The organism is Methylomonas sp. 2BW1-5-20, assembly GCF_052474515.1.
In genome coordinates this window covers 4594132-4651802 of record NZ_CP184127.1, presented here as the reverse complement: position 1 = coordinate 4651802, position 57671 = coordinate 4594132, and the positions used below count along the sequence as shown (strand labels likewise).

The following is a 57671-nucleotide window of genomic DNA, read 5'->3' as shown; positions in this document are numbered from 1 at the left end:
CGCGGCCCCCACGGACTGCTGCCGTTGAAGACATTGTTGGCACGGCCGTCCCAAAAGTTGCGGTGGTTGAACACCGCATTGATCACGGAGGGGGTATTTCTGGGCTCCACTTTGCGGGTGCCGACGTGGCCGACGTTGAAGACCTCGTCGGGCGTGCGGGCGCACTGGTCGCTGGTGCCGCTGACTTGGCTTACCCCGGCGAATTCGCCGCCGAAGGTGCCGGCCGAACTGACGACATCGTCGGTGGTAAACGTGATTTGGCTGCTGTTGCTGCGCGGATTGCTGAACCGGTGCAATGGAAAGTCGGCGGCAGTCAACGTATGGTTGGGGCCGCCGGTGCCGGACGGCAAGCTATCGAAGGTTTGGCCGCTTGGTTGCGCGGCGTTTTGCCCCGGATTGATTTGATTTTTGATGCGGCCGTCGGCGCCGGCGCTGAAATGGCAGGAGGCGCAGGCTTGACCGTCGGAGCCGACGTTCTGATCCCAGAACAAGGCCTTGCCCAAGGCGATCGCCGCCGTTTTATCGACGACGATGGGATTAGCGCCGTCCAATAAACCGGGAACCGGCGGTAACGGTACGTTGCGTAGGGATACCGGCAGCGGACCGTCAGCAGGGGCGGAGAATGCGGCAGCGGCCAAGGCAGCGGCCGAAATCATTTGGTAAATCGCGCGCATATGTCGTTTGCTCATTTCAGATTAATGTTTGGGTTTCGCGGCTTTCGGCCGGGTTGCGGTTTTTGCTTGGCGAATACTTTGTTGGCGATGGCGGGGAAACGCTGACTAAATCGGATTTGCCGTTACCGCATGCGCGGCGATGACGATTTATTCGGCGCTTCCTGCCGCTCTTTGTGTGTTAACTCGCCTTGCGCCCGCCGAACCAAGCAAAGCCCATCAGTACAGAGCTAAACAGCCAAACCGCCGCCGGTAACGGAACCGGCGAAGTCGCGAATGTCACGCTGTATAGACCGTGACCGCCGCCGGCGTTACCGCCGAGAATCAGCGTGTAATTGCCGGCCGCCAGATTACTGAAGGTCAGGCTGACCGAAGTACCGGTGCTGCCGGCGCCGTTCAAATATGTCAGACCGACCGTACCCAACGGGTTGTTTTGGTTGTTGTAATACGGGACCGGTTGATTAGCGGTCGTACCGGTATCCCATCCTTGGAACAGCGAAAACCCGGGCCTGATTACCGTGGTGAGATCCAACGGTGTCAACGAATCGGCCGCTACGGTGATGGTCAAATCGGCGGCACTCGTCAGCGATATCAGGCCGATATCCGAGCCGTGACCCATGCCCTGATGCGGGTATGAAGCGGCCGGCGAACGCTGCCAACCCATAGGCCCGACCGCTAATTCATAAAGTGGATCGGCTCCGGCTCCGATGGCATTGCCGCTGGAAACGACATCGCTGGCACCGGCACTTAAATCCGCGTACCACACCGCGTTCAGCTTGCCCGTATATGCCGGCGCGGCACTCCCGATCCAGGTGCCGGGCACGTACCCGGAGGCACCGGGAAATGCACCGCTGTCCCATCCGTTAGTGTTGTAGGCAACGCTGGCCTGGGCCGCGCCGCTGCCGAATGTGAAAGCCGCCAAAACCGCGACTGTATGTACTGCAGATAAAAGTTTCATAGCGTACTCGTGTCTAAAAAGCGTTTAAAAAATGGCTAAGCCATGGCAAATTGAGCACCGACGAAACAGCCTGTTTCATCTCCCCCATCCTTGTTCAAGCACCAGCCCGGTACCTCCTTTTCAATTGCCGTCCCGGCAATCGATGGCAGACGATTCCTTCGCTACCTGTTTTCCCGGCTTTGTTACCTTGGCCTATCCGTCCGCCGGGTCCCGCGACATGTCGAGCCAATCCATGCGGTATACCCATAACCAAAAGACGCTAAAAATCGGGCTAAAGGCGCGCGTCCTTGCGCTAGGTTAACGACCGGTTTTCTCCCTCCGGTCATCGAAAGGAGGGCATGAAAATATGCTTAGCTCATGCCGGCGGCGTGCTTTCTCCTGCCCATTAACGCCAGACTCGCCATCATGCCGCTCAAGAACAGCCAAGCTGCGCCGGGTAGCGGCACCGGCGAGGCGTCGGCCGACTCCAGATGCGACTGAATACCGGCTTGGGCATAAAGCTGTTGTGTGGCGCCCGCTGCCAGCGTGAAGTGCCAGGTCACGGTATTGGTTGCGGATTGTTGGTCGTCGAGATAGCCGGTAAACGCGGCGGCCGAGACATAATCGAAACCGGAAAGCGAACCGGCCCCATCCCAGTAATCGAAAAAGATGCTGCTGTTGGCGTACTCGCCGTGGACGGAGGCTTGTAAGGCGTAATTCAAGTTGACAGCCAGGCTGTAGCCATAAGGACCGCTATTGCTGAATTCGAGGCCGAACAGCCCGGTGTGCAAGCTGTCAACACTGCCGAGTACGGCACTACCAGTCGTTGTGAAGGTGCCGTTGAAGCTGCCGGTGACCGCGACCGCCGCCGGATTGGGACTGGGAGCTAGATACTGGCCATCGCCGCTGACGGCGGCATAAAAGCTAGAATCATCGCTGGGTTGCAGATAGGTTCCCAAGATATTCAAGCCGGTGTTGTCGCCCCCGGTTGGATTGGCGCTATCCAATACAGTGATGGAATAACTTAGGCTGACACGACTGTCGTAGCTGGCGGATGCCAGTGCTTGATCGACGAAGCTGAGGCTTAGCGCCAGCGCGATACCGGCGTTTTGTGGTTTAAAGATCGATGTTTTCATACTGGTTTCCAAAGGTTGAATTCAATGAATAAGCTGCCGGCCGCTTACTGTGCCGGCGTCAAGAACGGAGTTATCGGCGCTTGGGCCCCGGCGGCGCCGACTGCCGGCAGTATCAACACTTCGTCCCTGGCTAAGTCCGTCGCCAGAGGGTTGCCGGCTTCGACTTGCAAGGCATTACCGACATGGCCATGAGCAATCGTCAGTTGCGGATGGTCGAACGGCGCTTTTTGGTAACGCACCCGTTCGTCGGTCAGCGCATTCAAGAAATTGATCAGATCGGCGGTGTTTTGCGGGGCGACCAAATTGGTGGCGATGGGACCGATGGCCGCATGCAATTCGGGACTGGAGAAATTGCCGTGTCTGGCGTAAAACTCGATGACTTGCGTCAAGCTGGCCATGCCGCCGTTGTGCATGTAAGGCCCGGTCAATTCAACGTTGCGCAAGGTCGGCACCTTAAATGCCGCGTTGGTTGCGATGGCCATCTTGCTGCCGTTGCGGTTGGCCTGGGCGGCCGCGATAGTCGGGCTATAAGCCGTATTCGGATTGTTATTGCGGCAATTTTGATTGCGCGCCACCCCTTCCCTGCTGCCGTCCGCCTGAATGCCGTCGTTGGGCAGAAAAATATTGCTGATCGGCACAGTTAGATTGACCGCCAGCGGTATTAAAAAATCGCAGCTGCGCACGTTGTCCACCGGCAAATCGAAGACCCCGGCGCTATTGCCGGCAAGATATTCGGTGTATTGGGCCACGAACGATAGTGGCTGACCGAAAGGATCGGCGCCGCCCAAACCAGGATCGGCATCCGGTTTGGTGACGCCCACGTTGCTATAACCCAAATCCATCAAGCGCGGCAGGTTCTGGCTGGTATTGTCGCGGGTTACCGGATTGACATATCGGGAGATGCCGGCGCTGGCCGCGATATTATTCGGGCCAAAGGCATTCGGGCCGTAGGCGATTGGCGTGGCCGGCGGTCCGAAAGTAGCGCCCGCCGTCGGCGTTACCAGCGCGGCGTTGGTGGCTACCGCCGCCAAGGACAGCGTCGGTCCGGCATGGCACAACGAGCAGTTATTGTTCACGAACAGACTAACGCCGCGCTTCAGCGACGCGACCAATGCCGGATCGGATACATTGGACCAGGTTGGAATCATCGCTGCATCCAATGGACTCAAATCCAGCGGTGAATGGTCGGAAACCAAGGTCGATTCGTACAACTGAATGGCCAAACCGAAGAACAGCGAAAAGTTGGCTTCCATCTGGTTATAGGCGCTACCGCCGCCGGCCGGAGCGCCGAATTTACCGACACCGCTATAAGACCAGTACTGGTTATTGAAGGCTTGGGTAATCAGGTTTTTGTAGGTGGTTTTCAGGCCCGGTTTCAGCTCGCTGCCGCTACTGGCGCTTAAGGCTCCCAACACGCTGTCTTGCGGATGCACTTGCTGTGTTTGTAGCGGTTGGCGGTTAAGTAGTTTGCGGCCGATGTCCGGCCAGGTACGGGCATGGCAGCCCATTTCGATGTCATTGAAAATCGGCGGCGCCACGGCTTGCGAAGCCAGCGACGAGTTGATCAGGTTAAGGCGTTGTTTGACCACGGTCTTGGCGTTGAGCTTGACCCAAACACCGGCTTCGGGATCGCGCGGTCCCCAGGGACTGCTGCCGTTGAAACTGTTATTGGCGCGGCCGTCCCAAAAATTGCGGTGGTTGAACACTGCGTTGATGACAGTCGGCGTGTTGCGCGGCTCGACTTTGCGGGTGCCGACGTGACCGACGTTGAATACCTCGCTGGCACTACGCTGACATTGGTCGTTGGCACCGCTGAATGGCGAGCTGCCGGTGAATTCGCCGCCGAAGGTGCCGGCGGAGCTGACCACATCGTCGGTGTTATACATCAACGTGCTGCTGTCGGTGACGTTGCTGAAACGTTGCAGCGGAAAATCCTCAGCCACCAAGGTGTGGTTGGGGCCGCCGTTGCCGGACGGCAATGCATCGAAGGTCTGGCCGGTTGGTAGCACCGAATTTTGTCCGGGATTGATCTGGTTCTTGAGACGGCCATCGGCGCCGGCGCTGAAATGGCAGGAGGCGCAGGCCTGACCGTCCGAACCGACACTTTGGTCCCAGAACAAGGCCTTGCCCAAGGTAATCGCCGCATTTTTATCGACGACGATAGGGCTGGCGCCATCCAGCAAACCAGGTACCGGCGGTACCGGTACCCCACGCAGGGACACTGGCAGCGGACCGGCTGCTTGCAGGGTCATTGCAGCAGACAGCAGAGCGCTGCCGCAAAGCATTCGATACATTGCATGCATAGGAAATTCTCGTGACTGATTTTTTACAAGTTTTCGGGTCCGCTCAGCCAAGCCGGACGCAAACCACGGAGGAGCGGCCTGCAGCCGGCGACAGCCAAACCAACGGTTTAAGCGACCAACACGCGTTTACGCGAACTGAATGCAAGGCCCACCAAGCCGGTCAACATCATCCAGACCGCAGCCGGCAGTGGTACCGCGTTGACGACCGTCAGGCTGGACAAATTGGACATATAGCGTCCACCTTTCAGATCGGACGGCACCACGGTGCGAAACACACCACTATTGCCCAAACCAGTGCCGAGTCCATCAGCCCAAGCGACCAAATCGCCTTGATTGCCATAGGCCGCCATGATTTCTTCCATGGAATAGACCGCTGTGTAGTTGTCGCTACCGGTTGCGATGACGTAGGAGGTTTTCAAGATGTTGGAATCGGTGGAGATGCCGGCAGCCACCAGCAAATCCCACATCGATACCCCGGTAAAGCCGGTCGTCGCGTTAACCACCAGTGAGCTACCGTCCGGTTTGGTGAATACGGTGGTTGGCGTCAACGAACCAGGCAGATTAGCCGTCGAATAGCTGCCAGGATTGCTAACCGCGCCGCCGACCGTGAATGAGCTGGAAATACCGCCAGCTCCGGCTCCTTGCCAGGCCACATGACCGACGTTCAAGCTACTCAAACCGTAGACGCTGGAACCGTCGGCGGCGATGACGCTTGGGGCCACCAGTGTGCCATTGCTGTCGCTGTAGGCGATGATGTCGTTGGCGACGCCAAAGCCGCTGCCGAGCAGGTTGCCCATGGCGTAAACCGTGCTGCCGCTGCTGCCGTTGGCCAGCACATAATCGCGCAGGATGTCGTTTTTCGCGTTGGAATCCTTGGCTACATATGAACTGATATAGCTGTATAACGAGACACCGGTATATGTATCGCTGCCGACGGTGACAGTTTTGACGGCACTGCCGTGACTGGCGGCGTAAGTTTGCAGATCGGCAATACCGAAATTGGTGGGGCTGCCGGCATTCAAAAAGCCGCTCAGCCTGACACTGGCATCGGCCGTTGCCGATAAGGACAATAAAAACGCCGACGCGATGACCACCGCGCGAATGTTGGATTTGCTGTTTTGCATAATGTTCTACCTTAAGATTGATATTGAGAGCCCTTGCGGGCGGTTAAATTGCGGCCGGGGGCCGCGGTTACTTGCCTGGTCCCACGCTAAACTTTCCGCGCACGGCAATTGCCAAAGGAGGCCAAGGCATAAATAGGGTTAACTTCCAACCTGGTATCGACAATTCACTTCGAATCTCGGCAATAACCAAGGCAGCAAGCAGCGATACGCTATTAGTGAGATGTAAAAATCCGTGCACGAAAAACTCCTGGCCCTAGGGCGGTCAAAATCAGCGATAAATTGTTTAAACACTTTGCCCCGCGCGGCACTCCGTGTTCAGAGGCAATCCGGCTAACTCTGGCGAGTTCCGTGATTTTCCGGCCCGGCCTTACGACCGGTGTGGCATGAACTGTTTTTGCGCGCCATCCGCCCAAACCCAAATGGGAAAAACGGCCTTGATTGAGACGGCGCAAAAAAGGTGGTGTCGATATAGCCAGCCTGGCGGCATCGACACCGGCGTTCCGTGCGGGACATCGGACCGGTGCATCCCTTGCAAGCGCCATCCCGGCTACTTGTCGCAGCGCTTGCCTGCACTACGAATTTCCTGGATTTGTTACCTTGGCGCCTCCGTTTGCCAAGCCACATTCCTTGTGGATTTGCCGTTCGCTGCCGCAAGTTGGGGGATTAGCGGACATCGATTGGTAAAATCATTCGTTAAGTTAATCCGCGAATTTCGGGGTCTAGTCCCTCCCCGGTTTTTGCAGCACCAGCCCGTACATGGACGCGAAGGCGTTCGGCTGCTGTTCCTCGAATCGGGCCCAGTTGGCGAGGTCGGTGCCGCCGGGATCTTGCGGAAAACCGGCTTGATACAGCGCCTGCAAAGGCATGGTCAGGCCGCGCATGGTGACGAAGCGCAGTCCCAGTTCGGCCAACTGTTGTTCGATTTGCGGCAGGCTGTAGCGATGTTCGTTGACGTGAAACACCAGATCGCGAAACATGCTGAGGTTGTAAAAATCCCGCCATTGCAGCAACGGTTTCAGTTCTTCGTGTTCGCCATTCAAGATTGCTTGGCGGAATTGCCGCATCCGCGCCGGCGTCGGCTGCCAGTTGTTTTCGGCGATCAGCCGCCGGGCGCGAACCACGGTTTGCCGCGCCGCTTCGCTGTACAAGCTCACCAACATGATGCCGTCGGGCTTTAGCAAGCCGGTTAAAATCCGCCAGCCCGCCAACGGGTTCTCCAAATGGTGTAAGACACCGCTGGCGGTGATCAGATCGAAGCGTTCTTTAAAGCCGTCCAGTTGGGTAATATCGGCCTGCTTAAAGTCGATGGCGTCGGCCAACCCCAGTTGCTTTGCCATGCGCCGGGCATAGGCCAGACTGGCCCGGCTGAGGTCTATAGCCAAATAGCGGCCCGTCTGGATTTGCCGGACCAGGGAAATGGGTTCCAACCCGGTGCCGCAGCCGGCGCTTAGTACATTCACCGGGCCATCGAATTCCCTCGGCAGATGCAGGCCGGGAGCGAAACCGGTCAGCCAGCGTCCGGCGCTCAAGCGCTGATGGGCAATAGGGTCGCGTTGCCAGCGCGGAAACGGGTTTTCTTCGTATTGCCGGCGTACTTGTTCGGAAAGCTCGCTGCCGATGCCGGTAAGACTTTCAATATCCGCGGCCAGGATGCGTTCCGCCAAACAGGCTTGCCATTCCTTTACCAAGGGCTGTAAATACGGTTTCCAAACGACGGAGGCTTGAGTGAACAAGGCACGGCAATCGGACAAGTCCAAGCCGGAGCGGTACAGCGAGTGATAGGCTAACGCTGGCTGCCATGCCGGCTCGGAAGGCAAACTCAGGCCGATATCCAACTGCCGCCGCAACAGCCCGACAATGGCGGTTTCCTGTTCGTCTTCGGCTATCGCATATTCGGTCAGCCAACTGTAGCGGGCCAGTGCGCCGATGAACTCCCACTCCACCTTGCCCGGCCGGGCAATTTCAGCTGCCTTAGCCGGTACGGCGTAAGTCAACAATAGTGCCTTGCGCAAGCGGCGCAGCACCGTTTCGAATGCCGGCAACGGAATCAAACTGCCGCGCAACAGCAGTAAAAACAACGGCATTTGCATCATCGCCCGCAACCGGCCCTGACGTAAGGCACTGACGGCTTGCTTATCGTCGCCGGATAATAAAAGCTCGAACGCCTGACGAAAAACCGAGTCCTTCAATAGCGACCGGGCGATTTCCAACGCATATTCGGAGACATCGCTCTGCGCCATCACACTACGCAATGCGCGCCGAAATTCGGCGGAATCGGGCAAATGCGCATCGCCGGCTTTGAGTAACAGCAAAAAGTTGCCGCGCGCTTCCACATCGTTGGGCAAGGTCAGCAGCAGTTGAGTCTGGTAGGCCAGAGCCTCGCCGACATCGCCATTCCGGTACAAGGCGAAGGCAAAATTCGCCAATGCCTGCCGGTAATGGGGCCATAGCCTGACTTTACGTGAGCCGTTGCCGACAACCGACCGCAACAGCGCGGCCGCCCGGCCGTAATGGTGTTGCCGCATCGCCTGCATGCTTTCGCCTAGCAGTCGGCTCCAAACCGGAAATTGCGGATTCTGGCTCATCGCTACATCCACTGCCTTAGTCGCCGGGATTGGCGCAAGAGCTCGTCCGCGCCGGGTTGTAGTCGAAGAACATCCCGACCTTAAAGCTTTCCGCCATATGCTCGGCGCGGGCAATGGCGCGCTCAGCGGCTTCCGCCGGCAATACTTCCCTGGCCGTTTGCCTGAAGTGTGCAAGCCAAATGTCGAAATGTTCGATCTGCAATGGCAGGCGGGTGTGGATGGGGTAAGGACTACCTTGATAGCGGTCGGTGTTTAGCAGCGTCCGCGACCAAAAGTTTTCGACCACACGGTGGTGATCGTCCCAATCGTGGATGGCACCGTCGAAGATGGCTTTTAGCCTGTCGTCGGCCGCCGCGTTTTCATAGAATCGGCGCACCAGTTCGGCGATTTGTTGTTCCGTAACCTCAGTGTTTTCGGTATTCATCGCGACCTCTTGGTAACAACTGATTTGCGTGATCGGCTGTAACCGATATCAAGGAGTGCCGCGCCGCAACCGGGAACATCGGGATTGCAGCGCGGGGGAGACGAAAGTGGGCCGCCGATGGCAAAGACAGTCTTATGTTGAGCATCGGGAAATCGGTTGATAGCAATTTCTCGACGTTCAAAACATCTTGTCGTTTCCGGAATGGAGCGCATGACGATAGCCCTGATCTTGGTTTGGCCGAAACTTAGACGGAGAGACGGCCCGGCGCGCCGGCGCGTTTCGAGAAGCCCAAAACGGACAGGAAGGCGCTCAGAAATAACCAGACCGCTCCCGGCAACGGCACGGCGGCGGGACCGGCTTCGGCACTAATGAAGATTTGCGGATGAGCACCGGGTTTGGTGAGTTGGTTGATCAGATAAACGACTTGGTTATCCGCCGCATAGCCGTGGAAGGAGAGGTAGTCACCTGCGAGGATGTCATTTACCAAACCGGTCGCCAGACTCAGGTCCCAAAAGCGCGGGGCACAGGCTTGGGAGACGCAATCGGTAGTACCATTGGCATTGCCGGTCGGATAATAGAAAGTTCCCGTTGACTGTTGACCGGCAAACAGATTGCTGTAGACGCCGCCGTTGCCGTAAACCGAATTCCAGGTCAGGTTGGAATTGCTCAACCCGGTCACTCCGGCAGTCGCCGGATTGAACCAGCTATCGTTGCTGAAATAGGAAACGCCGAAGTAACCGGCATGCGGCACGTTGAACTGGTTGTTGTTGGCCGGCACGCCTTGGATGTCGAAGTTGGTATACCACTTGAGTTGCACATCGGTGACGTGCCAGTTGCCCGCGCCGTATTGCGAATCAAACCCGGATTTGATCGAAGCCGTGTTGTAGGCCACCAGGTTTTCCATGGTACGCACCTCGCTGATGCCTTGCTGCGGATCCGCTACCGGAGCGGAGATCATCATCGCGCCGTAGCTGGACATGTTCGAATTGGCCTGCAGCGAGTAGCTGGTCAGAAAGGTGTCCGAGACCGCTTCCACGCTCAGAGTAGTCGCAGCGGCCAAACCGGTTTGGGTGCTTAGCACCGCACCGATGGCCAAAACCAATGCGGGCTGCTTGAATTGATGTTTGTTCATTAATAATCCTTTAAGGTTGGAAAAGTGGCTGGGAATACAAAAAACGCGATCTTTTGATTTAAATTCGCTCTCTCCTGCTTTTAGTCCTACACCGCCCGATTGACAGGCGAGGCATGGGTTTTGGGCCGACTCGTCCGTCCTGGATTTGTCGGCACCAAAGCATCCCTGCCGATCACCTTTCTGGTGTATCCGCAATGACCGAATCCCGGCGATTGCTTGCAGCACTTACCTGTGCCGCATTGGCCGACCATGGCTTTTTACCCTAGCAAAGCCATTTGCCAGGCGTCTTCCATCGACTGAAAACGTGGGTTGGAGCAGATGGTCTTAACTCGAAGACCCTCCCCTGCTCCTGAGAGGCAATCCGGCCGGCTCTGGCGAGCCCCGTGATTTTCCGGCCCGGCCTTGCGGCCGGTGTGGCGGTTTGGTTTTCTCTTATTCGTCCCTGGAGATTGATGCCGTTACGACCGATAAAGGCGGCACCGTCGGCGATTTGCCTCATCTCCATCAATTAACCGGCTAGATGGAAGCGAATCACATCCTTGCAACGCCCTTGTCCGCGGATTTTGTTGCGAATAACTCAAGTTAAATAGCACTTTGCTTAGTTTCCGAATACGAGAGCCGGATTGATTGAATCCATTGGCAACGACAATTCGTTATAAACATTAAGATATAACGATAGCGCCGGTCAACCCGTTATTCTTGCTGTTATGGGATCAACAGGGCGAGGAATGTGTGCCGGGGGCTAATACGAAAACTTTATGTCGAGGACATATTTTTTGCATATCAATTAGCTACATTCCTTCTATTCTGCAAATAATCCCGCTTTCCATTCGATTAGTACGGTTTTAGGAAACAGTCATTTATTTATTACCAAACGATATATCTATTTATATATATTGATATGCGCATTTTTTAGTCAAAAAGTCGGAGCAATATTTGTTTACTTCGAGTTCAAGTGAAACTAATAACTGAAACGAAATGCCCGACGACTATGAAACTAATGCGGCTAGAAAATGACAGCTACCCAGCCCTTAAAACTCATAAACCAGCCTAAAATCGACGCGCTGCTGGCCGGGGTCGACGGTGCCTTGCCGGTAAAACGGATAGCTCCAGTCCAGCTCGCCCAGCAGATACTTGAACCATTGCGTACGCAGGCCGATGCCGGCGGACGCCAGGTGCGCGGTGGCCGGGGTGGGGGCGATAGGGTGGTCGATCCAGATGTTGGCCCAATCAAAAAAGCTCAGCAGGCGTAGGTTCTGGCTGTCGTCCCAATCCCCCGGCAGCAGGTGCGGCGTTTGCAGTTCCAGCGACAGGTTGACGCCGTGATCGCCCAGCAGTTGGGTTTGATGGTAGCCGCGCACGCTGAGCGGGCCGCCCGCCGAGTACTGTTCATTGCTGATCAGGGCCGACATGCTGGCCTGGCCGCCGGCCCGGGCCAGCAGCCGAAAATCCCACGGCAGGCGTTGCTGATGCTTGAGATCGCCGGTCAGGTACAGGAAGTTCGGTGCGGCATCGCGCCGCTTGTTGGCGAACTGCTGGGCGTCGTTACCCAGGCCGCGGAACGAGAAGTGGCTGGCCAGGCTCAGCGCGGTGGTGCTGTCGGCCGTGCGCAGGCTGCCGTCGTAGCCGGTCATGAATGACGCGTAGCTGATCGGGGTATTTTCGGTGAGGCTGGCGATCTGTTGCTCGAAGCTTTTGTAGTCGAAGCCAAAGCTCAGGCTGTGTGTCACGTTGTCGGACGCCCCCGGCAGCGGCTTGACCAACCGGGCGCCGTAGATCGAGCCGGCGCCGACCACGGACAGGCCGCCGACGTTGACGCCGAGCTGGGTGTTGGAGCTGATGCCGATGCCGTACAGGGCCAGGCGGGTGTCGGCCCAGCCGGTGGGCAGCACGTAGGTGCCGGACCAGACCTGGACTTCCTCGCTGATTTCCGGCGACACCTGATACTGGAAGGAGGCGCTATGGAACTTCTGCCACAGGTTGTCGTAGCGCAGCGATCCCAAAAGCCGGGTGTAACTGGTATGTTCGGAGTTGCGGCTGTTCATTTCGAGATTGCCGTGCAATGGCAGTTCGTCCTTGACCTTTAATTCCACTTCCATTTTGCCCGGCGTGCTGCCGGCCCGGAACACCGGCGTCACATTGCGGTCGGCCGATTGCTGGGCCAGGGTATTCATCTGCGCCTGCACCTTGGGCATGTGCGGCACCTGGCCCTCGGCCAGGGCCGGTACGCCGTCGCGGATCTTACCCAGCGCGTAATAGCGCGAGCCGCTGATGTGCAGGGTCTCGATGGTGCCTTCCACCACGCTCAAGCGCACGGCCCCGCCTTCGACATCCTGTTCCGGTATCGCCACCACCACGGTCGGATAGCCGGCGTTGCGGTAGGCTTCTTCCAGGGAAGCCCGGGCTTTTTCCACGTCCTCGACGGTTTTGTCCGGCCCCAGGTGCGGATAGACGGCCCGCTCCAGGGTTTCGTCATCCAGAACAGTGTTGCCGTCGATCTGGTAATCCAGCACGTCGAAACGCGGTTGCTGGTCGCCGGCCCATTGGGCGGCGGTCTCGTTGGCCGGGGCGGCCGCCGGTTGGACGGCGTTTTGCGGCGGCGCGGCCGGATTTTGCCCGGCGTCCGCCGCATGTACCGCCACCGTGCCGTGCAGGATCAGGCCGATCGCGGTCAATAATGTCTGACGCGTCATCGGCCCGCCTCCGGACTGGCGTCGCCCTGTGCGCCGGGCTGGCCGGCATCCTCCTTCGCCGGCACCGCACCGGCCACCGGCAAGGCAGTGTTTGCGCCATCGGCCGGCGCAGTGGGCGTCGATAACTCGCTCTGACGGCCTTGTCCATCTTGAACATTTTGTGCGCCTTGAACATTTTGTCCGCCTTGACCATTCGGCACGCTGGGCTCGAACGGGGTGATCTTCAACTGCTGCAATTTATAGCGGTACGCTTCCGCCACCGCTTCGGTTTGCACTTGGCCGATGCCGGTCAAGGGCTCCAGTTCCGCCAGTTGTTGCAGCAGACCTTTATTTTGGTACTGCTTGAGTATCTCCTGATTGGCGGTCCGCAACTGCTGGTTGACATCCGTGCATTGCGCGATCCATTGTTCGCGCTCTTGCACGGCCTGCACCAGCAAGCTGTTGTCGTCGCGGATGTCGCGGGCCTTGGCAACCACGTCATTATGCTTTTGCAGCAAGGCCTGTTCCCGCTGCCGCTGTTGGCCCAGTTGCGCTTCCAGATTGCTGCGCACCGTTTCCAGGCCGGCTTTATAGCGGGCCACTTCGGCCTGCAAGGGTTGCAGTTGGGCCACGGCGGCATCCAGGCTTTTGACTTTGGCCTCCAGCGTGGCTTTTTCGCCGGCCCAGGCGGTTTTCTCGGCTTCCAGCGCGGCTTTCTCCTGGCTGAGCTGGCGGATCAGGCCTTGGGCTTTTTTGATGGCCTCGCCGCCGGGGGCGGCCGCTTTGGGTTCGGCCAGGGTCGGACCGGCGCTCGCCAGCAGGCCGCTGACGAGCAGGCCGGCCAGCCAGTGCCTGAGCCGGGTACGCGACCGGACCGATATGGACCGGTGTATTTGCTGTCGATGCTTCATCCTCGCCGCCTCCTTAGAACCGTGCATTCAGATCGACGTTGAGGGTGTCGATGCTGTATTTCGGGCCGTCGATGGCGTCGGTGCTTAACCAGCGCAGGTTGAGCCAGGTGTTCTTGGCCAGGCCGTATTGCACGCCGGCCACCCAGCCCTTGGCATTGGTGCCGCCCAAGTGAAAGATGGAGTCGGTGAAGGCATCCAGCACGGCGTCGCGCTGCACGTAGCGGTAGGCCAGATTGACGCTCCAGTCGGACCAGCGCCGCACGTCCGGTTGGCCGACATCGACGCGGATTTGGTACGCCATAGTGCGCGGTTTGTTATTGGTGTAGTTGACGATGCCGTTCTGAAACTCGGCGGCGATCTTTTGCTTGTCGTAACCCAGGTTCTTGGCGTAATCAACAGTCAACAACACATGGGCCGGGTCAAAGCCGGCGTAGTCGAACATCGCCGTGGCATTGAACACTTTGAACTCGGACGCCAAGCCGAATAAGCAGCCGACGGTATCGTCGCAGACGCCGTTGAGGGTGTTGACGTCGGTGATGGCGACCATCGAGTTACCCTTTTGCACGAATTGCGGGGCGGTCCAGTCGTAGACATGGCTGCCGAGTGGGTTGCGGCGGGCGTTGACGTTTTGGAATTCGTAGTACGATGCCGCGACATTGAACCGCGAGTCGTTGAATACCAGCCAGTCGGCGCCGACTTGGCCGGCGTATAGCCATTTGTCGTTGACCGAGACGTCGATGTCTTGCAGCGGGAACACGCCCAAGGTCAGGAACAGGCTGTCGGGGGTTTGCTGCCCCTGATTGATGCCGAAGCGCGCGGTGGGGTTCGGCGCTTTGTAGCCGGCCAGTTTGTTGCTGCCGCGGTTGAACGGCAGGCGGAAACTGCCGGCCACGCCTTCGAAGCTGAGATCCGGATCGTAGACGATGTCGGTGGAGACGAAGGGATTGATGATGCGGCCGGCGTACAAACTAAACCAGTTAGTGTTTTTGTCGTCGATATAGTCGTATTGCAGGTAGGAACGGTCGATCGCAAACTGGTAGGACTGGCCGGTATTGCCCAGGGTCTGGTCGTTGGACACCGGGTTGTTGAGGTTGCTGGTGGCAAAACGAATCCCGGCTTTCAGGCCGTCGGCAATATTGGCTTCGAAACCCAGACGGAAGCGTTCGCGCAGGCGCAAGCGGTCTTTTTGATTGTTGACAATGGCTTCGTTGGGATTGAGCGCCACCTGCCGGTTCAAGCCGCCTTGCGGGGTATTGCCGGCGCGGTTGATGGACAACCAGTTATAGGGGCCGAAGAAGTTGCCGGCGGTATCGATACCGACATTCTCGATGCCGCCAGCATTTTCTTTGCCGTAAAACTCGTCGGCAAAGCGGATGCGCATGTCAAAGCTGGGGTGGATCGCCGCCACCCATGCCGGCAAGGCGCCGGGGATGCCCCAGCCTTCGGTTTTAGCATCCTGTTTGACGTCTTGCAGGACGTCGGCTTTCAGTTCGGCCCGGACTTGGTCGCGGATTTCTTTTTTCACGAACTCCGGCACGTAGACGACGTGTTTGATTTTGCCGGTTTTGGCTTTGGCATTGGCCGGTTCGCCCGCCCACTCGGCGGCGACGGCGCCCTCGCCGGCCGGGAGGTTGGCCGTCGTCTGATCGCCGGACGCGGCTTTGCCGGTGCCGGCAACCGCGGCGTTGGCCGCCGCTTGGGCGGCCTGGGCCGCGGCTTCCTGTTCGGCGGCGCTGACCAGGCCTTTGCCTTCGTCTTGGTTGATCACGCCGCGTTGCACCAGCAGGTCGACCAGATTGACCAGGGTGGATTTTTTGACCGAAATCGTCTCGTCGGCGGCATGCGCGCCGGTGGTGGCGGCCAGGCTGCCGGTCAGCAGCAGGGCTAGGGTTTTGGTGGCGGTAGTCATGGTTTGTCGCTTAATCAATAGTCTTAAAAATCGGTGGTGTGGTCCCTACACCCGGGAGGTCAGCCGGATCCGGATCGGCTGCGGCATGTTCTCCGGCGGCGGCCGGCCGACGCTGGCGCGCAGGCGCGGCAGGGCGGCGCGGATGGCTTGGTCGACCTCGGCCTTGCCGCTGCCGCCGGACAGTTCGCTGCGGCTGATGCGGCCGTCGGCGCCGACCCAGACTTCCAGGATCACGCTGTAGCCGGCCTGACTGGCGGCGCTGTCAGCCAACAGGCCTTGCAAGCCGTTCTCGACCTGGCGTTGGATCTGTCCGCCGTACCAGAGGATGGCATTACCGCCGCCCCCGCCCAGGATCGAGCGCCCGCCCTTGCGCGCGGCCAGCCCGAAGCCATCGCTGCCGGCCGCGCCGTCGGCGTCCAGGCCCAGTTCTTCCGCCGGCGGCGCTTCATCCTGCTCCGGCGCGGGTTCCGGCTCTGGCTCGGGTTCCGGCTGTTCGATCTTCTCTTCCTTGATCTCTTCCGGCGGCGGCTTTTGCTCGGGCGGCGGGGGCGGTGGAGGTGGCGGCTGGATCATGGTGATCTGCTGCACCACCTTTTTGGTTTGCGGCGGCTTCTCGAACTTGTCGGCCAACCACCACACGCCCAACGCAGTCAAAAGGGCTAAACCTATGCCCAATAACACGGGCAAGCGGCGGAGCCAGGCATATTTGTTTGTCATCTCGTTACATTCATTCGTGGTCACGGGTCCCAAGCGCCCGCGCTCTCAAGTCAGTCCTAGCCCAACAGCGGCTGTTGTTTCGCGTCGGCATGCCGCGTGGGCACTCATCGTGCCCACCCTACGCCTGCTGCCATCCATCTTCCTTAATTCCCCAGTCGTTCTAAGTGTGGGGATGGGGTTCTTCCCGTTATTCCGCCCCGAGCATCGCAGCTTTTGGCGAGATCAGCCCGCAGGGGAGCGGCAGGGATGCCGCTCGTTTTCGGAGGGGCAGGAAGCCCCTTCCGAAAACCCTCGCCAAAAGCAACAAATTTGCCAGGAGCAAATTTGAACAGCCGATAGGCTGGCCCGCAGGGCGAAAACCATGGATGGTTTTCGTAAAGCGCAGGATTAAGGCGGGATGTCGGGTCGCCTTTTCTTTGGATACTTTCTTTTGGCGACGCAAAAGAAAGTATCTCGGCAGTCGGGCCGAGACCCGACTTTAAAATCAGCCGTCGCGTCAGCGACACCACGCCCCTACTTCACCAACTTCTGCGTCACCAACCCCAGCTGACTAATCTGCAACCGGGTCACCACATCCAACACTTCGATGACTTTCTGGTACTGCACGCTGGCATCGGCTTTCACCACCACCGGCAAGTCCGGGGTGGCGGCCTTGTACTGACCGAGGCGGGTTTCCAGTTCCTGGATCGATACCGGGTAGGTATCGAGGTAGATGCTGCCGTCCGGGGTGATGGAGATGGCCTTGGTTTTGGGTTTGGACAAGGACGGCGTACTGCTGGCCTTGGGCAGGTTGACGGTGATGCCCTGCACGGTGGCGGTGGTCATGATGATGAAAATCAGCAAGAGCACGTAGGCCACGTCCAGCATGGGGGTGATGTTGATGTCGTCGTAGACTTTGCCTTCTTCTTCGACTTTCATGGTTTAGGCTCCGCGTGATTGTTGAGCGGCGCGCATCGACAGCACGGCCAGGAATTCATCGGCGAACACTCGCATACTGGCGGTGATGTCTTTGATTTGGGTTAAGAGATAGTTGTAGGCAAACAAGGCCGGGATGGCCACGGCCAGACCAGCGACGGTGGCCAGCAACGCGGCGGCGATGCCCGGGGCAATGGAGTTGATGTTGACGTCGCCCGAGGCGGCAATGGCGGCGAAGGTAATCATTACCCCGACCACAGTGCCGAGCAGACCTAAAAAAGGACCGCCGGCGATGGCGATGGTGAGCAGCACCATGTTGCTGTTCAGGCGTTGGCTTTCGTTGACGATCTGGCTGTCGAGCTTGACCCGCAGGTAGTCCCAGGCTTCACGGGTGACCACTTGGTCGGCGTTGCCTTGCAGTTTTTGCAGTTCGTGAATGGCGGTGTGATATAGGTGGTACAGGGTCGAGCTTTGGAAGTGATCGTGCTTGCCGACCAGGGCGGTCAGGAGGTCGGAGTCGGCCAGTTCTTGGTCTTCGGCGCTGTCGTCTTGGTCCAGGGCGCTGAGTTTGTTGGGGTCGAGCTGGCGGTACTGGCTCAGGAAGGCGCGGTTGTCCTTGGTAATCCGGTTGATGACCAGGGTTTTGCTGACCATGACGATCACGGCCACCACCAGCATGATCAGGGTCAGGCCGATCACGACCCAGCCGTCGACGGTGACGTTTTGCACGATGACCATGAAGTGGCCGGCGTCGCCGCTGCTGTTGGATTCGTCCTGGCCGTAGCTGAGTACCGAGAAGTCGGGACTTTGGCTGCGGAAGCCGAGTTTGAACCAGTCGGCACTGCGGGCGGTGGCGGCGATTTGTACTTCGTCGAGCAGACCGACCAGGTTGCGGCCGATGGCAATCGTCGGGTTGACGGCGGCTAGAGTGATGGCGGCATTGCCGGCCAATACGCCATCGACGTACAGTTCGAGTTTGTCGCTGTTGGCGGTGACGGCGATATGTTGCCATTTGCCCAGGGTCAGGTTGACCGGGGCGGTGCTCATGGCGCCGGTCGGGCCGGTCCAGCGCGCCGATAAGGCCGTGCCTTGCAGGCTCAGGTCGAGGCCGTTGCCGGCTTCGCGGGCCTCCAGCAGGCTGGCGCCGGTCTGCGGCTGGTCGAGTTTTAGCCAGGTAGAGAAGGTCCAGCCCTTGTCCGGCGCAATAGCCAGCTGCGGCGCGGGATTGATCGTCAACGGGCCGGCGCCGGTGAATTGAGCGGCGGCACCGATCCAGCCTGGCTGAATCGCGGCTTTAGAGTCGGCGGCATGCGAGCCATAGGCGGTGGCGTCTTGCGGCAGGGCTTCGCCGTCTTTGAAGTGGTAGACCAGGCCTTGGGCCACGTCGTACAGGTTTTTGGGGTCGGAGCCGTCCGGGGCGTTGGCGTTGCCGTAGTACAGCCAGAAGTCGTCGCTGCTCACGCCGCCGCGCACTTGCGGCAGTTTGACCCAGATCAGACCGATCTCGCTCAACACGTCGAGTTGCTCGATGTCGTAGACCAGTGGGGTTTTGTCGTCTTTGAGAAAGCGCAGGTCACGGCCGTTCTCGGCCAGTTCGGCAAAGTAGCCGAAGTTGCCGGCATGCAGCCGTACCAACACCGGCACCTCGCTCAAGGTCTCCTGAATGTCGGCCCCCGTCGCCGCCGCATCCACCGCTACCTGACGGCGTGAAGCCCAGTCGGCGTTCCACCAGGCGTGGCAGAGCGCGGGCAACATCAGCAGGCATAAGCCCAATTTTAAAGCGTTACGCATCATGATTTTTCCGGTTTTTAACGAAATATTGCTGGACAGTTATTGATGATGAGGACAGTGCATCTCCATCGCATCGTGACCATGGTCGTGCAATTGCGTATCGAACCAGTCGTGAACGGCTTTGATTAATTGCGGGTCGCGACTGGAAAAAGTCAGGCTGGCACCAGCCGCTTCGGCTGAGTAATCGATGTGCAAATGGCCGGGCTCTGCGTTGCGCATGTCCGCCAAACCGGGCATATCGGCACCATGGATAGACGCCGGCCCAGAAAAATCGCCTTGTTTGAAACGCTCAGCCAATTGCTCAAGGTGTTGCCTGATCAACCAGACTTGTTCCAGATTTAAATCGTCTCTGGCGATTACACGCTGAATGCCGCCGGTTTCGGTTTTGCTGAATTGATGCTGGGTTTGCGCTAACGAAAACGGCATCACTTTAGCGCCACGCTCGGCCACTTGCTTTTGTCTGATGTCATCGGCCGCGGAGACGGGTCGGCTTAACAAGCCCATGACCAGAATCACCAATGCCGCACAACATAAAAGTTTTATATCCTCGTTCGAAAGCCTCATGCTTAGCCCTCTTTATAACCATAAACACCAATGGCAACCGCATGGTCGCGGAGGTTGTCGTTCTTCGGACTACCAGGATAGTTTTTTAAATGGTTGCCGAGAAACCCAACTAGGGAAACACTGACATTTAGGCGCCCACGAATTGGGGTTACGGTTTTTTCGGCGCGGAAAGCAACCGCCGCCATTGCGGATTCAGCGATTACCGATAAACAACAAACCGAAACGAAAACCGACCATTGGCGAGTATTTGCTTTGCGGCGATACATGTGTTGCCTCGTGTAGGAGTGAATAGATGCGCCGATAGGCGCAACCAAACCTGCACATCGGCGGATGAGGGTGCACATCCCTGTGCCGTCCAAGCCTATCCAGTCCTTTTGAAAATCAACTTGAATATCCTGATTTGTTAACGCTATCGTGTTCGGGTTGGGGAAAATCTTATCCATCCATCGCACTGATAGGCGGAGATACCGCGGCCGACATCCCATCGGCCGCGGCGTGGAAAACCGTTACCGCAGTTCGACAGTGGCGTAATCCGGATTGACGACAGGTATCGCGCAAGCATTGGGAGTACCAAATAGAGATCGCGTGAACGGCGTGACCGGATTAGCAGCATTCCAAGTATCGGGCGGTGTGTGCCCGTTGGCACTCAATGCAATGTAACCGGCTTGGCCCCAGGAATGATTGCTCAGGGTGCCGTTGCGAGACGCAATCGTGCTGGGCAAGCTACTGTAAGCAACCAGGGCATTTAGTGCGCTATCCTGATTAGTGCTGACGTTGTTTTTCCAGGACAGCGCGTATTCGCCTACCAGCGGGTAATGGCCGAGGAAGACCTGCTCGCCGGTCGGCAACGCGCCGTTAATCTTGATAAACCGGTAATTGGCGTTACCGCCCGTTACCGGGTTCGCATTACGCTCGGTGGTTTGTATGCTGATAGCCCATTGGTTACCGTGCGGCACGCTAGTGACCGGCGGATTGGGGAACGGCGCCGGATTGGTGGTGCCGAACCAGCCGTTGGTACCGTCGTTGTAATCTCCCAAGCATTTATCCACCGCGCCCAAACTGGTGGCGTATTGCACGTCGGAGAATCCGCCCGGTTCAACTAATTTCGGCGAGGAATCGCCCAGGCAAGGGCTTTGCATTACACTGGACAGCAAGGCCACCTGCTGACCGGCGCCGTTTTCACGGCGGCAAATATGCACCGTGGTATCCCGAGGGTCGGACAAACCGGACACCGCCGCGACTACGCCGTCGTGAACGATTTGCGGCAGAGTTTTTTCGACACCGCCGACTTTCACTTTGAATGTGCTCCAGTCAGTAATCTGACCGCTAAACAAGCTGACCAACACCTCCTTGGACAACGAGGGTATACATGCCGCCGTTTCATTACCTACCGTACAACTGCCGGGCAAGGAGCCGTTCTGAATTTGCGCGTATTGCAAGGCATTGCGCAATTTCAACGTGACCGGGGTGCCGATGATATGGCCGCCCAGGGCATATTTGTTGTCCAGCGTCGAGGCATCTATATCCAGCTTGCCTGGCGTGACGTTATCCGCGCCGTGAAACACATCCGGCGTCACGTCGGAGGTTGCCGCCGTTGCGGCTATGCCTGCCGTGACGGTGGTGCAAGAATAATTCCATTGATAGCTGGCGCCGCCAGACGAATAGGAACCGTTGAAAGCACTGCATACCGCCGTAGTAGGATCCTTCAAATAGGTCAACAAGGTGCCGTTGGCCACCGCATCCAGACCGACATAAGAAGCCCCCAAGCGGCGCCGGGAAATCCACAATCGAGTAGTATGGTGAGCGCCGGTACCTCCGGTCAGGCCGGGTATTTTGGTATCGTCGGTATTGCAATAGATCGCCGAATAATTGTCATTGACGGCGGCCGACGCGGCGCCGGCGGTATAAAAATATACATGCGTGGTGGTACCCGCACCGGTGGTTGTTGGGTTATCCAGACACAAGGCGTTGGCCGGGGTGGCGCTGTTGATCATAAAGCCGAACGCCGGGTCGTTGGATTGCGAACCGGGAATGTACAAACTCAATTGCGGGGCGCCGTCCGCCGGAGTCAACGCCCAAACATCGCCGATGGCGGCTATCATCAAGCCGGCGGCGATAAGTTTGCGGGATAAGGAAATAAACATGATTAGCTCCAGTAAAATTGTGACGTTAAAAGATCAAATTGCCGATGAAATACCGGAACGCTTTTGCACCCGCAACACGGCCAACATGCCGCTCAAAAACAGCCAGACCGCGCCGGGAACCGGAACAGGAGCGACGTTGGAAGTCCAGGTCAGCTTGGCGTTGGCAATATCCAGACTCAGATAACCGTCCAGCTTGTCGAACACCGCGTGGGTACTGCTACCCACCGTGCCGCCGGGAGAATGAATAAAGAAAAAATCCAAGGTTTGATCGGGAGTGGCACCGTTTCTCACCGTCGCACTGCCCACCCAGCCTGAAATATTCATGCTGGTACCCCAAGCACTACCGAAGTAAGAGGACGCGTTAGTAGTCGTCACCTCGCTGAGATCGGCGGCAAAGTCGGTGGCCGTAGCGCCGCCGTTCTGCGCGACTTCGGCAATGTTCAGCGCATTGGCTCTGTCTCTGACTTTGGTAGTCACGGTTGTAAGCGCGTTCATCGTGATGGCACCAGGCGCCGATGTACCCGACCGGCGGCTCAACAGAACGCCATAGTCCGCACTATTGAGACCAACATATGAATTATTGCCCGCCACATTGAAAGTCAAAGGATCGCTGGTCGCGGCCGCCCAATCTACAAAGCGCTGGTCCAGATTCCAAATCGTGGATGTATATGCCCCGGCCAGAAAGCTGCCTACGGTGATGCCCAAGTCGATACTGTAAGACGTCGCAGCAGCCTGATCCCACACGTTTAAAAACAGCTCCCCGGCCACGCCGCTACCGCCCGCCTGAATCGTCGGCGCCCCGTTACTAATCGCCGCCTGCGCATTGTTGATACCGAACGCTAGACACATCGCCAGCGCCGACTGATAAACCTGCTGTTTTACCGTTTTCATAAATTACCTCGTCAATATGATGAGACCTTGGTCCCGTTACCTACTCATGGCCGCAAAGTCGTAACGGCATCAATCTATCCGCACCGCGCACAGCCCGCTTCGATCAGGAGCGAAGTCATTCGTTATGTCCTGATGGGCATAACGTAAGGCAATTATGTGAACTAGGTCAAATGTAATTCGCAAATTTATTATTTCTTTTAAGGAAACTAAAGACGATTACCCGGCGTATTTGCTAGATACTTGTAAAATTAATTGCTGATATTCCAACAAACAACCACGCAGGCTACGATTATCTGTTGCACAGACGATATAAACACGTAAATATAGATAAACCTCCAAGCGTTACGGTAAGACAGCATGAAGAAGCCGCACTACCCGTTTTTCGGCAACGAATCACTGCTTCAACTAAGCATTCGCCACATTTTGACCGGTGGCGTATTGGCACTCTACGGTGCGACCGATAGCCTGGCCGACGGAGGATTGCCCGTATCGGTCAATGCCGGCGGCGCCAATTCATCCGCGATTGCCGATCTCACTAATGCCGCCCTACACCCTGGCATCAATGTTGGTCACGCCTCGGCCGATTACAGTGCCGACGGACAAAAACTGACCATTAAGCAAACTACCGATAAAACCATTTTGGACTGGCAGAGTTTCGATATTGGCGCCGGCAAAAGCGTGCAATTCATACAACCCGCCAGCTCATCGATAGCGCTGAATAACATCCATCAGTTGGATGCCAGTAAAATTTACGGCAACCTGAACGCTAACGGCCAAGTGTATTTGGTCAACGCAAATGGTTTCGTGTTCGGCAACGGCGCCTCCGTAAACACCAACAGCTTGGTCGCTACCAACCTGAAGATTGCTGACGAGGTGTTTGCGCAAGGCATTAGCAAGGTAGTGGACGCCAATGCCAGTCCCAACAATCCGGAACCAGTGGCGGCACTGGCCGGCGATGGCACCGTGTACCGTAATACAGGCAACGGCAATCGCGAGAAAATCCGGATATTGGTGGAGTCCGGCGCTCAGATCAGCGCCGGTTCCGGTGGTCGAGTGATCATGGCTGCACCGCAAGTGGAAAATCGCGGCACAATCTCCGCGCCGAACGGACAAGTCATTTTGGCGGCGGCCACCGACAAGGTTTACCTGCAAGAAACCGACGACAACAATCTGCGTGGCCTGTTGGTAGAAGTGAAAACCGGTGGCGACGTGAAAAACGTCGGCAAGATCCTTACCGAACGCGGTAATACCACGCTAATGGGCTTTGCGGTCACGCAACAAGGCTTGGTTTCCGCCAGCACCTCCGTGGCATTAAACGGCAGCATCCACCTACTGGCCCGAGAAGGCGCACGCCTGGAAGCCGCCGACAATCGTTACCGGCTTAAACCGCTCAGTAGTACCAGGGCATCCGCCGCGAAAGATGGATTGGGCACTCAAGCCAGCGTGACGCTGGCATCGGACAGTCTCACGACTGTAACTCTGGACGCCAGCGCGGGTAGTGCCGTCAATGGTCAGATCCAGCCAAAATCCAAAATAGACTTGGAAGCCGGACAAATTCGGATGCAAGCGGGTGCAAAAATCGTCGCTCACAGTGGCGATGTCCGCCTAATAGCCAGCACCACCCCATCCAATCCGCTCGATGCAACTTCAGCCACCAATGCCAGCCGTATCGTGCTCGATGCCGGCAGTACGATAGATGTATCCGGCATCAAGAATGTCGAATTGCCGATGTCCGCAAACATTTTGGACGTGGAACTGCGGAATGACGAGCTGCGCGACGCGCCACTGCAAAAAACCGGCATCCTGCACGGCAAAACCGTGCAGGTGGATAGCCGCACCGGTACCAGTTTGGCCGATATTTCCGGCGCGCTTGGGAAAGTTCAACATAGCATTAATGAACGCAGCGTTGACGCCGGTAGTGTCGAATTGCAATCGGAAGGCAAGGTCATTGTCGATCAAAACGCCACAATCGATATTTCAGGCGGTTCGATACATTATCTTGCCGGCAAAATAACCACCAGCAAACTGCTTTCCAATAACCGTGTCTTCGACATCGCTACCGCCAACCCCAACCTGACCTACCAACAAATTCTCAGCAACAGCCATTACCAAAGCGACTATTACCAGGGTGGCGATGCCGGCAATTTGAGCATCAAAAGCCGCGAGCTGGCGTTATCCGGCAATATAATCGCGAATACCGTCAATAGTGCCTATCAGCGTAGCGCCGATAACTGGGCAAGCGGCGGCACACTGAATATAGACACCGCTTGGTCGAATCAACGCCAGCAAGACATTGTATTTATCAACACTACGGGCTATGGCATCGATTTAAATACTGCGGCCCCGCTTTACCTAAGCAGCGCATTGTTCGCTCACGGCGTGAACCATTTGACAGTCCGTAGCGGCGGCAAACTGACGATACCGCAAGATGTCACGCTAAACTTGGCCGCGGCCGGCAGCTTGAGCTTGCAAGCCGGCAAAATAGATGTTCTGGGAAACATCCGGACACCGGCCGGCAACATCGAACTAAAAACCCTAAACCCCACCCATGACTTGAACGGCCGCTTGTATCTGGCTGCTGGTAGCGTCATCGACAGCAGCGGCAGCTGGATCAACGACCTTAGCGATAGCAAAAGCGGGCAAATACTTAAGCCCTTGACGATAGGCGGCGGGAATATTCGGCTCCAAGCCCAGGGCGATCTGGTGCTGGATGGCGGATCGAAAATTATTGCCAATGCCGGCGCAGCACTAAATAACAACACCAAAACCGAAAACGGCCAAGGCGGAAATATCGATTTGATCAGCGCCGGCCTGGAGCCCAGCGCGTTAAGCCTAAGCGCGACATTATCCTCGTATGCATTGCAACAGGGCGGCATTCTGAGCATTACCGCCAATGGCATCCAGCTTGGCGGCACCGGTAATACCCCAAATGCGTTGAACCTGTCGCCGGCACTATTGCAATCCGGCGGTTTCAGCGGCTACCGGCTAACCGCCAACGCCGGCGATTTAAATATCGCCGAGAGCACCCAAATCCGTCTACAACAAAGCAACTGGCTATTGAAAGCCACGGCTATCAACGCCGCCAGCGGCAGCGACCTGAGTACCCTGGTACAACTGGGGATATTGCCCGACGATCTTCGCAAAGCAGTCGACCTCGATTTAAATCTAAGCCATAACGCCTCCATAGCCGGCGGTTACGCCGCCGACCGGGCCATTCGCATCGGCAGCAATGCCGCAATCGTCGGCGATCCGGGTGCCGAATTCTCGCTAAAATCCGACGCCAACATAGACATCGACGGCTCTCTGATCGCACCGGCCGGGAAGATTGCCCTGCAATTGACAAGCCCGCCCAGTGCGCTGGATAAGGGCTACAACCCCAACCAGGCAATCGTCTTGGGCCATCACGCCCATCTAAATGCCGCCGGTGCCACGGTGTGGACGACCAATGCACAAGGGTTAGCCTTGGGTAATGTGTTGAGCGGCGGCTCGATAGACTTAACCGCCGAACGCGGCTACATCCTGACGGCCGCCGGCAGCCGCATGGACGTATCGGGGAGCCAAGCGGCGATAGACATCGTCAATGCCAAGGGTAAAAGCCGGCAAACACTCGCCTCGGCCGGAGGAACCATAAATCTGGCCGCCGCCGAAGGCATACTGTTACAAGGCCAATTGCTGGGCCGAGCCGGCCAGGGCAGCACAGCAGCCGGCAACGGATCGGCCGCGGCCGGCGGAACCTTAAGTCTGGAATTGAACGCCCAGCATCGCGGCGAGCCGGAAGATCAAGTCTTCACAACGACCGACCGGGTAATCCATTTTTCCGAGGAACTGCCAGGCCTAACTGATGCCATGGAACTGGCTGCCAACGGCATTCCCGATACGCTTAACGGCCAAGCCTACATCTCCGCCCGACAAATCCGCCAAGGCGGCTTCGGCTCGCTGAGCATGGCCGCGTCCGTAATAGAACCCGATCAGTATGCAGGGACGCCCGTACAGCCCGAACGCGGCGAGATCCGTTTCGACGGCAGCCTGAGCCTGAGTTTGGCGCAAAATCTTAGATTGGATGCGCCGTTGATCAGCCACTCCGACAACGGTCAGGTGGTTTTACACAGCAACACGTTTAGTCTGGGCTCAAGCTGGAATCGTAACGCACATGGCAATCTGGGTTCCGCAATCGGCAACGGCGGACTGAGTATCAACGCTAACCTGATAGATCTGTTCGGCTCCAGCGAAATTGCCGGATTTGCGCAAACCAGCCTGAACAGTAAGGGCGATATTCGCTTAACCGGCATCAATCCCAACAGCGAAGCCGACTTAGTCGGCGGCGTGAGTCTCAGCGGCAATCTAAGTATAAGCGCCCGCCAAATCTATCCGACCACGCTTAGCAAATACAGCGTCAAACTAGACGCCAAGCTAAACCCGCATGGCTTGATCGATATTTTGCCGGGCGCTGGAGATTGGTATACGCCGTTATCGGCAGCCGGACAGTTAAACATCAGCGCGCCCAATATTGTCAGCCGAGGCGTATTGCTGGCGCCATTCGGCAACATCGCTCTCGACGCCGGCGATTCGTTGACATTAGCCGCCGGCAGCGTGACGTCGGTTAGCGACGACGACGGCATCGTGATACCGTTCGGCCGTACTCAGGGCGGTCTGGACTGGATTTATCCCTTGGGCATTTACAACAATATCCAAAACGGCACACCGCAAAAGGCCATAACCCTGTCCGCTCCGGACATCGATCTGGCCAGCGGCGCGGTTGTCAACTTAAACGGCGGCGGCGATTTGTCGGCATTCGAGTTCATCGCCGGACCGGGCGGCAGTATCGATACGCTGGATCCGGGAGCGGCCGGCTACCACCAAAATTACGCCGTACTGCCCAGCTCTCAAGCCGATTTTGCCGCCTTCGATCCCCTGGAATTCGCCAAATCCGGCTTGAATCTCGGGGACAGTATTTATCTCAGTGCCAACTCGGGATTGCCTGCCGGCAACTATGTATTGTTGCCCGCGCATTATGCCTTGCTGCCCGGTGCCTATCTGATTACCCCGCAAGTCGGCACCAGCGATATGGCGGCAGGCACCACGACCGTGCGTAACGACGGCGCCACAATTGTCGCGGGTTACCGTTACTCGGCCGGCACCGATATTGCCGACAGCCGCTGGTCGGGTTTTGCCGTCGAATCCGGCGCTATCGCCCGCACCCGTTCGGAATACCAAGAAACGACGGCCGGCAAATTCTTCACGGGCAGTTCGCTGCCGCAAGACGCCGGCAATCTCAGCCTGCTGGCCGAACAGAATTTGCGGATGGCCGCGCAAATCAGCGCCACCTCGGCCTATGGTGGGCTGGGCGGCATGTTGGACATCAGCGCCGATAGACTGGCCGTGGTTAGCAGCCGTAGCGTCGGCGTCGCCCCCGGCACGGTACTGCTTTTAGCAGCCGAACTGAACAGATTGGGCGTAGATAGCCTGTTGCTCGGCGGCCGCCGTAATCGCGGCCACGTTCAAACCCAGCTAACAGTCGGCGCGCAAACAGTGACCATAGCGGCTGGCAGTCATTTGCGGGTCCCGGAAATACTGCTGGCCGCAAGCGATACTATCTCGGTAGCCAACGACACAACCTTAAGCAATACCGGAACACTGAGCCGCACCGACACCAGGCTGAAAGTCGTTAACACCGATGGCAGCAGCGACGGTGCGCTCCTCAGGCTGTCGGCAGGTAGCCAGGCCGACGTGGTGCGTGCCACGGACGCGTTAACCGGACTAACCGGTACGCTGGACATAGCCAACGGGGCAACGCTGTCCAGTGCCGGCTCTATACTGCTGGATGCCAGCAAGGATACCCGCTTCGCCGGCAATATCGCGATGAGCCAGGGCGAATTAACGCTGAATTCCAGCCGGATTTCACTGGGCAATACCGGCGGCACCGATGGCTTGCAATTATCGGCAACCACCTTAAACGGTCTGCACGTAGACAAGTTAACGCTGAACAGCTTCAGCGCCGTAGATATCGCCGGCGTATTGAATCTGCAATTAAAGGATTTGGTATTGAACGCAGCGGGGCTATACGGCTATGGCAGCAGTAATCAGATTGCCGCCATCAATGCGGATAATATTACCCTCAAAAACAGTGGTGACGCACCGGCGGCATTTGCCGCCAACGGTAACGGCCAACTCAACTTAACCGCGAACACCATCGCTCTCGGCCCCGGCGAATACGCTTGGTCAGGTTTCCGGCAAGTCTCGTTGCGCGCACTAAACGCAGTCGTCAACAGCGGTACCGCCGATATACGCACCGACAGCGATGTCACCATCGCCACACCGATTTGGACCGCGACCGCCGGCGCCAATACCTCGTTGAATCTAGGCAGCCACGATCTGACTACCCTGGCCGCCGGAAACGCGGGGAACAGTAATGCGCTCGGAGCCAGGTTAAGCATTGCGGCTGAACGGATAAATCACCAAGGCCACATTGAACTGGCTTCCGGTATCGTCAAACTGGAAGCCGCTCAAAATCTGACGGTGTCCGGCAGCATAGACACCAGCGGGTGGGATCTCGACCTCAGCCGGCAACCATGTCTATACCGGCGGCGGCAGTATTTTCTTGAAATCCGCGGACGGCGATCTATCGCTGAACGCCGGTTCGCTGCTCGACGTATCCGGCAGTCAGCTGGGAGGCAATGCCGGCACCTTATCATTGACAGCAGGAATGGGACATTTAAACCTGGCTGGCGAGATACGCGGCAGGGGTTATCAAGGTGCGCGCGGCGGCAATATCAACCTCGACGCCCTAACCGTCTCCCAGGCTGACTTTTCCGGCTTGAACAGCTATCTGGCCAACGCCGGCTTCAACGGCGACTGGAACATTCGCCAACGTAGCGGCGATCTGACGGTCGCAGCGGGCGATCACGTCAAAGCCGGCAATCTCAACCTAAGCGTCGATACCGGTAAGTTGGACGTGTTCGGCATCTTGGATGTGGGCGGCAGGCAGGCAGGCAGCATCCGGCTATCGGCTGGCGACAGCGTCAATATCCTATCGGGCGCCAAGCTCAATGCGGCATCGACCGCCGCCGGCAAGCAAGGCGGCTCGGTGGTTTTAACCTCTTTGGATACCGATAACGACGGCGATCAAGGCGTAATTATCGCCGCCGGTGCCAGCATCGATGTCTCCGGCGGCGCGAATGGCGCGGGCGGCAGCGTCGAGGCCGTCGTCAACCGGATCGGTAACGACGATGCGGCTATATCGATAGCCACCGGCAGTGTACTGGGGGCCCATGCGCTGAAAGTCACCGCGACGGCGCATTACCGAGACATTCCGCTTAGCAACAGTCAAATTGGCATCTGGCGCGGAGAAACCCAGCAATACTTGAACGCAGCCGCCGCAAATACCGATCTGCAAAGGCGCTTGGGCGGTTTTAATTTACAACCGGGTGTGGATATCGTCAGCAGCGGCGATTTGACACTGGATTTGACCGAATCGCTGACCGGCATGAGCTGGACCCAACAATCCGGCTCTATATGGACGACATCACTCCAAGATGCAGCCGGCGTGGTAAATGCCTTACAGCAAATCGGCAGCAACGGTGTGATCCGCAATCTCACCGAAGCCGCCAGCAGTTCCCTAACCGCGGACGGCACCTATTATTTCGACGCCAACCCGCAATCGGCAACTTTCCGTACGCTATTTGTCAGGATATTTCCGAATGCAGGCGGAGCCAGCGTCAAGTACAACCCCAGTCACATCACGGGCAGCCTGATTTCCCACAACGGCTGGGATCTGGCCTTTCCCGACCAGCAAGGCAGGAGTTGGCATTTCGACAACGGTAACAGCGTAGGCGCAATCAGTCTGCGGGCCGCGAATAACTTGAATATAGGCCAAACGCTGAGCGACGGCTTTGCCTTGTACGACTCCAGCCAGCTGACCGACATGTTGGGCGTGAACGGCAATTGGCTGCGTACGCTGGTACTGCAGACCGGTCTATCCTGGAATTACAACTTGGTGGCCGGCATCGATTTAAACAGCGCCGATCCCCTCGCCGTACAATCTTCGCTGGCCGCCGGCTCTTTAACCGTAGCGGCGAATGCCAGCGTCCGTACCGGCACCGGCGACATCAACGTGGCCGCCGCCGGCGATATTACCCTGAGCGACGCCACATCGACCATTTACACCGCCGGCCGCGCCGCCGATACCGAACGCTGGGGCAGCTTCAGCAACGCTCTGGTCGCCGCGGCCTTTTTCGTAGAATATCCGTTCGACGGCGGCGACATTAGCCTGAACGCCGGCGGCAACATCATCGGCGCCGCCAGCCCGCAATTGATGTCAGACTGGCTGCAACGCACCGGTAACTGGGATGCCAGCGACGGCATTAGCGCTAGCGACAGAGCTACCGCGTGGGGCATCATGTTCGACGGCTTGGTTGTACAAAACAGCGCCAATGCCAGAATTCAGAACCTGAAATTCGGCTTTAGGGAGAATATCGGTGCGCTGGGCGGCGGCGATGTGAACGTCAAGGCCGGCGCGAATATTCGCGATTTGTCGGTAATGCTGCCCACTTCGGCAAAACCGGTCGGTGCCACGGACAACGGCTTGGTCGTTGAAAACCGTTGGCAACTACAAGGCGGCGGCAATTTGGAGGTAAGTGCCGACGGCGACATCGCCGGCGGGGTGTTTTACGTCGACAAGGGCACTGCCGATATCCGTGCGGGCGGAGCCATCACTGGCGGTAGCCAATACACGGCCGGCCCGGTATTAGCTCTCGGCGACGCTCAATTCCAGGTGCAAGCCGGCAGCGGTATCGACGTCGGCACGGTGTTGAACCCGTTTTCGTTAACGCCAGCCAAATTCCTGGACAAAACCTCATACTTCACCAGCTATAGCGCCGACAGCGCTATTAGCTTGCAAACCCTGGCCGGCGACTTGATGCTGAATAACGATGTACAGTCTATCGCCCAAGCCTACAAAATCTTCGACCAAGCATCGCCCAGGGGCCGGGCTATCCTAAAAAGCACGGACTATCCGCTGCTGACTTTATATCCAGGCAATCTTACCGCCCAGGCGCTGAGCGGTGGTTTAAACATCGCGAATTCGATGACGCTATACCCCGCAGCCCAAAGCAGCCTGGATTTAATAGCCAACAGCGACATTACAATCGGCAATGACAACAGCGGCACCCGCATCAATCAACTGGATGTCGATCCGGCTCGATTATTGTCTACCGCCCAACCGGCCACCACCGTCACCGGCGCGACTCAATATCTATTCACCACGCCTTTCGGCGGCGATGCTTCCACGGTACACGCCCCTCAACCGATCCACCGTAACGATACCAGCCGCAACCGCATCGTTTCGGCCAACGGCAGTATCAGCGGTATCGGCGACGCTTTAGTGGCGGCCGCCAAGGCTACCGAGATTTGGGTAGGACAGGATTTGTACAATTTGAGTCTGGCGATCCAAAACATCAATGCCGGCGATGTCACGGCTATCAGCGTGGGCCGCGACTTGATATTTCCGATCTTGCGCGATCCCACCACCGGCGCCGTGCAAGGCTCTCCCGGCGGTATTCAGCTGGCTGGTCCGGGCTTGTTGAATATCTGGGCCGGACGCAATGTCGACCTGGGCAGCTCCGAGGGCATTACCACGGTCGGGCCGCTGTTGAACTCGGCCTTGCCGCAAACCGGCGCCGACGTGACTATCCTGGCCGGCAGCAACTTGCAACACGATAGCCGGCCGCTGGAGGATTTTCTGAATGTCTATGTCGCCAACGGCGCTTACCGGGACCGTCTGGCCGAACTGAACCGGCAAACCACTACGGCCGGTCGTCTGGCGGTTGCTTTGGATATTTTGTTCACGGAAATTCGGGCCACGGCCGTCACCGCAGCCAGCTTACCGGACAACGAAAAAGCCGCAGCCTACCAGCGCGGATACGAAGCCATAGCCCGCCTGTTTCCAAACAGTCCACCCGGCGATATCCGGCTATTTTTCAGCCGCATCCAGACGCTATACGACGGCGATATCAATCTGCTGGCACCCGACGGCATGATTAATGTAGGCTTGGCCTCGGCGTTTACCGGGCAGAAAGACCCCGATGAACTGGGGGTAGTGGTACAGCGCGAGGGCGACGTCAACATCTTGATCGGCGGCGATTTACTGGTCAATCAATCCAGGGTGTTTACGCTAGACGGTGGTAACATCACGGCCTGGTCGTCGGACGGCAACATCGACGCCGGCCGCGGCGCCAAATCGGCGATAGCTACACCGCCGCCCAAGGTCAGCCTGGACGCAAACGGCAATCTGGTCGTGGCATTTCCGGCCACAGTGTCGGGCAGCGGCATTCGCGCGCAATCCGGCTTTAACCGTAAACAGGTCGGTAATGTTTATCTAGTAACCCCACGCGGTTACGTCGATGCCGGCGAGGCCGGTATCGGTTGTGGCGAATGCAAAATACCCGGTCCGGTTAGAGGCATAGACAATATTCAAATCGCCAATCCAACACCAACCGCCGCTGCCCAGGTTAGCAATCCCATGATCGCCGGCGATGCCGCCGCTGCCGCAACGGCGAAAACCGCAGCCGGCAAACCATTTGGCAACGAGGAAGAGGATACCACCGATAAGCGCTCTAAAAATGCCGGGAAAATAGCGGTTCTCGACACCCAGGTGGTTGGTTTCGGCAAATGCAGTATCTCCGACGTGCGCAACGGCGTTCCCGGATGCGGCGGTTAAACCGATTTTTTATGTATGGAAGAACTATATTGAACCCGGTTACCGATCACGCCAGGCCGTATTCCGCCATCACCGGCGGCACGTCATTAGGCTCTCTAAGAGGCTGACGGATTGAGCGGCGCGTGGCTAGCAACAAACCACAATCGGCTGCATTGCCGGTTATGGCACTACGTGGTCTACGTGGTCGTGGCGCTGCAAGGGGGGCCGACAGCAAGGAGACTATTCCAACCATCGTGCCACTGTTTGGCGTAGATCTCGAAATAGCCGGCCGGCTTCATCCGCTACAGCCGTCATCAAAGTTTTTCGGTATTGGGCCGGCAACCAGGTTTTATCGTATTAATAGCGAGCGGTTCGATCACCGACGTCCTTCTCGACGGCCGATTATTACCTTAGGCTACAACACACGTCCCTTTTGCGGTGGCTGGGACTCATTCCGGTGATATCGGCAATAAAAATAGGGCGGGAGAGTCAACAATAATGCCAATAACCGTATCTATCGTTCGGACTCGGTTTCTTTAGCGGAAACAAGCTTGGTCGCAATTTCGTTATTTACTTTTGTATATAACGAATTAAACTAGGGCCAAAGCTACCCGAAAATTAACGCAGCTTTTAGAAATTTCAGCACTTTACAAAAAACGCTAAATCCTGAGCTTTTGGGCTTAGCTCGGGAAATTCGCAAAAACCATTCCGTTTAAAGGAGATATACCATGTCTTTCTTCACTTTTAATCGAATCCTGGCGACCTTGATTTTGCTGGCCTCGGGCGCAGCCGCGCAAGCCGAAACCACGCTGGTGGCGGTCGCCGCCAACTTTACCAAACCGATGACCGAAATCGCCGAAGCATTCGAAAAAGCCAGCGGCCATAGCGCGAAGCTGTCGTTCGGCTCATCCGGCAAATTCGTCGCCCAGTTCGAGAACGGTGCACCGTTTGAGGTGTTTCTGTCGGCCGACGACAAAAGCCCGTTGAAACTGGAGCAATCCGGCCTAACCGTGGCCGGCAGCCGCTTTACCTATGCCATCGGCAAATTGGTGCTGTGGTCCAATAGTCCCGGCTATGTGGACCAACAAGGTCAAATTCTGCACAAGGGCGACTTCAAGCATTTGGCCTTGGCCGATCCTAAACTGGCTCCCTACGGCGCGGCTGCAGTAGAAGTCTTACAAAAACAGGGACTGTTGGAAAAGCTGCAACCCTTGTTCGTGCAAGGCGAGAACATCGCCCAAACCCATCAATTCATTAGCACCGGCAACGCCGAACTGGGCTTTGTCGCGCTGTCGCAGGTAATAGACAACGGCAAAATCGGTTCGGGTTCCGGCTGGATAGTCCCGGAAAATCTGCATAGCCCGATTCTGCAAGATGCGGTGTTGCTGAAAACCGGCGCCGAAAATCCGGCGGCGCAAGCTTTGCTGGAATTCCTGAAATCGCCGCCAGCGATGGCGATCATCGAAAAGTATGGTTACGCCTTACCCGCTGCTAATTAATTTTCAAACCGTTATGCAACGGACTCCCCAATATTCCAAGAGGAATTGCCATGAAAGCAAGCGCCCGTAACCAATTTGACGGTACCGTCAACGAAGTCATCCTCGGCGCCGTCAATGCCGAAGTGCATGTCGGTTTGAAAGGCGGCGAAACCATAGTCGCATCGATTACCAAGGACTCCATCGAAACCTTGGGAATCGAAACCGGCAAAAAAGTCATCGCACTGGTCAAAGCCCCGCAAGTCATTGTCGTCACCGATTTCGGCGACTACCGGATTTCGGCGCGCAACCAATTGGAAGGCACTATCACGGCAATCAAACCCGGCGCAGTCAATACCGAAGTGGATATTGCGCTGCCCGGCGGCGATAAAGTAGCGGCTACCGTCACCAACGATAGCGTGCAAACCCTGGGATTGCGCAAGGGCCAAACCGCCACGGCAGTATTCAAGGCCGGCGCGGTGATTCTCGGCGTAAAAGGCTAATAACATTGAGATTCGGCCCGGCCGCGGCCGGGTCGGCGGCAAGTGCTGGAGGTGGTCATGTTACTGGAAATGAATGTCAAACTGCGGCGCGGTCATTTCGACCTCACCACGCAATTATCGGTAGGCGACTTCAGCGTGGGTGTATTCGGCCAGTCCGGCGCCGGTAAAAGCACGCTGTTGGGTTTGATCGCCGGCACCCTCCAGCCGCAAAGCGGCCATATTCTGCTGGATGGTAAAATCCTATTCGACAGCCGCAAGGGCATCGTGATGCCGCGCGAGCAACGGCCCATCGGCGCGGTATTGCAAAGCGACTGCGCGGGTGCGATGGAGACCGTGCGCGACAATTTGAACGGCACCTATTACCGCACCCTCAAGCAACGCCGCTTGTTCAAACCGGATTATCTGATCAATTTGCTGGAATTAGGCCCCAACCTTGATCAACCCATCGAACGGCTCTCGGTTGGCGAACGCCAGCGGGTGGCACTGGCGCACTCCTTACTGAAATCGCCGAAACTCTTGCTGTTGGATGAAACCTTCGCCGCTATCGGCCAAAGCTATCGCTCGCAATTGCTACCGATTTTGAAACGTCTGCAAGACGAATTCGGCCTGCCGGTGCTGTACGCCAGCCAATCACTGGGCGAGATTTTGGAACTCACCGATCAATTGATCGTGTTGGAACAGGGACAAGTGCTGCGCAGCGGCTCACTGCGCGACGTGGCTAAACAACTAGGCATTCTGCGTTATCTGGGCATCCGCCAGATCGACAACATCCTGCCGGTCAGTATTCGCGATCACGATTACCAAGCCGGCTGTAGTCTGGCCGACAGTTTCGGCCTGCCGCTGGCTCTACCGCTTCGCCCGCAATTTACTGCTGGCAGTCAAACCCAGGTCTCAATCCGCGCCAACGATATTGCGCTGTCGCGGGCCTATATCGACGGCATCTCGATTCAGAACCAACTCAAGGGCCGAATCTGCGCCATCATACCCAACGGCGAAAGCCTGATCGTGCAGGTCGATTGCGGCGGTACTTTGTTGGTGGAGATTACACCGGGCGCCTGTCAGAGCATGGCCTTGCGGGAAGGCGACGCGGTGTATTGCCTGATCAAAACCCACGCCATCGTTTATCTGGCCGAACTGGACGCCCTGCCTTATCAACGCATCGTCAGCCACGGCGACGGCTACTATTTTTTGAGCAATAACTACGCGGTAGCGCCAGCGTTGACGGATTGATAGCGATTCGGCATGCCAGGTTTTACTGACGACCGAATGCAATGTCGAAGCGCACACCCTTCCCCTGTTCGCCTTGGCCGACAGTGATCCGGGCGGCGTGTAAATCAGCGATCTCCCTGACGATTACCAACCCAAATCCGCAACCGTCGCCTAAACAGCCCGGAATTCGGTAAAAACGCTCAAAAATCTTGTCCACTTCGCTTGCCAGAATACCCGGCCCCTCATCTTCGACGATCAGTTTTGGCTCAAGGCCAAGCTCGACTTTCACGCCGATATACCCCGCCGAATCGCCGTAAAAAATCGCATTGTCCGATAGATTGCAGAGCAATTCCCTGAGCAAGGTTTCATCGCCCGTGACAAGCACGGGATTAGGCGGAGCCTCAAATTCGATTTCCATGTCGCGTTCCAATACTTTGGGCACCCATGCCATACAGCACTCTCTGGCAACTACGACCAAATCTATCTACGGAAACACCTGAGTGCTACTCGATATCGATTCCGAGCGCGCCAAGACCAGTAATTGCGTACTAAGATGGGCGACTCGATCGGCGGAGCTTTTAATGTGGGCCAAAGCCGGTTTCATTGTTTCCAAATTCTCGGCCGCGAGCGCCCGCTCCACCTGCACTTTTAAACCGGCTAACGGCGTACGCAGTTGATGTGCCGCGTTTTCGATAAACCGCTGTTGCGTATTTAGGGTCGAACCAAGCCGCTGAAGCTGCGCGTTGATGGTGTGGGTAAGCGAACGCACTTCCAGCGGCACGCCGGCATCCGAAATCGGATTGAGATCTTTAGCCGAACGTTGAGCTATCAGTTTGGAGAGATCGTTCAAGGGACTAACTTGACGGCATTATCGCACCCGATAAACAGAAATTGTCCTCAGGCGGCCTAGCCCGTTCGAAGTCGGGGTAACGAGGCCGAGCCGGGACGGCCGATCGCCAAAGCCGGTGCATGGCCGGTGCCCCTAGAACTTCTAGTCCGTTAATACCGGTAATATCAGGAGACCCCATATCCGACAACTCATATCCAAACCGGCAAAATTCCGATTGGCATGGCATCACATCCGAACATGCCATCATCCGGCATTTGCCGGCATACGGTGTTTGATTACTGCCGAACATCGCTTCGAAATCAGCGGCGTCGGTTACGCGCCTAACGGCGGCATTCATCGGAAGGTTTATTCGGCAACCGCTACGTGCTGATCGCCATCGCCGCACCACTGCAAAGCTGATCGGTTCGACCGGTTTATCGCTGGATGAGTGGCTGAAAGTCACGCTTGCAGGCACTTTAGTCTTTGTCGTCGTTGAAACTCGTCCTGTTCAATTGGCCAGCCGCTTGGCTTCACATTTCCCATCGAGCCTGATTGACCGACGGGAATAGTAGGCTATTATTCATGCTCATGATTATTCCACGCCGCCTTCATATCCGCTTGTCGCTTGCCTTGATTCTCACGGTGTTATGCCAATATGGATTGGGTCAGAGCGTGCTTGCCAGATATGTCTGGTGTTTTGGGATTGACGGTCATGTGGCGATGGAGTTGTCGGGACATCATCACAATGCGTATGAAGCTTCACAGCCTTCATCTAAGACTTCGGATTGCACGGATATTGCTGTACCCGACAACGATCCCATTTGCAACACCGGGCCTTCCAACGATTTGTTTAAAATCCCGCAGCCAGCCCTACTTTGGATCGCGGGGCTGTTTCTCCTGATTCCGCCGCGACCATCCCAAGTCGGCCGTCTCTCCGGGCGCCCTCTAAACCGCTTTATCGATTCCGGCCAACTCGCCTTACGCTGTACCGTTCTCCTGATTTAAGAACTTCCTTGTAAATCGCCAACCGCCAAAATGGATGCACGCTCGTGCCGCCTTTTGGTCTTAATACGTGCATTTATGGAGAAGCTTCATGTTCTCTTATCAAACAATTCTGATAAGCAGCGTCGCACTCGTTTTGCTGATGTCGTCGGCAAGCCGCGTCATAGCGGCGGACGATACAACCTATTCATCCTCGACAATAACGCCGCAGGCAAGCCCGGCCGGCAATCAATCCGCGGAACCCGCCGGCTCCTTGTCTTTGACCCAAGCTCTGGCTTCAGCTTTATTGAAAAGCCCGGAGCTATCGGCCTATTCCACGGAAATCCGGGCTCAGGAAGCGGCGGCCTTACAAGCCGGTCTGTTGCCCAATCCGGTATTTGGCGCCAACGCCGCCAATTTCGGCAATCAGGTGATCAAGAGCTACGACGGCGATGTGGTGACGCTGCAACTTAGTCAACTGATCGAATTGGGTGGCAAGCGTGCCGCCAGAATCAGTGCCGCCGACTTAAGCAAACAGTTGGCGGCCTGGGATTACGAAGCCAAACGCGCCGACGTATTGACTCAGGTGTCGCAAGCCTTTATCGAGGTCCTCACCACGCAGCAACGCCTAGTGTTAATCGAACAAATGCAGACCTTAGCCCAGCAAACCTTCAGCAGTACCTCCGCGCGCGTGCAAGCCGGTAAAGTGTCGCCGGTCGAAGAAAGCAAAGCCAAGATTGCACTAGCCTCTGCCCAAATCGAGTTACAGCGCACGCGACGACAATTGAACGCCGCGAAAAAACAATTGGCGGCGTTTTGGGGCAGCACTGCTCCACGTTTTGACACGGTCGCCGGCAGTTTGGAAACCTTGCAACCGCCACCCGGTTTGGAGACGCTGTTGCAACGTTTGGCGGACAACCCCGATTTAGCGCGTTGGACCACCGAGATCACCCAACGCCAAGCTTTGATCGAAGTCGAAGAATCCAAAGTCATTCCGGATCTCACCGCGACAGTGGGTGCCAGCAAGTACCTGATGCCGCAAGACTACGCATTGACTGTCGGTTTCTCGATGCCGCTACCGGTGTTCGATCGTAACCAAGGCCGGATCGGCGAAGCGCAACATCGCCTAGCCAAAGCGGAAGACGAGAGACGAAATGCCGAAGTACGTATCCGGACCGCACTTAATACTGCCTACCAACGGCTTGACGCCGCCTATGCAGAGGTCAACGCGCTGCATCAGGACATTCTGCCAAACGCGGAGAGTGCCTATCAGGCTGCCAGCGAAGGCTATCGCCTGGGCAAGTTCGGTTTTCTGGATGTACTGGATGCACAACGCACTTTGTTCAGCACCCAAAGCCAACATCTTTCCGCGGAAGCCGAATATCACAAAGCGCTGGCCGACGTCGAACGTTTGATCGGCGGCAACTTGCATAGCCAAACCGAGGCAGCCCAATGACCACAAAACAACTCAAAATCATTTTAGCTATGCTTGCCGCGGCATTGATATTGGCGGCGTTAATCTTACGCATGGAGCCGCCCTCCGTTGGCGAGGAAGAAGGCAGCGAAGCTCATCACGAAGGGGCCGACGCCAATAACGGCCCGCATCACGGCCAGATGTTTGCCGGTGGGAACGACGGCATCGAAGTGCGCCTATCCGAAGAGGGTGGCGAACCGCACTTCCGGATTTATCAATACCAACATGACAAACCGGTCAAACCGCAAGCCGGCCAAATCACCGTCACCCTAACTAGACCGACAGGTGAGCCAGAGGCTATAGATTTCGAGGTAAACGGCGATTTTCTGGTCAGCCGGCAAACCATCGCAGAGCCGCATGTGTTCGAGGCACGGATCAATCTGAAAACCGCTGAAGGCGATAAGCAGTTCGAGCTGAGTAAAGCCGAAGGCAAAATCGAACTCAGCGAGCAACAAATCGCCGATACCGGCATCGAACTGCGTGCCGCCCAGCCCGCAAAAATCAAGACCTTTGTAACTTTGCCTGGGGAAGTGCGTTTTAACGAAGACAGAACCTCGCATGTGGTGCCGCGCGTGCCGGGCATCGTCGAGGAAATTCAGGCTAATTTGGGGCAGCAAGTCAGAAAAGGCCAGCTATTAGCCGTGTTAGCCAGCGCCAGTCTGTCGGAACAACGCAGCGAGTTATTGTCGGCGCAAAAACGCCTGGAGTTGGCCAGATCCACCTACGAGCGAGAAAAGCATCTTTGGGAATCCAAAATATCCGCCGAACAAGATTATCTGCAAGCTCGCCAGGTATTAAGCGAGGCGGAAATTGCGCTGCACAATGCCCAGCAAAAACTGTTGGCATTGGGTGCTCAGTCCGGCCAATCCAAAGCAGCCAATGCGCTGAGCCGCTACGAAATTCATGCGCCGTTCGACGGTATGGTGGTTGAAAAACACATCGCATTGGGCGAAGCGGTCAAGGAAGACAGCAGCATCTTCACCATTACCGATTTGTCCTCGGTATGGGCGGAAATCGTGGTGTCGGCCAAGGACTTGAGTGTAGTACGCGTCGGCGAACCGGTCACCATTAGAGCCACCGCGATGGATTCGGTGGCCACCGGCACGGTGTCCTATGTCGGCGCCTTGATCGGCGAACAGACTCGCACCGCCAAAGCCCGCGTCACGCTGGCTAACCCGCAATTGGCCTGGCGGCCGGGCTTGTTCATTAATGTCGAACTAGTCAGCAAACAAACCGACGCGGCAGTGGCTGTGGCGTCGAATGCCATACAGACCATCAAAGATCAACCCGTGGTATTTATGCGCGTTCCCGGCGGCTTTTTGGCGCAGCCGGTGGAAATTGGCTTATCCGACAATCAAGCCACCGAAATCGTCAAAGGCCTGGAGGCTGGAACGCAATATGCCGTCAACGGCAGTTATGTGCTGAAATCCGAACAAGGCAAAGCGGGGGCTTCTCATGAGCATTGATCTGCAACGAGTCGCTCAGTTGGGAGATCGCCCTCATGTTTGAACGCATTATTCGGATGGCCATAGCACAACGCTGGCTGGTGATGCTGGCTGTGATCGCGATTGCCGCGGCCGGTTTGTTCAATTATCAAGTGCTGCCTATCGATGCGGTGCCGGACATCACCAATGTCCAAGTACAAATCAATACCTCGGCGGCGGGCTATTCGCCGCTGGAAATCGAGCAGCGCATTACCTACCCGATAGAAACCGTGATGTCCGGTTTGCCGAATCTGGAGCAGACCCGTTCCTTATCGCGTTACGGTTTGTCGCAAGTCACGGTGATTTTCAAGGACGGCACCGACGTGTATTTTGCCCGGCAATTGGTCAACCAGCGTATCCAGGAAGCCAAAGATAAATTGCCGGTTGGCGTCACGCCGGCGATGGGTCCGATCTCTACTGGTCTGGGCGAGATTTACTTATGGACCGTGGAAGCCGAAGACGGCGCAAAAAAGCCGGATGGCTCAAGCTATACGCCGACTGACTTACGGGAAATTCAGGACTGGATCATCAAACCGCAATTGCGCAATGTCACCGGCGTGACCGAAATCAATTCCATAGGCGGCTATGCCAAGCAATATCAGGTGGCTCCGAACCCGGAAAAACTGGCGTCTTACGGTTTGACGTTGGACGATGTGGTCACCGCCTTGGAGAAAAACAACAGCAATGTCGGTGCCGGCTACATCGAAAAGCATGGCGAACAATATTTGATTCGCGCGCCCGGTCAGGTGCATTCGGAAGAGGATATCCGCAATATTATTCTCGGCAACGTGCAAGGTGTGCCGATTCGAATCCGCGACATCGGTGAGGTGGATATCGGCCGCGAACTGCGCACCGGTGCCGCCACCGAAAATGGTCGCGAGGTGGTGTTGGGTACGGTGTTCATGTTGATCGGTGAAAACAGCCGCAGCGTGTCGCAAGCGGTCGATCAGAAAATGCGCGAGATTAACCGTACGCTGCCCGAAGGGATCAAAGCGGTAACGGTTTACGACCGCACGGTACTGGTGGATAAGGCGATCAATACCGTGAAGAAGAATCTCACCGAAGGCGCCATCCTGGTGATCATCATCTTGTTCCTGTTCCTCGGCAATATTCGCGCGGCGGTGATCACGGCGATGGTAATACCGCTGGCGATGCTGTTTACCTTTACCGGCATGGTCACCTATCAAGTTAGCGCCAATCTGATGAGTCTTGGTGCGCTGGATTTTGGGGTGATTATCGACGGTGCGGTGGTGATCGTCGAAAACTGCGTGCGGCGTTTGGCGCATGCGCAAATCCATCACGGCCGATCGCTGACTCGCAAAGAGCGTTTCGCTGAAGTCTTTGCCGCTTCTCAGGAAGCCCGTCGCGCCCTATTGTTTGGCCAGTTAATCATCATGGTGGTGTACCTGCCGATCTTTGCCTTAACCGGGGTAGAAGGCAAGATGTTCCATCCGATGGCCTTTACCGTGGTGATTGCCCTGGCCGGTGCCATGCTGTTGTCGGTCACTTTCATCCCGGCGGCGGTAGCCTCGTTTATCGGGCAAAAAGTCGATGAAAAGGAAAACGTGTTGATGCAAGCGGCCAAGCGCGCTTATGCGCCGGTACTTAGGCAGATGATGGCTAACAAACCGGTGGTGGTGACGTTTGCGTTGATCGCGATAGTCCTGTCCGGCCTGTTATTGACCCAGATGGGTAGCGAGTTTGTCCCCAGTCTGAACGAAGGCGACTTTGCGATTCAGGCCATGCGGGTGCCCGGCGCTAGTTTGACGCAGTCGGTGGCGATGCAACAGCAGATCGAATCGGCTCTGAAACAACAGTTTCCGGAGATTGAACGGGTGTTTGCCCGCACCGGTACCGCCGAGATAGCCTCCGACCCGATGCCACCGAATATCTCGGATGGTTACATCATGCTTAAACCCCAGGAGCAATGGCCCGAGCCGAAAAAAACCCGAGAACAGCTATTGGCAGCAGTGCAACACGCCGCCAATCAGTTACCCGGCAATATCTACGAATTCTCGCAACCGATTCAATTGCGCTTTAACGAATTGATTTCCGGGGTGCGCAGCGATGTGGCAATCAAGGTGTTCGGCGATGAGATGGATATTCTCAATACCACCGGTACCGAAATCGCCGAAGTGGTGGAGAAAATCCCCGGCGCTTCGGAAGTCAAAGTGGAACAAACCGCCGGATTGCCGATGTTGACGGTCAATATCGATAGAGACAAGACCTCGCGCTACGGTCTAAACATCGGCGACGTGCAAGACGCCGTTGCCACCGCGATTGGCGGCAAGGAAGCTGGCGCGTTGTTCCAGGGCGATCGTCGTTTCGACATTATCGTGCGTCTGCCGGAAACCTTGCGCAGCGATCTGGAAGCCATCAAGCGTTTGCCGATTTCCTTGCCGCGCACGCTGGGCGGCAACGACAAAGCCTCTTACATTCCGTTGGCGGAAGTGGCTAGCTTAGAACTGGCGCCCGGTCCGAATCAAGTCAGCCGCGAAAACGGTAAGCGGCGCATCGTGGTTAGCGCCAACGTGCGCGGCCGCGATTTGGGTTCGTTTGTCGCCGAGGCTCAGCAAAAACTGCAGCAAGTGAAAATTCCGGTGGGTTATTGGACCAGTTGGGGCGGCCAGTTCGAGCAATTGCAGTCCGCCACCCGGCGGTTGGAAATCGTGGTGCCGGTAGCACTATTGTTGGTGTTTACCTTGCTGTTCATGATGTTCGGCAATTTCAAGGACGGCTTGTTAGTGTTCAGCGGCATCCCGTTTGCATTGACCGGCGGCCTGGTCTCTTTGTGGCTACGCGACATTCCGCTGTCGATTTCGGCCGCGGTCGGCTTTATCGCCTTGTCCGGTGTGGCGGTGTTGAACGGCTTGGTGATGATAGCTTTCATTCGCAACTTGCGCGAAGAGGGCCTTACTTTAGATAACGCCATATATGAGGGCGCGCTGACAAGATTGCGTCCGGTGCTGATGACCGCGTTGGTCGCATCCTTTGGCTTCGTCCCAATGGCTCTGGCGACCGGCACCGGCGCCGAGGTGCAGCGTCCATTGGCGACTGTGGTGATTGGCGGCATTTTGTCGTCGACCATGCTGACTTTACTGGTGTTACCGGTGTTGTATTGGTTGGCCCACCAAAAAGATCTGCTGTTGAATCCGCTGAAAAACCCCGACGCCGAAACACCGCATCATTCCTGAATTCAGAAGTTAACTATTCACTATGAGAAAAATGACGATGAAAAAAACAAGCAACGCCTACCTTTTTATCCTGTTGGCAACAATCGGATTGCAACCGACGTTTGCCGAAAACCCCAATATCAAACAAGCGGAACAACACTTGAAAGACGCGTCCGACAAAGTGTCGTCCGGCGATCTAAGCGGCGCTTCCGAGCATATTCAAAAAGCCAAACAATATGAAATCATCCATGAGGCGGAACATCCATTACACACCAATCCCGCGGATAAAGCCGAGCAAGTCAGGCGCGAGCACGCCGACAAAATATTTCAGAATATCAATCAGGCCAAATCAGCGGCGTCGCTGGGCAATCCTGCCGAAGCCGGCAGTTCACTGGGTGAAGCGGAAAAGCATTTGAAACATCATGAATAACCCTGTTCACCAACCGCAACTATTTCTCGGATTTGATCATGCCTAATGCCTTGTGTTGGAATCTCAACCGAAACCTTATTTTTCCTTGCGCTCAATTTTGCAAATAAACGGTAACAAATTAACGATAAAATCCCACCTTTGCCCGATTTTGTTGTCTCTTGCCGATGAAGAGACCATTTACCAGGAGAATTTACCATGACCAACGAAACCGCCACCGTTCCGACATTAACCATAGGCGACAAAACCCATCCTATCGACAGCCTGAGCGATATCGCCAAAGCGCAAATCACCAATTTGCAAATCGTAGATGCCGAAATCCAACGTTTGCAGCAGCAACTCGGTATTGCGCAAGTGGCTAGGGAGAGTTTTCTCGCGACCTTGCAGACTGAATTCGCCAAACTCGGTTAGCGGGCGGGTTTTGACTTTAGGCGGCATTGGTCTTTCCGCGCATTCAAATGCCCCGACCGGGACCGAATAATTTTTTCAGGGGCTGTTTCAAGGCGCCGCAGTCAAGGAAGCATGTTGGGCAGGCTTGGAGAATTGCCGTTTGACGTATCGCGGCACTAATCTGACCGGAGCATGGGACTGCGAATGCCTTCCGGCCGAAAGGCTAACGCATGGCTGCAAATACTTTTAGCCCTTGGCGTTTTTTCCCAAGATTCCGGGCACGCTGGAAAAAACAAAGCCTTAAACACAGACGGCAGGCCGAGTGTCATCAAATCAATAGTACAAAATTAAGGTCGACATCCGTGTCTATTGTTAACGTTTGTTTATCCCGCAAAAACCGGTTTAGTTTTGGTACTTTCTTTTACGACTCACCACAAAGCCCATCAAACTACTGACGAAAAGGTAAATGGACGCAGGCACGGGTACCGCCGCGACGTTTATCGAAGCAAGTTGGCCGAAATCGTTCTGCCCGGTGGCATTACCAAAGCCATCCAGGCCCAAGAAAAACGGACCGTCGAAGGCGCCGTTGAAAGCCAGGTGAATGGCTTGATTGTTTAACACCGCGTCCAACGCATAGCTGATGTCGGTTGGCACGATGCTATTGGCATAGCTCGCGAAATTGGCTTTGAATGCACCTTGCGCTTGATTGAAATCAAATACCCCGAACGTGCCGGCAAGCACATCGGCTACCAACCATTGATTGTGCCAGCCGTAGCCGATTGCCAGCGGATCGGAGACAGCAGTCGTTGCGCTGAACTGAATGTCGGTCAGATTAAAGGCGGTGTTGTTGTCGATCTTAAAATAGGAGTTTGGCGCGCTGGCGTCGTAACCGGCGCTGAGCACGACGGAGTCGGCGTGAGCGTTTGCGAACAAGGCAAACGACATAACCAACAATAGGATTAGGCGATTAGGTTTGAAAGTCTTCATAACAGTTTCTCGGTAAAAATTTGTGAATGTCCTTAGTCAGGCGCCATGCAAATTGACGAAACATCTATTTTTCTCAATATTGCATTTGGGGGAACGGTGCTACGAAGAAGCCCATACGCACCGTTCCAGCCCGAGTATTTAAGGCCTTAAGGTAAGGTGGTGCCGGTGATGGACAGGCCAAAAAAGCCGGACACGCTGGCGTTATTGACGAAAATATTTCGTAGATTTGCGCCGGTAGCAACGCTTGAGTTGCCTTTGTAAACGCTCAAGCCCTTAATCGCCGGATCGGTTTGGGCATTGATAATTTGATCGGCAACGGATAAGCCCAGGGTTTGACCTTGGAAATCGTCTTGACCGTAATGCACGCCCAAATACAGACGGCTGCGTCCGTTTTCCAATTGCGCCTGAGTAAAGGTGCTGACATCGCGGCTGGTTCCGTCTTTGCCGTTAATCGACACCGCCAGTTTGCCCGTACCGTTATTGGTACCGATCAACCATGCCGGGATAGTCAAGGTCACCGGCGCGTTGCCGGGAACGATGCTATCCGATTGAAAAAATGCTCTAAGAATTTCCGCGCCGGCGGCAACCGTGGTGCTATGTCCCGCAGTACTCGAAGGATGGGAAGGCGTGGTGCCGAGCGGCTTCCAGTTATAGGTCGTCGCTGCGCCGGACGCGTCGGCGTTAATCGCGGTAATCGGACGCCAGAAAGTCAGGTCGTATTTCGATTGGAAAGCGGCAATTCGGGCGTCGGCCAGAGCGCTATCCAGCGCGGCAAACAATTTGGCATTTTGGTTTAAAGATAAACCGCGGGCAGCAGACGCTATACGGGCAGCTTCGTTGGTAAACAGTTCGGCGTCCGCTTTGTAATATAAGGCTTGTAGCAGTTGATCGGGCTTACGGCTGCCAGGCGATGAGAACTCTTGGCCGTGGCTTTGCACGAAAGCCAGTTCCGCATTGTATTCATCGCTACCCACTTTCAAGGACGGCGGCACCAGCGCCACCAATTTCTGCTTCTCCAGGGTACTCAGGCTAAACGGTGTAATGTTTTTCCAATTGAAAGTAATCCCTGCGGCGGGCACGATCGCGCCGGCAGCGTCAAAACCGGTGGGAGCTCCGGTGTTAGGATCAACCACGCCAGCACCGCCATTGCTGGGTCTCCACAATCCGATGCCGGGATTGCCCGTGGCGTTGACGCCGCCGGTACCGGTAATGTTGGTGGAAGGCGTATAGGTGGTGACGATGGCGGAATTGTCGCCCACTCTGGCAGCCAGCGCGGCGGCTGCGGCGGCTTGCCCCGCAATCACGCCGGCATCGGTGGCGGCATTGACGCCCAAGGCAGCCAGATCGCTACTCAATTGGCTATCCAGCCAAGTGCGAGTGGCTGTCCAGTTGGCATTGTTTGGCAAAGTGCCAACAAGCACATCGTGGGCAGCTTGCGCCGCCGCGGCAGACGCCGAATTGGCGGTGGGCGCTACCGACGGCGTCCCGGCGTAGTAATAGCTCTTGGTGCTGAATTGGTTGATGGAATTGACGGCGTCGAATACCGCTCTGGCCGCGATGGCGTCAATACGGCTGGCAAGGTTGGAATTGAGCGCTATGCTGGCTGTTCCGGTGGTAGGCGATGTTGCTCCTTTCGTCGCCAGCGCGGTATACAAATTCCAGTCGGTGACCGCGTCGGCAAACGCAGTGGATGCGGCCAAACTGGCTGCAATAGCGCAGGCAATCCGGGTAAGTGAAAAGCGGTTTTTTGCTGGTCTGATATTCATGTGATGGCCTTTAAATATTAAACAATAGTTTCAACATTTACCCCCTGCGCAAGTTGCTGCCGGAGGTTGGCTTTTATTACGCAGAATCAATGCCACAACCTAACAAATTGATAACTATGAGTATTCTTTAAAACGCCATCCAAAATTGCTGATCCAGGGACAGTAAATGTTTGTCCGATGATTAATCAGCATCAGCAAACCCGCCCGCTAAAAACCGCAAAATAGATTGGAATACCTCCCGATGGGAGGTGCTACCGGGCTTTGAGAAATTGGCGCCAACTGTTCGCCTGGTTGGCGACTAAATGCCAATGCGATAAGGATGAGTAACTGCAAAAAACGCAAGCGCTGCTAGTACGGAATTATTCGCGAATTCTGCCGACTATCAGTACTGCCATTAAGGCAAACGCCCCCGAGCAAAAAAAAGCCAAGTCATAATTGCTGAATACGCTGTGCAGATAAGCGGCAAAATAGGCGGCCGCGGCGGCGCCGACTTGATGCGCGCAACAAATCCAGCCGAACACCACCCCAACGTTGCGCCCGCCGAACAAATCGGCGGTTAAGCTTGAGGTGACCGGTACTGTGGACAGCCAGTTCAAACCGTATATCACCGAAAACAGCAACAGTTGCCCAGAGGACTCGACATAAGGCAAACCAAGCAAGGATACCCCGCGTAGCGCATAATAAAACCCGAGCAGCTTGCGATGATTGAAGCGGTCGCACAGCCAACCGGAAAGCAAAGTGCCGACAATATCGGTCGCCCCCATTACCCCTAGCGACAGGGCCATCGTCATTTCGCTAAACCCGTGCTCGATACCATGCGGTATCAAATGCGTCTGAAACAGACCCGACGTCGTAAAGCCGCAGATGCCAAAGCTAATCGCCAGCAACCAAAACTGGCCCTGCACGGCGACGTCGCGCATCGGACTCTCGCCATCCGCGCGTCTGCTAAGTTCCGTGGCTTTGGCACCATAAGCCGATAAGCCTTTTTCGCCGGGTTCGTCCGCCAACAACAATGCCGCGAGCGGCAACACCACAATTCCCAACAGTCCGGCCAAAACCAGCAAAGCCGGCCGCCAGCCGAAATCGGTATCGATCTGCATCGCCAATGGGGTAAAGATCAACTGCCCGGAGGAAAATGCGGCGCCCAGAATGCCTAGCGCCAAGCCGCGTCTTTCCTGAAACCAGCGGTTAATCATTGCCGAACCCAGCACGATGGAAGTACCGCCGGAACCAATGCCGGCAATCAGGCCCCATATGCAATAAAATTGCCAGAGTTGATCTATCAGCGCACAGGCAGCGGCGGCCAGGGTTAATAGCACGACGCTGGCCACGCAAATGCGCTTTGGACCGTAAAGATCCATGCATCGTCCCAACCACGGTCCGGAAAACCCGAACACCAGCAAATTGACCGATACCGCACCGCTGATTTCCGGGCGGCTCCAGCCGAATTCCCGTTCCAGCCCAAGCATCAAGATACCGGGCAAGGCCCGCATTGCGGCGGCGACAAACAGGCACAGAAATGTCACCGCCAACACCACCCAAGCGTAATGCCAGCCGCGCGGCAAAACAGGCTTCACGGCTTTATCGATAACGGCTTTACTCGGCATCCTCGATTTTATCCAGCAATTCAATCAGCCGGGTAACCCCTTGCAGCAGGATGCCGCCGACGCCCAGGGCAAACCACACCCCAATTACAAAGCCCCAATGAATAGGCGCGGCGAAGAATTCCTCCCTAAACCAGAAGGTATGTCCCCACTCGTTGAAGCCGACACTGACCAAAATCATGAACGGTCCGAACACCGCCAAGGTCAACGGTAGCGAGATGCCTTTGGCATACAAGGGCAAGCGGGTTCTGGCGTAAAGCCAGGCACAGCCACCCAGGATCACATATAGCGGGAAGTTAAAGTAAAACTCGATGATATGGTTAGCGGTAAACGGCGTGTCGCGGATCGCCACCTGATGCCAGGAATTGTCCTGCTCGGCAAAATAACTACCGGCCCAATACACGGCAAAGGTGTAAATACTGATCCACATCGTCAACGTGAAATAGCGGCGTATCTCTTCCTTGGGTGCCAGTTGATCCAATTGCCGGTCGCGCGATAGCCATAAATAGCCCCAAAAGCCGCTGGCAACGGCGGCGATAATGATCAGTTCGATATAAAACAGTCGCATCCAGTACTGTTCGAATGCAGGTTCCGAGGAATCCAAACCGTGTTCTATGGCAAAGGCGCCCTGATACAGTCGTAAACTGATGTACATAATGGTTAAAAAGCCAAATCCCTTTAAATATTTGGGTAAGTCAACCAAATACCAAGGCAATGATTTGGGGTTTTCGGTGCTTAAGCTCACGTGTTCTGTCGTGGTAGCCATGTTCTGCTCCTGAGTTAAATGAATTTGGGAATGACGGCAGCGGAAATGCTGGAGATATAACGTTTGCCCAGCATGTCGTCGTAAAGAAATAGCAAGCCGCCCAAACGGGAATCCGCATCGCGAATCAGACCATCCAATTTCTCGGATTCCCAGGCGGCATCGCGCACTTCGATGGTGACCGTGCGTTGTTCGCCGGGCTCTATGGGTGAGGCATTATCCAGACTCAGGCCGTTGTTGCTGACGTCGTCCTTGCCTGGGTTGTAACCACTATTGGCCACCTCGGCATTTAGAAAATGCACGTTGGAACTGGCGAATTCGCCTATCCGCACCGCGCCTTCGCTACGGTTATCGACCTTGACCTGCAACACCATGGCGCGCTGAGCGATGTTGTATTCCGCTTTTAGCGTGTCCACATTGACGGTGCCGGCATTGACTTGCGCCGGTAGTGGCAGAATTTGATCCAAGCCGGCTTGCAGCGGAATGACATCTGGATAACGGTTAGCCGTTACGCTATTCAGCACTAACACCAAAACCGGCACGCTGACCAACACCACCTTGGCAATCCACTTATCCTGTGGCGTAATCAGTTCGTGTTCCAAGCCGGCATCCAGCATGCGGTAGCGGCTGATAAATAAGGGCCGGCGCACCCACCATAACAGCCAGGCAGCCGCCAATGCCCCCCAAAACAGGTGCCAGAACACGCCATTGGCAAAGCCGAAACTTTCCATATCGATCATTTCGCCGTTGATGGTTTTGATGGTGTTGCTAAAGTCGCTGGGATTCCCGCCGATTTCCAGCCAAACGCCGGGACCCATCACTTGCCCGGCATCCTTTAAATTGAAAAACGGGTGAATGTGATAACGCCCCGGCAAGCGGCCCTTCATCACCACCTTGAAATCATAATCGCCACCCGGTTGCAAGGCGACCGAGTTGGTCCAGGGTTTGCCGTTCAGATAGCGCTCGGTGCGGATCAGTACCGGCCCTGGGGTGGAAATATTCAAAAAGCTGGCTTCCGGCTTAGGCACACTGACCGGCCAATCCTCGGCGACATGGAACTTGCCGCTGACGCTGACTTCTTCGTTGACGTTGAATTTTTGCGTGGACCACTGCACGTCGTACCACTGAATGGTGCGCATGCGGATGAAGGGTTCCAAGGCCTTTTCGCCATGCGCCTGGGCGGATGACAGCGGCAAACCGGACAATACCGTGAGAGCGATTAAGGCTAACAGCCAAGATTTAAAATGTGTTTTCATGTTGGCTGCTCCTTAAATTTTGCTCAAGTAACGGGTAGTGGCAAACCACTTGCCGATATGCCACCACAACGGATACATCAACGAACACAGCAATGCCGAGCAGAACGCCGACAGCGGCGTCGCATACTGACCATACGTGCGCAAGGTGCCGCGCTCGATAATGCGCAGGTATTCCGGCATGCCGGTGCGGATGTATTGAAAGCCAAACAAATCGGCCACGGTGAGCTGGCTATTGGCCACCTCGACCGGTTGGTGGAACATGCCGAAGATCGGCCAGTTGGTCGGGTAAAACAGCAACGCAAACGCCGCGCCGCCGAAGATGGAAGTGATGGTCAGGCTATTGGTCAGCATCAGCAAGGTGTCCAATACCAACGCGCCCGGAATCATCGTCGCCGGCAGCACCATGTTGATGGGGAAATAATTCCAGTAGTGGTAGGCGAATACTCGGGTCACCCAGGTACCGATCAACAAGGCAGCCACGCATAAGGTGGCTCCCAAAGGCAGTCGGAATTTATCCCACAGCACCGCTTGCACGGCGGCCGGAAAGGTAATGCCGATTAAGGGCGTGACCAATGGCCACCATTGCCGGTCTTTCCAGTCGATCCAGAAGTCCCAATCGCCGACCGTCAGGGCGAAATGCAGATGAAACGAGCCGATGAACAGAAATAAGGCCAAGACCAGAATCAGATAGTCGTAGGCTCTTGCCAACCGAGCTTTTTCGCCGCGGTAGGGTTTGAACGTGGAAATTGGAATTTGTGCGGACATGTGCGGTTCCCCCGTAAAGTCTTATAGTGAATGGCGGCGATAGCCATCGAATGTTGGGCGTGCCGCCAACTGCAAGCTACCCTTGGGGGGTCAAACTTTGTAGGCTGGGCGACACGCTCGGTGTATAAGGTAGGGAGAAATTAACTCGCTGTTAAATGGCTATATTTCATTCGCGGCCATCGAAACTGTTCATGCCGCAAGCTCGCGGTTTTTAGTTACCATGCAACCCGTTTTTGCCGGGTATTTCTCATGTCCAATTTACGCACCTTCGATCTAAATCTGTTATTGGCTTTCGATGTGCTGATGCGGGAACGCAATGTCACTCGCGCGGCGGAGTGCATGTTCGTCACCCAATCGGCGATGAGCCATACCTTGCACCGCTTGCGCCAGCAGCTGGACGATCCGGTTTTGGTCAAGTCGCCGGCCGGGATGCAGCCCACTGCGTTGGCACTGGCATTGGTCGAGCCGGTGCGCGATCTCTTGCGGGAAATGGAACGGCTGCTGGAGTCGCCGCAAGCCTTTGACCCCGGCAGTAGTCAGCGCCGTTTCACCATCGCCGCCACCGACTATATGGAGTTTCTATTGTTGCCCGAGCTATCCGGTGCTATCGAACAAGCCGCACCCGGCGTGGATATTCACATTAAACGGACGGATTCCGCCTTTCCCTTGGCCCAATTGGAAAATGGCAGCCTGGATGTGGTGTTGGGCTTTGCCTCGATGCTGGAGCCGCCGGCGCATTTGCGCTGCGAGCATCTGTTTGTGGACCGGATGGCCTGCGTGGTACGGGAAAATCACCCTAAGATCCGCAATGCGCCTTCCGTGGACGAGTATCTGGCTGTGCCGCACATGCTGATTTCCCGCACCGGGAGTCAGGTGGGTTTTATCGACGCCAAGCTGGCCGAGCTAGGCCTGGAACGGCGGATTAAATTGATTGTGCCTCATTTTCTGTCGGCACCGTTGATGGTGGCACAGACCGATTTGATATTGTCCCTGCCCTACCGGCTAGCCGCCGAATTTCAGAAATTGGTCACCTTGAATATCCTGCCCGTCCCCATCGATTTACCCAATTACGAACTGGTGATGATTTGGCATCCCTTATGGGAAAAAGACCCGGCCCATTGTTGGCTACGCACACAAATCAGCGCAATAGGCCGAAAAATCGATGCGAACCAAACTCTGCTTTAACGCCCCGGCAAGCCGGCCGCTAAAGCCTGTACTTGCAGTAGATAGTAAGGCGGCCGGGATTTGGCGTCGCCGCCGTTGAGAGTCGCCGAGCGATGCAAGCGATTCACCACCGCATACAAGCGCCCTTCCGGACCGAAACTGAAGGAATCCACCCAAGACAACTTCGGACATTGCGCCAGCTGCCGGTAATGGCGATCGGCGCCGATCACGCCTATGGCATTATTTGCCAGGTCACCCAGGTAAATATTGTTATTTTTATCGATGCTGATGCCGTCCGAGATCGGTTTGTCGCTATAGTGTTGTACTCGGCTGGCAAGTTCTTCGGCCGTCAGGGTTTCGTCGATTAAATCGGCGGCTTTGATCCGGTACAGACTTAAACCGTGCATCGGACCATAATAAACCCATTCGTTGTTTAAGTCCTCAGTGATGGGGTTGACGCCAATGTGCGGCTTAAGCAATTCGCCCGATGCTCCTTTCACCTGGATAGCCTGACCGTCGATGACCAGATCGACGTTTTCCGGCAGCACACTAGCATGCCCTTCCAGCACTCGCCTTGCCGCGCCGGTATACAGATTGACCACGATCAAGCCGGCATTAGTGCCGCCGGCCGGATCGCTGATAAAGGCGTGATTGTGCGCGGTATCCAGCGCAAAATCATTCACAAAAGCATCTTTAGGCGCCACAGGCGTTGCTAAATAAATCAGGCGCTGCAGTTTATCGGTCTTGGTATTCCAGCCTACCAACTTGGGCGTAACCCCGCTGCGCATGCCGTTGTCCAGCATCCAGACTATGCCGTTGGCGTCCGAGCGGATGCCCAGCACCGAATCGAGTTTTACCGCGGCCGTAGAATCCGTGGCCGACCATTCGCGATTCGGAAACGGCGCCAAGGTTTGCCCCTTGTACTCAAGCACGGAGTACTGCGGCTGATAAAACTGATGTTGACTCATAATGATTCGGCCGCTCGCCGTCGCCGTGACGTTGCCTGGCCCGGTATCGAATTCGGCTACCACGTCAACGTGAGAATTACCGTCGGCAAAGGCTGCGGATGCTGCCAGTAGCAGCACGGCACAAGATTTAGTAAGACGACTCATAGCCATCTCCTTAATTGGGTTGAGGTGTTGATCAGCATACCGGACTGCGAAATGGCCGTTAAATGACATTAATTAATCGCATGTCATTAAAAAAACTGATTACCCTGACAGCTGATAACTATGCCTTTAATAAAAAGCATAAAACAAAACCGGCTTCGGCACTATCGCACGGGCACAACGCAATGAATGTTATTAATTTAGTTTATGAATATTAATAATTTAACAAACCATTTTATTTAGCTTAACGTATATCCGGGTTAAGACCCAATGCCGTTAAGTTAAATTGGAGAATTCCTTATCCTCTCTCCAGCAGGAGAGGAGGCTTACTAAACGGCACTAGGTCAAGACCTAAGCGTAAAACCACGTATGCAAGACCACTTATATCAATTCAAATATCGAAAATAGGTGTAACTATGGAAACAGAAAAACTTACCGATGCTCAAAAAAACCTGTTAAACAAATGTCCAAGGGAATGGGCTGCCCTACCGGTTGGATCCACGAATAAAACCTTGATAGCGCTGATGAAAAAAGGCCTGGTTGATTCGCGCATATTAATAAACACATTATTCCCCGAGCTATCCAGGTGTGAATGGCGCATAGCCCCGTAATAGCCAAACAGATAATGAATCGGCGAGGCTTTATATTTACTTGTATCACGGAATAAGGTCTATAAATTACCAAATCCCTATATTAGCTTCGCCTATTTTAAATGCCGTTAATTAATATAAATTATACCTAAACCGGACAAAACAATGCCTTTAGTACGAATCTCTCTTATCAACGGAAAATCCCAGAATTTCAAACAGAAAACCGGCGATATTATCTATCGGGCGATGGTGGAGAGCATTAATGTTCCGGCCAAGGATAATTTCCAAATCATCACTGAACACGATAGCAATTCACTGGTTTTCGATCCGACTTACCTCGATATAAAGCGATCCCCGGACATTATTGTTATCCAAATAACCCTAAATGAAGGCAGAACAATAGAACAAAAACAGACGCTTTACCGCGCTATCGCCGATCGGCTGCATACCGAGCTAAATGTCAGGAGAGAAGATGTTTTTATCAATTTGGTCGAGGTGAAAAAAGAAAACTGGTCATTCGGAAACGGCAGTATGCAATACGGATAAAATAAGTTAGTTGTGTTGTTTTTATTGGCTTAGACCATGTCCGCAGCCGCCGCGCAAGAGCCATAGGCCGTTGCTCGGGTGCTATCCGGCGCGAGCACCATGCCGATACCGACGCCGCTATCGATTCGGCTTCGGACTCTCGCATCCGGGGTTTTCAGCCTTCTTTGAAAACAGGATGTCTTGCACACCTCCCCCAGCCCCACTTTTTCAGCAAGGGGCAGGTAACGGTGGCATCATTTCGGCAAGCCGGATAACCGAGAAAACTACACCGAATAACCAGGATGAAACACTTATACGAAACCGTCGCGGAAACGGTAATGGCGCATATCGATCAGGGCGTCTATAAACCCGGCGAAAAGCTGCCCGGCGTCCGCCGCCTGAGCCGGCAATTGAATATCAGCATTTCCACCGCGTTGGAAGCCTATCGCATGCTGGAAGACAGTGGCCGGATCCAGGCGCGCTTGCGCTCCGGCTACTATGTCTGCGGCTTTCGGCGGCAGGCGATTGTAGAACCGGAAATCTCCGATGCGCCGGTCACCCCAGCCAAAGTCACCGGCCAATCCCTGACCCGCCAAATCCTGCGCGCCGCCAAAGACCCGTTTCAGATCAACCTGGGCTCGTCCGTGCCGCATGCCGACTTTTTGCCGGCTCACGCCTTGCAGCAAGCCACCGGCAAAGTCGCACGTGCTTTCGGCAAACGCTGTTTCGACGCCGACGAATTACTGGGCAATCAGGAGCTGCGCCGGCAAATCGCCAAGCGCATGGTGGAATTGCAATGCGCGGATAGCCCGGACGACATTGTGATTACCCACGGCGCCCGCGAGGCGGTGCGGCTGGCACTGATGGCGGTGTGCGAACCCGGCGACTTGATTGCCATCGAATCGCCGACCTTTTACGGCTTACTGCAAGTCATCGAATCCTGCGGCATGGAGGCCTTGGAAATTCCGACGCATCCGCGCGACGGCCTGTCGCCGGACGCCTTGCAAATGGCCATCGAGCAATGGCCGATCAAGGCTTGCTTAATCGTCTCCAATTACAACAATCCGCTCGGCTCCTGCATGAGCGATCAACGCAAGCAGGCCCTGGTGGCCTTGCTGGAAAAACATGAAATTCCGTTGGTCGAGGATGACGTTTACGGCGACCTGGGCTTTGGCTTGCGCCGGCCGTCGGTATGCAAGGCCTGGAGCCGGAACGACCAGGTACTGTATTGCAACTCCTTCGCCAAGACCCTGTCGCCGGGCCTGCGGGTGGGCTGGCTGGTGCCGGGCCGCTACCTGGCACGGGTGGAAAACCTGAAATACATGAAACACCAGGCCGTGCCGACGCTGAACCAGCTCATCGTCGCGCACATGCTGGAACAAGGCGGCTACGACCGCTACCTGCGGCACGTGCGCCAGGAATATGCGCGCAATCTAACCCTGACCGTCAAAGCCGTCAGCCTGCTGTTCCCAGAAGGCACCCGCGTCACCCAGCCGGAAGGCGGCTTTGCGCTATGGGTGGAACTACCGGCCGGCGTCGACGCGATGGAACTGCACCGCCGCGCCAGCCGGGAAAACATCATCGTCGCCCCCGGCCCGTTATTCTCGGCCACGCAAAAGAAATACGGCAATTACATCCGCTTGAGTTGCGCGGTGCCTTGGAACGACCGAGTGGAGAA

Annotated in this window: 41 protein-coding genes and 2 riboswitches (2 of these 43 only partly in view); of the genes, 14 read left to right on the top strand and 27 right to left on the bottom strand. The window is 56.1% G+C overall.

What is annotated here, in order from left to right; all coding sequences use genetic code 11:
- From ACH50O_RS21365 to ACH50O_RS21280, 18 genes are all read right to left on the bottom strand, one after another.
- Positions 1–674, bottom strand: the 5' end (the start) of a protein-coding gene (locus tag ACH50O_RS21365) for a cytochrome c peroxidase (protein WP_446809771.1). Its footprint begins 1609 nt before the window's first position; 674 of the gene's 2283 nt are visible here — the first part of the coding sequence; its start codon is at positions 672–674; its stop codon lies beyond the left edge, outside the window.
- A 178-nt stretch (positions 675–852) separates the two neighbouring features.
- Positions 853–1629 (bottom strand): hypothetical protein, encoded by a 777-nt coding sequence (locus tag ACH50O_RS21360; RefSeq protein ID WP_446809770.1) that lies wholly within the window; start codon positions 1627–1629, stop codon positions 853–855.
- Positions 1630–1979: 350 nt separating this feature from the next.
- Positions 1980–2744, bottom strand: a complete 765-nt coding sequence (locus ACH50O_RS21355) for a VPLPA-CTERM sorting domain-containing protein (RefSeq protein WP_446809769.1) — start codon at positions 2742–2744, stop codon at positions 1980–1982.
- 44 nt (positions 2745–2788) lie between these two features.
- Entirely contained in the window at positions 2789–5047 is a 2259-nt protein-coding gene (locus ACH50O_RS21350) for a cytochrome c peroxidase (protein WP_446809768.1), read from the bottom strand.
- 107 nt (positions 5048–5154) lie between these two features.
- A complete protein-coding gene (locus tag ACH50O_RS21345; protein WP_446809767.1) occupies positions 5155–6171 on the bottom strand; it encodes a VPLPA-CTERM sorting domain-containing protein in 1017 nt (338 codons plus the stop codon).
- Between the two features lie 317 nt (positions 6172–6488).
- Positions 6489–6564, bottom strand: a riboswitch (cyclic di-GMP riboswitch).
- A 326-nt stretch (positions 6565–6890) separates the two neighbouring features.
- Entirely contained in the window at positions 6891–8756 is a 1866-nt protein-coding gene (locus ACH50O_RS21340; RefSeq protein ID WP_446809766.1) for a methyltransferase, read from the bottom strand.
- 16 nt (positions 8757–8772) lie between these two features.
- Positions 8773–9180 carry a group III truncated hemoglobin gene (locus ACH50O_RS21335; protein ID WP_446809765.1) on the bottom strand — a complete coding sequence of 136 codons (408 nt, stop codon included), beginning with the start codon at positions 9178–9180 and terminating at the stop codon, positions 8773–8775.
- A 244-nt stretch (positions 9181–9424) separates the two neighbouring features.
- Positions 9425–10312, bottom strand: a complete 888-nt coding sequence (locus ACH50O_RS21330; protein ID WP_446809764.1) for a hypothetical protein — start codon at positions 10310–10312, stop codon at positions 9425–9427.
- Between the two features lie 352 nt (positions 10313–10664).
- Positions 10665–10740, bottom strand: a riboswitch (cyclic di-GMP riboswitch).
- Positions 10741–11343: 603 nt separating this feature from the next.
- On the bottom strand, positions 11344–13005 hold the full coding sequence (locus ACH50O_RS21325; protein ID WP_446809763.1) for a ShlB/FhaC/HecB family hemolysin secretion/activation protein: 1662 nt from the start codon (positions 13003–13005) through the stop codon (positions 11344–11346).
- Entirely contained in the window at positions 13002–13895 is an 894-nt protein-coding gene (locus tag ACH50O_RS21320) for a hypothetical protein (RefSeq protein WP_446809762.1), read from the bottom strand. The genes ACH50O_RS21325 and ACH50O_RS21320 overlap by 4 nt, the downstream gene beginning before the upstream one ends.
- Positions 13896–13908: 13 nt before the next feature.
- Positions 13909–15804 (bottom strand): putative porin, encoded by a 1896-nt coding sequence (locus ACH50O_RS21315; protein ID WP_446809761.1) that lies wholly within the window; start codon positions 15802–15804, stop codon positions 13909–13911.
- A 45-nt stretch (positions 15805–15849) separates the two neighbouring features.
- The gene (locus tag ACH50O_RS21310; protein WP_446809760.1) at positions 15850–16521 is read right to left on the bottom strand and encodes a TonB family protein; all 672 of its coding nucleotides are present in this window, start codon (positions 16519–16521) and stop codon (positions 15850–15852) included.
- A 513-nt stretch (positions 16522–17034) separates the two neighbouring features.
- Positions 17035–17439 (bottom strand): ExbD/TolR family protein, encoded by a 405-nt coding sequence (locus tag ACH50O_RS21305; RefSeq protein WP_446809759.1) that lies wholly within the window; start codon positions 17437–17439, stop codon positions 17035–17037.
- A gap of 3 nt (positions 17440–17442) precedes the next feature.
- Positions 17443–19230 carry a DUF2341 domain-containing protein gene (locus ACH50O_RS21300; RefSeq protein WP_446809758.1) on the bottom strand — a complete coding sequence of 596 codons (1788 nt, stop codon included), beginning with the start codon at positions 19228–19230 and terminating at the stop codon, positions 17443–17445.
- A 36-nt stretch (positions 19231–19266) separates the two neighbouring features.
- Positions 19267–19791 carry an aspartate carbamoyltransferase gene (locus ACH50O_RS21295; protein ID WP_446809757.1) on the bottom strand — a complete coding sequence of 175 codons (525 nt, stop codon included), beginning with the start codon at positions 19789–19791 and terminating at the stop codon, positions 19267–19269.
- Positions 19792–19793: 2 nt separating this feature from the next.
- Positions 19794–20234: a hypothetical protein gene (locus ACH50O_RS21290; RefSeq protein WP_446809756.1), complete on the bottom strand. Its 441-nt coding sequence runs from the start codon at positions 20232–20234 to the stop codon at positions 19794–19796.
- Positions 20235–20297: 63 nt separating this feature from the next.
- On the bottom strand, positions 20298–21935 hold the full coding sequence (locus ACH50O_RS21285; protein ID WP_446809755.1) for a hypothetical protein: 1638 nt from the start codon (positions 21933–21935) through the stop codon (positions 20298–20300).
- Positions 21936–21968: 33 nt separating this feature from the next.
- Positions 21969–22826, bottom strand: a complete 858-nt coding sequence (locus tag ACH50O_RS21280) for a hypothetical protein (RefSeq protein WP_446809754.1) — start codon at positions 22824–22826, stop codon at positions 21969–21971.
- A gap of 357 nt (positions 22827–23183) precedes the next feature.
- On the opposite strand from ACH50O_RS21280, the gene ACH50O_RS21275 reads away from it, so the two are divergent.
- From ACH50O_RS21275 to ACH50O_RS21255, 5 genes are all read left to right on the top strand, one after another.
- Positions 23184–29630 carry a two-partner secretion domain-containing protein gene (locus ACH50O_RS21275; protein WP_446809753.1) on the top strand — a complete coding sequence of 2149 codons (6447 nt, stop codon included), beginning with the start codon at positions 23184–23186 and terminating at the stop codon, positions 29628–29630.
- Entirely contained in the window at positions 29530–33540 is a 4011-nt protein-coding gene (locus ACH50O_RS21270) for a filamentous haemagglutinin family protein (protein ID WP_446812176.1), read from the top strand. The genes ACH50O_RS21275 and ACH50O_RS21270 overlap by 101 nt, the downstream gene beginning before the upstream one ends.
- A gap of 707 nt (positions 33541–34247) precedes the next feature.
- Entirely contained in the window at positions 34248–35018 is a 771-nt protein-coding gene (gene modA / locus ACH50O_RS21265) for a molybdate ABC transporter substrate-binding protein (RefSeq protein WP_446809752.1), read from the top strand.
- 50 nt (positions 35019–35068) lie between these two features.
- Complete coding sequence (locus ACH50O_RS21260) at positions 35069–35497, top strand: TOBE domain-containing protein (RefSeq protein WP_446809751.1); 429 nt, start codon at positions 35069–35071, stop codon at positions 35495–35497.
- Positions 35498–35554: 57 nt separating this feature from the next.
- A complete protein-coding gene (locus ACH50O_RS21255) occupies positions 35555–36727 on the top strand; it encodes a molybdenum ABC transporter ATP-binding protein (RefSeq protein ID WP_446809750.1) in 1173 nt (390 codons plus the stop codon).
- A gap of 22 nt (positions 36728–36749) precedes the next feature.
- Here ACH50O_RS21255 and ACH50O_RS21250 read toward each other — a convergent pair whose 3' ends face one another.
- Together ACH50O_RS21250 and ACH50O_RS21245 are read right to left on the bottom strand one after the other, a co-directional pair.
- Positions 36750–37157 carry a sensor histidine kinase gene (locus ACH50O_RS21250; protein ID WP_446809749.1) on the bottom strand — a complete coding sequence of 136 codons (408 nt, stop codon included), beginning with the start codon at positions 37155–37157 and terminating at the stop codon, positions 36750–36752.
- Positions 37158–37190: 33 nt separating this feature from the next.
- Complete coding sequence (locus ACH50O_RS21245) at positions 37191–37556, bottom strand: histidine kinase dimerization/phospho-acceptor domain-containing protein (RefSeq protein ID WP_446809748.1); 366 nt, start codon at positions 37554–37556, stop codon at positions 37191–37193.
- Between the two features lie 561 nt (positions 37557–38117).
- Between ACH50O_RS21245 and ACH50O_RS21240 the strand changes: the two genes are divergently transcribed.
- The 6 genes from ACH50O_RS21240 to ACH50O_RS21215 all read left to right on the top strand — a co-directional run bounded on the left by ACH50O_RS21240 (position 38118) and on the right by ACH50O_RS21215 (position 45485).
- Positions 38118–38540 (top strand): hypothetical protein, encoded by a 423-nt coding sequence (locus ACH50O_RS21240; RefSeq protein WP_446809747.1) that lies wholly within the window; start codon positions 38118–38120, stop codon positions 38538–38540.
- Positions 38541–38628: 88 nt separating this feature from the next.
- Positions 38629–39972 (top strand): TolC family protein, encoded by a 1344-nt coding sequence (locus ACH50O_RS21235; RefSeq protein ID WP_446809746.1) that lies wholly within the window; start codon positions 38629–38631, stop codon positions 39970–39972.
- Positions 39969–41456 carry an efflux RND transporter periplasmic adaptor subunit gene (locus ACH50O_RS21230; protein WP_446809745.1) on the top strand — a complete coding sequence of 496 codons (1488 nt, stop codon included), beginning with the start codon at positions 39969–39971 and terminating at the stop codon, positions 41454–41456. The genes ACH50O_RS21235 and ACH50O_RS21230 overlap by 4 nt, the downstream gene beginning before the upstream one ends.
- A 35-nt stretch (positions 41457–41491) precedes the next feature.
- Entirely contained in the window at positions 41492–44668 is a 3177-nt protein-coding gene (locus ACH50O_RS21225; RefSeq protein WP_446809744.1) for a CusA/CzcA family heavy metal efflux RND transporter, read from the top strand.
- Positions 44669–44705: 37 nt separating this feature from the next.
- A complete protein-coding gene (locus ACH50O_RS21220) occupies positions 44706–45077 on the top strand; it encodes a hypothetical protein (RefSeq protein ID WP_446809743.1) in 372 nt (123 codons plus the stop codon).
- 195 nt (positions 45078–45272) lie between these two features.
- On the top strand, positions 45273–45485 hold the full coding sequence (locus ACH50O_RS21215) for a DUF6447 family protein (RefSeq protein ID WP_446809742.1): 213 nt from the start codon (positions 45273–45275) through the stop codon (positions 45483–45485).
- 381 nt (positions 45486–45866) lie between these two features.
- Here ACH50O_RS21215 and ACH50O_RS21210 read toward each other — a convergent pair whose 3' ends face one another.
- From ACH50O_RS21210 to amoA, 6 genes are all read right to left on the bottom strand, one after another.
- Entirely contained in the window at positions 45867–46451 is a 585-nt protein-coding gene (locus ACH50O_RS21210) for a PEP-CTERM sorting domain-containing protein (RefSeq protein ID WP_446809741.1), read from the bottom strand.
- A 146-nt stretch (positions 46452–46597) separates the two neighbouring features.
- A complete protein-coding gene (locus ACH50O_RS21205) occupies positions 46598–48217 on the bottom strand; it encodes a vanadium-dependent haloperoxidase (protein ID WP_446809740.1) in 1620 nt (539 codons plus the stop codon).
- A 359-nt stretch (positions 48218–48576) separates the two neighbouring features.
- Positions 48577–49824, bottom strand: a complete 1248-nt coding sequence (locus tag ACH50O_RS21200; RefSeq protein WP_446809739.1) for an MFS transporter — start codon at positions 49822–49824, stop codon at positions 48577–48579.
- Entirely contained in the window at positions 49814–50587 is a 774-nt protein-coding gene (gene amoC / locus ACH50O_RS21195; RefSeq protein ID WP_446809738.1) for a bacterial ammonia monooxygenase, subunit AmoC, read from the bottom strand. The genes ACH50O_RS21200 and amoC overlap by 11 nt, the downstream gene beginning before the upstream one ends.
- A 14-nt stretch (positions 50588–50601) precedes the next feature.
- Entirely contained in the window at positions 50602–51840 is a 1239-nt protein-coding gene (gene amoB, locus ACH50O_RS21190; RefSeq protein WP_446809737.1) for a bacterial ammonia monooxygenase, subunit AmoB, read from the bottom strand.
- A 12-nt stretch (positions 51841–51852) separates the two neighbouring features.
- Positions 51853–52605 (bottom strand): bacterial ammonia monooxygenase, subunit AmoA, encoded by a 753-nt coding sequence (gene amoA, locus ACH50O_RS21185; RefSeq protein ID WP_446809736.1) that lies wholly within the window; start codon positions 52603–52605, stop codon positions 51853–51855.
- 249 nt (positions 52606–52854) lie between these two features.
- Here amoA and ACH50O_RS21180 point away from each other — a divergent pair, with 249 nt between their 5' ends.
- Positions 52855–53790, top strand: a complete 936-nt coding sequence (locus tag ACH50O_RS21180) for a LysR family transcriptional regulator (protein ID WP_446809735.1) — start codon at positions 52855–52857, stop codon at positions 53788–53790.
- Here the strand turns inward: ACH50O_RS21180 and ACH50O_RS21175 are convergent.
- Positions 53787–54881: an L-dopachrome tautomerase-related protein gene (locus ACH50O_RS21175; RefSeq protein ID WP_446809734.1), complete on the bottom strand. Its 1095-nt coding sequence runs from the start codon at positions 54879–54881 to the stop codon at positions 53787–53789. The two genes, ACH50O_RS21180 and ACH50O_RS21175, sit on opposite strands and share 4 nt — an antisense overlap.
- A gap of 752 nt (positions 54882–55633) precedes the next feature.
- On the opposite strand from ACH50O_RS21175, the gene ACH50O_RS21170 reads away from it, so the two are divergent.
- Positions 55634–56014: a tautomerase family protein gene (locus ACH50O_RS21170; protein WP_446809733.1), complete on the top strand. Its 381-nt coding sequence runs from the start codon at positions 55634–55636 to the stop codon at positions 56012–56014.
- 281 nt (positions 56015–56295) lie between these two features.
- A protein-coding gene (locus ACH50O_RS21165) for an aminotransferase-like domain-containing protein (RefSeq protein WP_446809732.1) crosses the window boundary here: on the top strand, positions 56296–57671 show its 5' portion. It continues 55 nt past the right edge of the window; 1376 of the gene's 1431 nt are visible here — the first part of the coding sequence; it begins with the start codon at positions 56296–56298; its stop codon lies off the right edge, out of view.

Coding starts and splice junctions, on each gene's coding strand:
- ACH50O_RS21360 (WP_446809770.1), bottom strand. CDS start 1,629: ATGAAACTTTTATCTGCAGTACATACAGTCGCGGTTTTGGCGGCTTTC.
- ACH50O_RS21355 (WP_446809769.1), bottom strand. CDS start 2,744: ATGAAAACATCGATCTTTAAACCACAAAACGCCGGTATCGCGCTGGCG.
- ACH50O_RS21350 (WP_446809768.1), bottom strand. CDS start 5,047: ATGCATGCAATGTATCGAATGCTTTGCGGCAGCGCTCTGCTGTCTGCT.
- ACH50O_RS21345 (WP_446809767.1), bottom strand. CDS start 6,171: ATGCAAAACAGCAAATCCAACATTCGCGCGGTGGTCATCGCGTCGGCG.
- ACH50O_RS21340 (WP_446809766.1), bottom strand. CDS start 8,756: ATGAGCCAGAATCCGCAATTTCCGGTTTGGAGCCGACTGCTAGGCGAA.
- ACH50O_RS21335 (WP_446809765.1), bottom strand. CDS start 9,180: ATGAATACCGAAAACACTGAGGTTACGGAACAACAAATCGCCGAACTG.
- ACH50O_RS21330 (WP_446809764.1), bottom strand. CDS start 10,312: ATGAACAAACATCAATTCAAGCAGCCCGCATTGGTTTTGGCCATCGGT.
- ACH50O_RS21325 (WP_446809763.1), bottom strand. CDS start 13,005: ATGACGCGTCAGACATTATTGACCGCGATCGGCCTGATCCTGCACGGC.
- ACH50O_RS21320 (WP_446809762.1), bottom strand. CDS start 13,895: ATGAAGCATCGACAGCAAATACACCGGTCCATATCGGTCCGGTCGCGT.
- ACH50O_RS21315 (WP_446809761.1), bottom strand. CDS start 15,804: ATGACTACCGCCACCAAAACCCTAGCCCTGCTGCTGACCGGCAGCCTG.
- ACH50O_RS21310 (WP_446809760.1), bottom strand. CDS start 16,521: ATGACAAACAAATATGCCTGGCTCCGCCGCTTGCCCGTGTTATTGGGC.
- ACH50O_RS21305 (WP_446809759.1), bottom strand. CDS start 17,439: ATGAAAGTCGAAGAAGAAGGCAAAGTCTACGACGACATCAACATCACC.
- ACH50O_RS21300 (WP_446809758.1), bottom strand. CDS start 19,230: ATGATGCGTAACGCTTTAAAATTGGGCTTATGCCTGCTGATGTTGCCC.
- ACH50O_RS21295 (WP_446809757.1), bottom strand. CDS start 19,791: ATGAGGCTTTCGAACGAGGATATAAAACTTTTATGTTGTGCGGCATTG.
- ACH50O_RS21290 (WP_446809756.1), bottom strand. CDS start 20,234: ATGGATAAGATTTTCCCCAACCCGAACACGATAGCGTTAACAAATCAG.
- ACH50O_RS21285 (WP_446809755.1), bottom strand. CDS start 21,935: ATGTTTATTTCCTTATCCCGCAAACTTATCGCCGCCGGCTTGATGATA.
- ACH50O_RS21280 (WP_446809754.1), bottom strand. CDS start 22,826: ATGAAAACGGTAAAACAGCAGGTTTATCAGTCGGCGCTGGCGATGTGT.
- ACH50O_RS21275 (WP_446809753.1), top strand. CDS start 23,184: ATGAAGAAGCCGCACTACCCGTTTTTCGGCAACGAATCACTGCTTCAA.
- ACH50O_RS21270 (WP_446812176.1), top strand. CDS start 29,530: ATGGGACATTTAAACCTGGCTGGCGAGATACGCGGCAGGGGTTATCAA.
- modA (WP_446809752.1), top strand. CDS start 34,248: ATGTCTTTCTTCACTTTTAATCGAATCCTGGCGACCTTGATTTTGCTG.
- ACH50O_RS21260 (WP_446809751.1), top strand. CDS start 35,069: ATGAAAGCAAGCGCCCGTAACCAATTTGACGGTACCGTCAACGAAGTC.
- ACH50O_RS21255 (WP_446809750.1), top strand. CDS start 35,555: ATGTTACTGGAAATGAATGTCAAACTGCGGCGCGGTCATTTCGACCTC.
- ACH50O_RS21250 (WP_446809749.1), bottom strand. CDS start 37,157: ATGGCATGGGTGCCCAAAGTATTGGAACGCGACATGGAAATCGAATTT.
- ACH50O_RS21240 (WP_446809747.1), top strand. CDS start 38,118: ATGCTCATGATTATTCCACGCCGCCTTCATATCCGCTTGTCGCTTGCC.
- ACH50O_RS21235 (WP_446809746.1), top strand. CDS start 38,629: ATGTTCTCTTATCAAACAATTCTGATAAGCAGCGTCGCACTCGTTTTG.
- ACH50O_RS21230 (WP_446809745.1), top strand. CDS start 39,969: ATGACCACAAAACAACTCAAAATCATTTTAGCTATGCTTGCCGCGGCA.
- ACH50O_RS21225 (WP_446809744.1), top strand. CDS start 41,492: ATGTTTGAACGCATTATTCGGATGGCCATAGCACAACGCTGGCTGGTG.
- ACH50O_RS21220 (WP_446809743.1), top strand. CDS start 44,706: ATGAAAAAAACAAGCAACGCCTACCTTTTTATCCTGTTGGCAACAATC.
- ACH50O_RS21215 (WP_446809742.1), top strand. CDS start 45,273: ATGACCAACGAAACCGCCACCGTTCCGACATTAACCATAGGCGACAAA.
- ACH50O_RS21210 (WP_446809741.1), bottom strand. CDS start 46,451: ATGAAGACTTTCAAACCTAATCGCCTAATCCTATTGTTGGTTATGTCG.
- ACH50O_RS21205 (WP_446809740.1), bottom strand. CDS start 48,217: ATGAATATCAGACCAGCAAAAAACCGCTTTTCACTTACCCGGATTGCC.
- ACH50O_RS21200 (WP_446809739.1), bottom strand. CDS start 49,824: ATGCCGAGTAAAGCCGTTATCGATAAAGCCGTGAAGCCTGTTTTGCCG.
- amoC (WP_446809738.1), bottom strand. CDS start 50,587: ATGGCTACCACGACAGAACACGTGAGCTTAAGCACCGAAAACCCCAAA.
- amoB (WP_446809737.1), bottom strand. CDS start 51,840: ATGAAAACACATTTTAAATCTTGGCTGTTAGCCTTAATCGCTCTCACG.
- amoA (WP_446809736.1), bottom strand. CDS start 52,605: ATGTCCGCACAAATTCCAATTTCCACGTTCAAACCCTACCGCGGCGAA.
- ACH50O_RS21180 (WP_446809735.1), top strand. CDS start 52,855: ATGTCCAATTTACGCACCTTCGATCTAAATCTGTTATTGGCTTTCGAT.
- ACH50O_RS21175 (WP_446809734.1), bottom strand. CDS start 54,881: ATGAGTCGTCTTACTAAATCTTGTGCCGTGCTGCTACTGGCAGCATCC.
- ACH50O_RS21170 (WP_446809733.1), top strand. CDS start 55,634: ATGCCTTTAGTACGAATCTCTCTTATCAACGGAAAATCCCAGAATTTC.